Origin of the sequence: Pedobacter aquatilis (assembly GCF_030409415.1) — a bacterium.
Lineage (GTDB): Bacteria > Bacteroidota > Bacteroidia > Sphingobacteriales > Sphingobacteriaceae > Pedobacter > Pedobacter aquatilis.
Genome location: NZ_JAUFPW010000034.1, coordinates 115,343 through 173,013 on the forward strand (window position 1 = coordinate 115,343; position 57,671 = coordinate 173,013).

General features: G+C 34.6%; 53 protein-coding genes, 1 tRNA gene and 1 riboswitch (2 of these 55 running past the window's edge). Of the genes, 26 read left to right on the forward strand and 28 right to left on the reverse strand.

What is annotated here, in order from left to right; all coding sequences use genetic code 11:
• The 3 genes from QWY86_RS16490 to QWY86_RS16500 all read left to right on the forward strand — a co-directional run.
• Nucleotides 1–829, forward strand: partial view of a DUF4097 family beta strand repeat-containing protein gene (locus QWY86_RS16490; protein WP_290243602.1) — the 3' portion only. It extends 116 nt beyond the left edge of the window; 829 of the gene's 945 nt are visible here — the last part of the coding sequence; its start codon lies off the left edge, out of view; it ends in the stop codon at nucleotides 827–829.
• 63 nt (nucleotides 830–892) lie between these two features.
• Nucleotides 893–1,621 carry a hypothetical protein gene (locus tag QWY86_RS16495; protein WP_290243603.1) on the forward strand — a complete coding sequence of 243 codons (729 nt, stop codon included), beginning with the start codon at nucleotides 893–895 and terminating at the stop codon, nucleotides 1,619–1,621.
• A gap of 162 nt (nucleotides 1,622–1,783) precedes the next feature.
• On the forward strand, nucleotides 1,784–4,222 hold the full coding sequence (locus tag QWY86_RS16500; RefSeq protein WP_290243604.1) for an outer membrane beta-barrel family protein: 2,439 nt from the start codon (nucleotides 1,784–1,786) through the stop codon (nucleotides 4,220–4,222).
• Between the two features lie 70 nt (nucleotides 4,223–4,292).
• Here the strand turns inward: QWY86_RS16500 and QWY86_RS16505 are convergent, their stop codons facing one another.
• Nucleotides 4,293–5,531 carry a peroxiredoxin family protein gene (locus tag QWY86_RS16505; protein ID WP_290243606.1) on the reverse strand — a complete coding sequence of 413 codons (1,239 nt, stop codon included), beginning with the start codon at nucleotides 5,529–5,531 and terminating at the stop codon, nucleotides 4,293–4,295.
• 131 nt (nucleotides 5,532–5,662) lie between these two features.
• A riboswitch (SAM riboswitch) is annotated at nucleotides 5,663–5,763 on the forward strand.
• Between the two features lie 352 nt (nucleotides 5,764–6,115).
• Here QWY86_RS16505 and QWY86_RS16510 point away from each other — a divergent pair.
• The 8 genes from QWY86_RS16510 to QWY86_RS16545 all read left to right on the forward strand — a co-directional run bounded on the left by QWY86_RS16510 (nucleotide 6,116) and on the right by QWY86_RS16545 (nucleotide 16,997).
• Entirely contained in the window at nucleotides 6,116–9,289 is a 3,174-nt protein-coding gene (locus QWY86_RS16510; protein ID WP_290243608.1) for a SusC/RagA family TonB-linked outer membrane protein, read from the forward strand.
• Between the two features lie 7 nt (nucleotides 9,290–9,296).
• Nucleotides 9,297–10,730, forward strand: a complete 1,434-nt coding sequence (locus QWY86_RS16515; protein WP_290243610.1) for a SusD/RagB family nutrient-binding outer membrane lipoprotein — start codon at nucleotides 9,297–9,299, stop codon at nucleotides 10,728–10,730.
• 835 nt (nucleotides 10,731–11,565) lie between these two features.
• Nucleotides 11,566–13,074, forward strand: coding sequence for a glycoside hydrolase family 43 protein (locus QWY86_RS16520; RefSeq protein WP_290243612.1), 1,509 nt, complete (start codon nucleotides 11,566–11,568; stop codon nucleotides 13,072–13,074).
• 76 nt (nucleotides 13,075–13,150) lie between these two features.
• Nucleotides 13,151–14,434 carry a ComEC/Rec2 family competence protein gene (locus QWY86_RS16525; RefSeq protein ID WP_290243614.1) on the forward strand — a complete coding sequence of 428 codons (1,284 nt, stop codon included), beginning with the start codon at nucleotides 13,151–13,153 and terminating at the stop codon, nucleotides 14,432–14,434.
• 74 nt (nucleotides 14,435–14,508) lie between these two features.
• On the forward strand, nucleotides 14,509–15,360 hold the full coding sequence (locus QWY86_RS16530; protein ID WP_290243615.1) for an alpha/beta hydrolase: 852 nt from the start codon (nucleotides 14,509–14,511) through the stop codon (nucleotides 15,358–15,360).
• A 91-nt stretch (nucleotides 15,361–15,451) separates the two neighbouring features.
• Nucleotides 15,452–15,790 carry a hypothetical protein gene (locus QWY86_RS16535; protein WP_290243616.1) on the forward strand — a complete coding sequence of 113 codons (339 nt, stop codon included), beginning with the start codon at nucleotides 15,452–15,454 and terminating at the stop codon, nucleotides 15,788–15,790.
• A gap of 225 nt (nucleotides 15,791–16,015) precedes the next feature.
• A complete protein-coding gene (locus QWY86_RS16540) occupies nucleotides 16,016–16,330 on the forward strand; it encodes a hypothetical protein (RefSeq protein ID WP_290243617.1) in 315 nt (104 codons plus the stop codon).
• Nucleotides 16,323–16,997: a competence protein CoiA family protein gene (locus QWY86_RS16545; RefSeq protein ID WP_290243619.1), complete on the forward strand. Its 675-nt coding sequence runs from the start codon at nucleotides 16,323–16,325 to the stop codon at nucleotides 16,995–16,997. Before QWY86_RS16540 ends, QWY86_RS16545 begins: the two co-directional genes overlap by 8 nt.
• Nucleotides 16,998–17,002: 5 nt before the next feature.
• On the opposite strand, the gene QWY86_RS16550 is transcribed toward QWY86_RS16545, so the two are convergent.
• A complete protein-coding gene (locus QWY86_RS16550; protein ID WP_290243620.1) occupies nucleotides 17,003–17,719 on the reverse strand; it encodes a DUF481 domain-containing protein in 717 nt (238 codons plus the stop codon).
• Nucleotides 17,720–17,857: 138 nt separating this feature from the next.
• Here QWY86_RS16550 and QWY86_RS16555 point away from each other — a divergent pair, with 138 nt between their 5' ends.
• The 3 genes from QWY86_RS16555 to QWY86_RS16565 all read left to right on the forward strand — a co-directional run bounded on the left by QWY86_RS16555 (nucleotide 17,858) and on the right by QWY86_RS16565 (nucleotide 22,523).
• On the forward strand, nucleotides 17,858–18,859 hold the full coding sequence (locus QWY86_RS16555) for an LLM class flavin-dependent oxidoreductase (RefSeq protein ID WP_290243622.1): 1,002 nt from the start codon (nucleotides 17,858–17,860) through the stop codon (nucleotides 18,857–18,859).
• Between the two features lie 75 nt (nucleotides 18,860–18,934).
• Entirely contained in the window at nucleotides 18,935–20,470 is a 1,536-nt protein-coding gene (locus tag QWY86_RS16560; RefSeq protein ID WP_290243623.1) for a SulP family inorganic anion transporter, read from the forward strand.
• Nucleotides 20,471–20,681: 211 nt separating this feature from the next.
• Nucleotides 20,682–22,523 (forward strand): glycoside hydrolase family 2 protein, encoded by a 1,842-nt coding sequence (locus tag QWY86_RS16565; RefSeq protein ID WP_290243625.1) that lies wholly within the window; start codon nucleotides 20,682–20,684, stop codon nucleotides 22,521–22,523.
• Between the two features lie 48 nt (nucleotides 22,524–22,571).
• On the opposite strand, the gene QWY86_RS16570 is transcribed toward QWY86_RS16565, so the two are convergent.
• Nucleotides 22,572–22,934, reverse strand: coding sequence for a response regulator transcription factor (locus QWY86_RS16570; RefSeq protein ID WP_290243627.1), 363 nt, complete (start codon nucleotides 22,932–22,934; stop codon nucleotides 22,572–22,574).
• Nucleotides 22,935–23,022: 88 nt separating this feature from the next.
• Nucleotides 23,023–23,274, reverse strand: a complete 252-nt coding sequence (locus tag QWY86_RS16575) for a hypothetical protein (RefSeq protein WP_290243630.1) — start codon at nucleotides 23,272–23,274, stop codon at nucleotides 23,023–23,025.
• Nucleotides 23,275–23,409: 135 nt separating this feature from the next.
• Here QWY86_RS16575 and ligD point away from each other — a divergent pair, with 135 nt between their 5' ends.
• On the forward strand, nucleotides 23,410–26,103 hold the full coding sequence (ligD, locus tag QWY86_RS16580) for a DNA ligase D (protein ID WP_290243632.1): 2,694 nt from the start codon (nucleotides 23,410–23,412) through the stop codon (nucleotides 26,101–26,103).
• Between the two features lies 1 nt (nucleotide 26,104).
• Here the strand turns inward: ligD and QWY86_RS16585 are convergent, their stop codons facing one another.
• The 4 genes from QWY86_RS16585 to QWY86_RS16600 all read right to left on the reverse strand — a co-directional run bounded on the left by QWY86_RS16585 (nucleotide 26,105) and on the right by QWY86_RS16600 (nucleotide 30,641).
• Nucleotides 26,105–26,542, reverse strand: a complete 438-nt coding sequence (locus QWY86_RS16585) for a MauE/DoxX family redox-associated membrane protein (protein WP_290243633.1) — start codon at nucleotides 26,540–26,542, stop codon at nucleotides 26,105–26,107.
• A 226-nt stretch (nucleotides 26,543–26,768) separates the two neighbouring features.
• Entirely contained in the window at nucleotides 26,769–27,506 is a 738-nt protein-coding gene (locus QWY86_RS16590; protein ID WP_290243635.1) for an MIP/aquaporin family protein, read from the reverse strand.
• Nucleotides 27,507–27,539: 33 nt separating this feature from the next.
• Nucleotides 27,540–29,030 (reverse strand): glycerol kinase GlpK, encoded by a 1,491-nt coding sequence (gene glpK, locus QWY86_RS16595; RefSeq protein WP_290243638.1) that lies wholly within the window; start codon nucleotides 29,028–29,030, stop codon nucleotides 27,540–27,542.
• A gap of 21 nt (nucleotides 29,031–29,051) precedes the next feature.
• Nucleotides 29,052–30,641 carry a glycerol-3-phosphate dehydrogenase/oxidase gene (locus QWY86_RS16600; protein WP_290243640.1) on the reverse strand — a complete coding sequence of 530 codons (1,590 nt, stop codon included), beginning with the start codon at nucleotides 30,639–30,641 and terminating at the stop codon, nucleotides 29,052–29,054.
• Between the two features lie 154 nt (nucleotides 30,642–30,795).
• Between QWY86_RS16600 and QWY86_RS16605 the strand changes: the two genes are divergently transcribed.
• Both QWY86_RS16605 and QWY86_RS16610 read left to right on the forward strand, forming a co-directional pair.
• Entirely contained in the window at nucleotides 30,796–31,560 is a 765-nt protein-coding gene (locus QWY86_RS16605; protein ID WP_290243642.1) for a DeoR/GlpR family DNA-binding transcription regulator, read from the forward strand.
• A 40-nt stretch (nucleotides 31,561–31,600) separates the two neighbouring features.
• A complete protein-coding gene (locus QWY86_RS16610) occupies nucleotides 31,601–31,993 on the forward strand; it encodes a response regulator transcription factor (RefSeq protein WP_290243644.1) in 393 nt (130 codons plus the stop codon).
• Between the two features lie 50 nt (nucleotides 31,994–32,043).
• On the opposite strand, the gene QWY86_RS16615 is transcribed toward QWY86_RS16610, so the two are convergent.
• The 8 genes from QWY86_RS16615 to QWY86_RS16650 form a co-directional block, all read right to left on the reverse strand.
• On the reverse strand, nucleotides 32,044–32,379 hold the full coding sequence (locus tag QWY86_RS16615) for a hypothetical protein (RefSeq protein WP_290243646.1): 336 nt from the start codon (nucleotides 32,377–32,379) through the stop codon (nucleotides 32,044–32,046).
• Between the two features lie 85 nt (nucleotides 32,380–32,464).
• On the reverse strand, nucleotides 32,465–33,661 hold the full coding sequence (locus QWY86_RS16620) for an acetate/propionate family kinase (protein ID WP_290243648.1): 1,197 nt from the start codon (nucleotides 33,659–33,661) through the stop codon (nucleotides 32,465–32,467).
• A 91-nt stretch (nucleotides 33,662–33,752) separates the two neighbouring features.
• Nucleotides 33,753–35,843 (reverse strand): phosphate acetyltransferase, encoded by a 2,091-nt coding sequence (pta, locus tag QWY86_RS16625; protein ID WP_290243650.1) that lies wholly within the window; start codon nucleotides 35,841–35,843, stop codon nucleotides 33,753–33,755.
• A gap of 206 nt (nucleotides 35,844–36,049) precedes the next feature.
• Nucleotides 36,050–36,134: transfer RNA gene (locus QWY86_RS16630), tRNA-Ser, on the reverse strand.
• A gap of 96 nt (nucleotides 36,135–36,230) precedes the next feature.
• Nucleotides 36,231–37,220, reverse strand: a complete 990-nt coding sequence (locus QWY86_RS16635) for a YihY/virulence factor BrkB family protein (RefSeq protein WP_290243653.1) — start codon at nucleotides 37,218–37,220, stop codon at nucleotides 36,231–36,233.
• Nucleotides 37,221–37,227: 7 nt separating this feature from the next.
• On the reverse strand, nucleotides 37,228–37,638 hold the full coding sequence (locus tag QWY86_RS16640) for an acyl-CoA thioesterase (protein ID WP_290243654.1): 411 nt from the start codon (nucleotides 37,636–37,638) through the stop codon (nucleotides 37,228–37,230).
• The gene (gene mltG / locus QWY86_RS16645; protein WP_290243655.1) at nucleotides 37,638–38,693 is read right to left on the reverse strand and encodes an endolytic transglycosylase MltG; all 1,056 of its coding nucleotides are present in this window, start codon (nucleotides 38,691–38,693) and stop codon (nucleotides 37,638–37,640) included. Before mltG ends, QWY86_RS16640 begins: the two co-directional genes overlap by 1 nt.
• A gap of 19 nt (nucleotides 38,694–38,712) precedes the next feature.
• The gene (locus tag QWY86_RS16650; RefSeq protein WP_290243657.1) at nucleotides 38,713–39,483 is read right to left on the reverse strand and encodes a PASTA domain-containing protein; all 771 of its coding nucleotides are present in this window, start codon (nucleotides 39,481–39,483) and stop codon (nucleotides 38,713–38,715) included.
• Nucleotides 39,484–39,682: 199 nt separating this feature from the next.
• Here QWY86_RS16650 and QWY86_RS16655 point away from each other — a divergent pair, with 199 nt between their 5' ends.
• From QWY86_RS16655 to QWY86_RS16665, 3 genes are all read left to right on the forward strand, one after another.
• A complete protein-coding gene (locus tag QWY86_RS16655) occupies nucleotides 39,683–40,672 on the forward strand; it encodes a D-alanine--D-alanine ligase (protein ID WP_290243659.1) in 990 nt (329 codons plus the stop codon).
• Nucleotides 40,673–40,680: 8 nt separating this feature from the next.
• On the forward strand, nucleotides 40,681–41,262 hold the full coding sequence (locus QWY86_RS16660; protein ID WP_290243661.1) for a Crp/Fnr family transcriptional regulator: 582 nt from the start codon (nucleotides 40,681–40,683) through the stop codon (nucleotides 41,260–41,262).
• Between the two features lie 73 nt (nucleotides 41,263–41,335).
• The gene (locus QWY86_RS16665) at nucleotides 41,336–41,746 is read left to right on the forward strand and encodes a DUF983 domain-containing protein (RefSeq protein WP_290243662.1); all 411 of its coding nucleotides are present in this window, start codon (nucleotides 41,336–41,338) and stop codon (nucleotides 41,744–41,746) included.
• Between the two features lie 11 nt (nucleotides 41,747–41,757).
• Here QWY86_RS16665 and QWY86_RS16670 read toward each other — a convergent pair whose 3' ends face one another.
• The 6 genes from QWY86_RS16670 to QWY86_RS16695 all read right to left on the reverse strand — a co-directional run bounded on the left by QWY86_RS16670 (nucleotide 41,758) and on the right by QWY86_RS16695 (nucleotide 47,139).
• The gene (locus QWY86_RS16670; RefSeq protein ID WP_290243663.1) at nucleotides 41,758–42,282 is read right to left on the reverse strand and encodes a hypothetical protein; all 525 of its coding nucleotides are present in this window, start codon (nucleotides 42,280–42,282) and stop codon (nucleotides 41,758–41,760) included.
• Nucleotides 42,283–42,398: 116 nt separating this feature from the next.
• A complete protein-coding gene (locus QWY86_RS16675; RefSeq protein ID WP_290243665.1) occupies nucleotides 42,399–43,136 on the reverse strand; it encodes a copper homeostasis protein CutC in 738 nt (245 codons plus the stop codon).
• A 5-nt stretch (nucleotides 43,137–43,141) separates the two neighbouring features.
• Nucleotides 43,142–44,014: a YegJ family protein gene (locus tag QWY86_RS16680; RefSeq protein ID WP_290243667.1), complete on the reverse strand. Its 873-nt coding sequence runs from the start codon at nucleotides 44,012–44,014 to the stop codon at nucleotides 43,142–43,144.
• 39 nt (nucleotides 44,015–44,053) lie between these two features.
• Complete coding sequence (locus QWY86_RS16685) at nucleotides 44,054–45,091, reverse strand: glycosylasparaginase (protein ID WP_290243668.1); 1,038 nt, start codon at nucleotides 45,089–45,091, stop codon at nucleotides 44,054–44,056.
• 74 nt (nucleotides 45,092–45,165) lie between these two features.
• Nucleotides 45,166–45,972 carry a nitrilase family protein gene (locus QWY86_RS16690; RefSeq protein WP_290243670.1) on the reverse strand — a complete coding sequence of 269 codons (807 nt, stop codon included), beginning with the start codon at nucleotides 45,970–45,972 and terminating at the stop codon, nucleotides 45,166–45,168.
• Between the two features lie 21 nt (nucleotides 45,973–45,993).
• Nucleotides 45,994–47,139 (reverse strand): methionine aminotransferase, encoded by a 1,146-nt coding sequence (locus QWY86_RS16695; RefSeq protein WP_290243672.1) that lies wholly within the window; start codon nucleotides 47,137–47,139, stop codon nucleotides 45,994–45,996.
• A gap of 312 nt (nucleotides 47,140–47,451) precedes the next feature.
• Here QWY86_RS16695 and serC point away from each other — a divergent pair, with 312 nt between their 5' ends.
• A complete protein-coding gene (serC, locus tag QWY86_RS16700) occupies nucleotides 47,452–48,525 on the forward strand; it encodes a 3-phosphoserine/phosphohydroxythreonine transaminase (protein WP_290243674.1) in 1,074 nt (357 codons plus the stop codon).
• A 68-nt stretch (nucleotides 48,526–48,593) separates the two neighbouring features.
• Nucleotides 48,594–49,544, forward strand: a complete 951-nt coding sequence (locus tag QWY86_RS16705) for a D-2-hydroxyacid dehydrogenase (protein ID WP_290243676.1) — start codon at nucleotides 48,594–48,596, stop codon at nucleotides 49,542–49,544.
• Between the two features lie 109 nt (nucleotides 49,545–49,653).
• Here the strand turns inward: QWY86_RS16705 and QWY86_RS16710 are convergent, their stop codons facing one another.
• The 3 genes from QWY86_RS16710 to QWY86_RS16720 all read right to left on the reverse strand — a co-directional run bounded on the left by QWY86_RS16710 (nucleotide 49,654) and on the right by QWY86_RS16720 (nucleotide 51,260).
• Nucleotides 49,654–49,800, reverse strand: a complete 147-nt coding sequence (locus tag QWY86_RS16710) for a hypothetical protein (protein ID WP_290243677.1) — start codon at nucleotides 49,798–49,800, stop codon at nucleotides 49,654–49,656.
• Nucleotides 49,781–50,299, reverse strand: a complete 519-nt coding sequence (locus QWY86_RS16715; protein WP_290243679.1) for a hypothetical protein — start codon at nucleotides 50,297–50,299, stop codon at nucleotides 49,781–49,783. The genes QWY86_RS16710 and QWY86_RS16715 overlap by 20 nt, the downstream gene beginning before the upstream one ends.
• 181 nt (nucleotides 50,300–50,480) lie before the next feature.
• Nucleotides 50,481–51,260 (reverse strand): SAM hydrolase/SAM-dependent halogenase family protein, encoded by a 780-nt coding sequence (locus QWY86_RS16720; protein WP_290243680.1) that lies wholly within the window; start codon nucleotides 51,258–51,260, stop codon nucleotides 50,481–50,483.
• Nucleotides 51,261–51,363: 103 nt separating this feature from the next.
• Between QWY86_RS16720 and QWY86_RS16725 the strand changes: the two genes are divergently transcribed.
• The 4 genes from QWY86_RS16725 to QWY86_RS16740 all read left to right on the forward strand — a co-directional run bounded on the left by QWY86_RS16725 (nucleotide 51,364) and on the right by QWY86_RS16740 (nucleotide 54,938).
• Complete coding sequence (locus QWY86_RS16725) at nucleotides 51,364–52,323, forward strand: PhoH family protein (RefSeq protein ID WP_290243681.1); 960 nt, start codon at nucleotides 51,364–51,366, stop codon at nucleotides 52,321–52,323.
• A 280-nt stretch (nucleotides 52,324–52,603) separates the two neighbouring features.
• Nucleotides 52,604–53,548 carry a phosphoribosylaminoimidazolesuccinocarboxamide synthase gene (locus QWY86_RS16730; RefSeq protein WP_290243682.1) on the forward strand — a complete coding sequence of 315 codons (945 nt, stop codon included), beginning with the start codon at nucleotides 52,604–52,606 and terminating at the stop codon, nucleotides 53,546–53,548.
• Between the two features lie 35 nt (nucleotides 53,549–53,583).
• Nucleotides 53,584–53,961 carry an STAS domain-containing protein gene (locus QWY86_RS16735; protein ID WP_290243684.1) on the forward strand — a complete coding sequence of 126 codons (378 nt, stop codon included), beginning with the start codon at nucleotides 53,584–53,586 and terminating at the stop codon, nucleotides 53,959–53,961.
• A gap of 71 nt (nucleotides 53,962–54,032) precedes the next feature.
• Nucleotides 54,033–54,938, forward strand: coding sequence for a ribonuclease Z (locus QWY86_RS16740; protein WP_290243686.1), 906 nt, complete (start codon nucleotides 54,033–54,035; stop codon nucleotides 54,936–54,938).
• A 246-nt stretch (nucleotides 54,939–55,184) separates the two neighbouring features.
• Here QWY86_RS16740 and QWY86_RS16745 read toward each other — a convergent pair whose 3' ends face one another.
• The 3 genes from QWY86_RS16745 to QWY86_RS16755 all read right to left on the reverse strand — a co-directional run.
• Entirely contained in the window at nucleotides 55,185–56,138 is a 954-nt protein-coding gene (locus tag QWY86_RS16745; protein WP_290243688.1) for an MlaD family protein, read from the reverse strand.
• Between the two features lie 175 nt (nucleotides 56,139–56,313).
• Entirely contained in the window at nucleotides 56,314–57,093 is a 780-nt protein-coding gene (locus tag QWY86_RS16750) for an N-acetylmuramoyl-L-alanine amidase family protein (protein ID WP_290243689.1), read from the reverse strand.
• A 9-nt stretch (nucleotides 57,094–57,102) separates the two neighbouring features.
• Nucleotides 57,103–57,671, reverse strand: partial view of an N-acetylmuramoyl-L-alanine amidase family protein gene (locus QWY86_RS16755; protein WP_290243789.1) — the 3' portion only. Its footprint extends 295 nt past the window's final position; 569 of the gene's 864 nt are visible here — the last part of the coding sequence; the start codon falls outside the window, past its right edge; the stop codon is at nucleotides 57,103–57,105.

Genomic DNA, 57,671 nt, shown 5'->3' on the forward strand with positions numbered 1-57,671 from the left:
TGCAATAATAGAGGGTTATAGTGGTAACGAAATCGTTTTTTCTATTCCTACTTTTAAAGAAGAAGTTGTTGATGAAAGAGCAAAAGGTTTAAGGGTAATTACGGGCTCGGGTTTTACAGATAACACAGGTTTAGGTATTGATGTTACCAGCCAAGGTTCGGAAATTAATGTAAACACAGTTAATAAAGAGCTTAAAGGTGTACTAACCATTAAAGTTCCTCAAGGTGTTAAAGTAAAGTTTACAAACCAGAGCAACATGTACCATAGCGATTTGATTTTGAAAAACCTAAAAAGTGAAATTGAAGTATCATCAAGCTACAACAAAATTAAATTGGAGAATAATAGCGGCCCGATGAGTGTCAAATCATTATTTGGTAGTATTGATGCAAGCTTTCTAAATGAAGTAAAAGGACCGGTTTCTATTATATCGGTATATGGCCATGTTGACGTTTCTTTACCAGCAAGTGTAAAAGCAAATGTAGAGCTATCATCTGGTTATGGAAAATTGTATGCTGCTGATGAACTTAAAATTGCAATTGATAAAACAGAGCGGACGCAAACAGAACAACAAGCAAACAGCAAAGCTTCAACAAGCACTACTACAACAGTAAACGGGTTAAATACAATTATTAATGGTGTAAAAGTTGTGGAAGGCACAACTGGATTTACGAGTGTTTTTGGAAATGGGAGAGGTACTACAATTTCAGGTTTGGGATTAGCAGCTTATGGCGGTCGCAGTTCTGAAGATATCAAAGGAACCATCAACGGTGGCGGAAGCAATTTAGTGTTAAAATCTAGCTACGAAAACGTATACCTTCGCGTAAAATAATTCATTTTTCTAATCGGCTCGCAAAGCAATTCAGCAATTTCCTGAGCCATAAACATTTAAATTATGAAACCAATATTATGTTGGCTATTTACAGCCATAGTGCCTTGTATTGCCTATTCTCAAAGTAAAATAAGCGAAAATTATACGGTTAAAAATGCGCAAGCTGTGGTGTTAAATTTTGATTTCCCGAAAACCGTTCGAGTGAGTACCTGGGATAAAAATGAAATTTCTGTTGAGGCTACAGTTAGAGTAGAAGGGGTTGATGAAAAATCAGTTTTTTATTTAGAGAAAAGTGAATCCGATGGCAAGATTTTTATCAAAAACAAAATTGATATGGAGAAAATACCATATAGCTATTTTGTTACCGTGGGTGGTGTTAAACATCGCTTTGCGACCAAAGCAGATGTGGATGTTTTTGTAAAAGAACAGCCAAGCGGTTCAGTTAAATCTAATTACCAAACAAGAGATATGCAGATAGTTGTTGATGTTAAAATACCGGCAAATCTGAATACTGAAATTACCTCTGTTTACGGTTTTGTAGAATTGCAGAATTTTAAAGGACCGATTAAAGTTGAAGCTACATATGGCGGAATTGAGGCCAAATTAGACCAGCAATTAATTGGCAAACTTAGAATGACCAATCGTTTTGGTAAGATTTACACCAATTTAGATTTAAAGCAAAACGAAGTAAAGGAAGAGCGTTTTTACACTGCAATTAATGCTACGCCGGGTAAAGGACCGAGTTATGATTTTAATTCATCTTACGGAAATATATATTTAGAACAGCCATAAGATTTTTAATATATTTTTGTCTATTGGCGCAAGTACAATTAAAATAAATTTAGTTTGATGCAACGTTTAAATTTTTCTTGCGTCTTCTATTAAGTTGTACTTGCGTCAATTCCTTTTTATTTATATCTATCTAACTATTAAATGCGAAATCCTAAATTATCAATGCTCAACAAAAGATTTTTTCAATTCTGTCTTTTGTTATTAATCTCTCTATCTTTTAGTAAATCTTTCGGTCAAACTACAGTAAATGTTAAAGGTGAAGTTGTTGATTCGACTTCCAAAAAACCAATCGAATTTATAACATTAGCAATAAAGAAAGATGGCGTTGCAGTTAAAACAACAGTAACATCAGAAAAAGGCTTATTTGAATTCAACAACATCGCTGTAGGAAAATATACTTTAACTGCAATTGCCATAGGTTATAATACTAAAACTGTAAACTTTGAATTAAGTGAAGCTAAAACCACTTTCGATGCTGGTAAAATCAGCATTTCATCACAAGTAAATAACCTGAGTGAAGTTTCAGTAAGTGCGATGCGTCCGGTTATTAAGCAAGAGGTTGATAGAATTAGTTACGACATACAGGCAGACCCGGAGAGCAAAATTTTAACCGCATTGGATATGATGCGAAAAGTGCCATTATTATCTTTAGATGCTGATGATAATATTAAGCTTAAAGGTAGTGGAAACTACAAAATCTTAATAAACGGAAAGCCTTCGAGTATGGTTGCCCGTAGTCCGAAAGATGTATTGCGTAGTATGCCGGCTTCATCAATCCAAAAGATAGAAGTTATTACAACACCACCAGCTAAATACGATAGTGAAGGTCTTGCCGGGATTATCAACATCATCACAAATAAAAAAATAGATAATGGTTACAACGGAAGTTTAAATCTTCGACACCAATTCCCGGTTGGTGGTCCAGGTATTGGCGGTTTTTTAACGGTTAAACAGGGTAAGTTTGGTATTACTGCTTATGGTGGTACTGGTTTTTATTCATCACCAGAAACACAAAACGTAAATTCCAGGGTAACTTTAGGTGCTAATCCATCAGAATTATCTAATATCGGAAGAAGAAAATTTGACAATAACTATCGTTACGGCGGTGCAGAACTAAGTTTTGAAATTGATACCTTGAATTTAATTACTGCTGAAATAAACCCTTACAGTGGATATAATAAATCTACCAATAACCAGATTTTCAGATTAAGTACACCAACACAACTAACTGCTTACGATTTATTGAGTCAAAACCGATTTGATTGGAATGGTTTAGATATGACTTTAAACTACCAACTCGGTTTTAAAAGTAATAAAGAACGATTATTAACCTTCTCTTATAAATTCAATAATGGGGGTAATCCTCAGAAAAATGATTTAACATTCTCAAACCGACAAAACTTTACGGAGCCAAATTACATTCAGGAAAACGATAGCCGATCGAAAGAACAAACCATCCAGTTAGATTACGTGCATCCGGTAGGAAAACTCAATATTGAAGGTGGCTTGAAAGGAATCTTGAGAGATAACAATAGTAATTTTGAATACAGGCAGTTTAATGCAATTACAGGCGATTATCAGATTGTTCCATCAAGAACCAATATTTTTGACAACAATCAAGACGTGATTGGGGCTTATAATTCTTACTCTTACAATTTAACAAATTGGGGTTTTAAGGCTGGTGTTCGTATTGAAGAAACTTTTGTAAAGGCAGATTTCATTAGTAATGCATCAAATGTTAACACCGACTATTTTAATATAATTCCATCGTTTTCTGTAAACAGGAAATTTAAAAATCAAAGCAATTTAAATTTTGGTTTTACGCAACGTATTGAGCGCCCGGGAATTGATAACTTGAATCCCTTTGTAGATAGATCAGTACCTAATTTTGAAACAACAGGAAACCCTGATTTGAAGGCTGTTTTGAGTAATAATTTTGAGCTGACTTACAGCAGGTTTAAAACCGGTTCGGTAAACCTTGGTTTAGCTTATAGCTTTGCCAATAATACCATTCAAAATATTTCTATTTATAATGATATTGATAAAATTACCAGAACGAGTTTTGCTAACGTAGGTAGAAATAAAAATCTAAATACAAATATAAATGTTAATTATCCTCTAACAAAAAACTGGAATTTAAGTGTAAGCGGAAATATAGGTTATACATGGTTGGAAGGCGCAATTAATGGCGTTTTAACCAAAAACGATGGTTTAGCTGGTTATGTTTATTTAAATACGGGTTACAAATTCGAAAAGCAGTGGCGGGCAAATGCAAGCTTTAATTATAGCTCTGCTGATGTATTGTTGCAAGGACGTTCTGGTGAATATTATTACATGTCTTTTAGTGGAAGTAAGGAGATTATAAAAGATAAACTTACAATTTCTGCAGGGGTGAATAATCCATTTATAAAATACAGATACTATGAAACTTTAACTGAAGGACCAAACTTTACACAGCGTTATCGGGGCGAAAACTATAACCGTTCTTTTAATATGAGCTTAAGCTGGAAGTTTGGAAAGTTAAAAGATTCTATAAAAAAGAGCCAACGTAGCATTAGCAATGATGATGTGAAATCTAGCGGAAGCAAATCAGGAAGTTAGCATAAATAATTATAAACAGAAAAAGCCCTAATTAGGGCTTTCTCTGTTTATGTATATTGATTCTTTCGAGCTATTCGTTCAATAAGCTGTCAACTTCTTTATTAAATTCCTTAACAAAAGCCGTATAGAATTTGCCTGTCGCGGGACCACTATAACCTGTATGGATTTTAGCAACTTCGCCTTTTTTATTGATAAAAATGGTTGTAGGAAATGATAAGAAGTTATTTAAAGCAGGAAGCGATTCGGCAACCAGTTTTTTATCTGGTTTTCCGGCAACAACCTGGTCGTATTCAATACCAAATTTTTCTCGAAAATTATTTAATGCTTTTTTAACATATGCAGAATCCAGTTGTCTTTCGTAGTGAATTGCAATAACTTCAATGCCTTTATTGCGATTCTCTTTATACCAAGGCGCAATAAAAGAAGCCTCATCTACGCAGTTAGGGCACCAGGTTCCGGTTATGGTTAAAATTACCGGCTTACCTTTATACTTTTCATCGCTAAGCGAAATTTTTTTGCCATTTACATCTGGGAATGAAAAATCTAAAGTTTTGTATCCATCCTTAAGATAAGTAAGTTTATAAGCATCTGGTAGTTCAGCATTTTGGTTTTGAATACCTGCAAAGGCAATGCTGCCTCGAGCATTTATAGATTCACCTACAATTTCGTTGTTATTAGAAAATGTACCTTTGTAATAAGAAGGAGTAGAGCCAATAAAACTAGATAGGTAAAAGTTGTTTCCTTCAACAACTCCCTCCAAATAACGTGAGTCGCCTGTTATTCTTAAAAAAGTGCCTGTTAGTTTGCTGCCGCTTTGCTTAAACACGCCAACAGTTTTTTCATCTGTACCACTAGCGTTTTTAAAAGTTACATCATACGTTCCAGAGAAATCAGCCGCTGGTTTTGCTCCTGATGATTTAAACCTAAATTTTTCACCTCTCTTTGCCACAACAGAAGTTGGTTTTCCAGAGTTATCCTGTTTTCTTAAAGTACCGCTTAAAGAATCACCACTAATTTTAAAGGCGAACTCATTATCAAATTGATCTATTTTTATTTTAAGGGAATCACCTTGTTGATAAACTTTTCCACCATCAAACCGCTCATCAGCATTAATAAAAGTTATTTTGTCTTTATCAATCTCAAAATTGAAGGGAACTTCGAGTCCTTGTTTTATTTTGAAAATACCGCGATAGTTTCCGTTGGCAGTGTATGCGGATTTTACTTTTAAGGTAGATGGATTTGTTTGTGCTATTGCTGTTGTTAAGGTAAAGCCGAGGCTTAAGGCTAACATTGTATATTTAATATTCATGTAAGGGTGATTTGTTATATCGGCTACAAATGTAAGTATCGTTTATCGTAAGAAATAATATTTTCAATAAAATCTATAGAAATTATAGACTATTAAAATTTTATACTATATTTGCACCAGTTATTTAAGAATGCTTATCGAGAAAGGTGGAGGGAATGGCCCTTTGAAACCTTAGCAACCAGCTTATTTTAAGTATGGTGCTAATTCCAACCTGTAATGGGGTAGTTAAGTCAGTTTGATGCTAAAAGAATATTGATGACAATATATGAGAGCACTTCTGATTTTTCGGAAGTGCTTTTTTTGTAAAAGTATTTCGAAGAATTAAACCGATTTGCATTTTAAATGCTGTAAAATAATGTAGAAATGGAAAAATCTAACGAGCAAAAATCAAAATTATCAGCATTTTTAAAAAGCTGTAAAACCATTCGAATGTGCAAGGCGCTGTGTTGTAGTGCATAGCTTCGGGCTTTAAGCCTAAATCCAAAATGAAATTTATTGTCATTAAAAAAATCGCTTTTGCAGCGAGGTGGCATCGCTTTGTCTAAAAATTAAATTTTAACTAATCATCACTAATTTAATCAATCATGTTTAAAAAAGTTAAGCATTTAACATTATTGTTTTTGCTGTTGCTATCTACATTTGCTTATTCACAGAATGCTAATATTTCGGGGACCGTTAAAGATGCCACAGGCGAAGCTTTACCAGGGGTTTCAGTATTTGTTAAAGGCACAAAACAAGCAGTTATAACTAATAATGATGGCGTTTTTACAATCAGTATAAATGGAAAAGCCACATTAGTGTTCTCTTACATAGGATACACGACTAAAGAAGTAGAAGTTTCTGGCAGTTCATCATCTTTATCTGTTATTTTAAGCGATGCCAACAACTCGCTTGATGAAGTTGTTGTTACCGCCTTAGGTATTTCCAGACAGAAAAAATCACTGGGTTATGCCGTTCAAGAATTAAAAGGAGAAAATTTAGCAGAAGCTAAAGAAACTAATTTGGTTAATGCCCTTGCGGGTAAAGTTGCCGGGGTTAGAGTAACAAATAGTCAAGGCGATATGGGTTCATCCAGAATTGTAATTCGTGGAGAAACTTCAATTTCTGGTAATAACCAACCGCTTTTTGTTATCGACGGAATTCCTGTAGATAACTCGCAACTCAATTCCGCAGGCGCAAGGGATTATGCCAATACAATTTCCGATATCAATCCGAATGATATTGAATCGATGAGTGTTTTAAAAGGGCCGAATGCTGCGGCACTTTATGGCTCTCGTGCAGCTGCTGGTGTAATCATCATCAAGACTAAATCTGGTAAAAGCAAAAAAGGATTAGGCGTTACTTTCAATTCGAACGCCGTAATTGAAACCTTACTCACACTTCCAAAATACCAGGATGTATTTGGACAAGGCTCCGAAGGGAAATTTAGTTATGTGGATGGGAGAGGCGCTGGGGTAAACGATGGTGTGGATGAAAGTTGGGGACCAAGAATGAATGGTCAGCTTATACCACAATTTTATTCGAAAGGGGTAGCTGTTCCATTTGAAGCACATCCAGATAATGTTCGCGATTTTTTTGAAACTGGTTATGCCTTAACTAGTGGAATAGCGATTGAAGATGCCGGCGAAAAATTCGATTACCGATTATCTTACAATAATTTAAAACAGGTTGGTGTTGTTCCAAACTCCGGACAAGGAAAAAATTCCTTTGCCTTAAATACAACCTTAAGAATTAATCCGAAATTAAGCTTAACGGCTAATGCAAATTATAGCAAATTAGGTTCTGATAATTTACCTGGAACAGGTGGTTCTCGTTCTACCAGTACGATGCTTCAATTTACATGGTTTGGAAGGCAAGTAGATATTAATCGCCTAAAAAATTATTTAGATGAAAACGGAAATACGTTTAACTGGAATAATAGCTATTACAGCAATCCATATTGGGTAGCGTATGAAAATACAGTTTCTCAGAACAGAAATAGAATAATTGGTAGCATCGGCTTAAATTATAAAATAATTGATGGTTTGAATTTTAATTTCCGTACCGGAACCGATTATTACAACGACAGACGTAAAATTAGAATCGCCTACGGTACAAATGGTACACCATTTGGTTCTTATACTGAAAGTGCTTTTACTGTAAACGAGAATAATACAGATGCAACCCTAAATTACAGCAAGCAACTTAATGATGATTTTAGCTTAGAAGCGCTTTTAGGAACAAACATTCGCTCACGATACATTGAACAAAACGACCAGAGTGCACCAAGGCTTGCTGTTGCGGGTTTATATACACTAAGTAACTCACGCGATCCGCTAACTTCTTCAAATAATTACAGCAAGCTTAAATCTTACAGCGGTTATGCATCTGCACAAATTGGTTTCAGAAACTACCTTTTTGCTAACATCACGGCTCGTAACGATTGGTCTTCTACACTTCCTGCTCAAAATAGATCATATTTTTATCCATCATTTAACGGAAGTTTTGTAGTTACCGAAGCTTTTGATATTAAGAGCGATATACTTGATTATGCTAAACTAAGGGGCGGTTGGTCTAAAGTTGGTAAAGATGCAGATCCTTACCGCTTAATTAATACCTATGGTTTCGGTGCGCCATTTGGTAGCAATCCACAACTCACAGCATCTACTACAGATCTTAATCCTGATTTAAAACCAGAAACGACTACATCATCAGAATTTGGTGCCGAAGCAGTTTTGTTTAAAAGACGTTTACGCTTCGATATTAGTTTATATAACACCAATAGTTACGACCAAATTTTAAGTGTTGATGTGAGTCCGAGTACCGGATTTAGATCTAAATTGCTTAATGCAGGGAAAATCAATAACAAAGGTATTGAGGTTCAGTTAGGTATCACGCCAGTTAAAAAAGCTTTTGTTTGGGATGTTGATGTAAATTATGCGGCTAACCGTAGCAAAGTAATTGAACTTGATAAAGCAGGTTTACTGCAAAATTATGTTGTTGCAACCAATTCAGCGCAGGTTATTGCTGCCGTTGGTCAGCCTTATGGAACGCTTTTCGGCAATGCATTTTTAAGAGATGGAAGTGGAAATATTGTTGTTAATGCTACTGGTGCGCCACAGACTGATCCAACTAAAAGAGTTTTAGGTAAATATACTCCAGATTGGATTGGTGGCATTTCAAATACTTTTACATATAAAGGTGTAAGTCTGGGTGTATTGATAGACGCTAGTTTTGGTGGTTCGATTTATAATGGGACCTATGCGACCGGAACTTATACAGGTGTTTTAGCCTCTACTTTGCCAGGTCGTGGTGCAGAGTTTGGCGGTATTTCATACTACTACCCAGGTAATTTGAAAGCAAATGGAACCGTTAGAGTAACGTCTAATAACGCGGCTCCGGCAGGGGTAACGGTTTACGATGACGGGATGATATTTGATGGAGTAACTGCGGATGGAAAAAAGAATGAGAAAATTCTTCCTGCGCAGCAGTACTACAAATCTTTCCGTACGATAGATGAGGCAAATATTTTTGACGCCTCTTACGTTAAACTTCGTGAAGTTAGGTTGAGCTATAATCTACCTGCAAAATGGCTTAAACCATTAAGCCTACAAGGCGTTTCTGTTGCCTTTGTAGGTAGAAATCTTGCAATTCTTCATCGTAATGTTGTCGATATCGATCCTGAAGTGGCTTTTAATACAGGAAACGGCCAAGGTTTGGAAAGCCTTTCTAATCCAACAACGCGTACCTATGGTATAAATCTTAACATCAAATTCTAAAATCACCATGAAAAAGAATATTCTATATAGTCTGCTATCTATCACTCTTTTGTTGGCTTCATGCGCAAAAGAATTAGATGAAGTAAACATTAACCCTAACGCTACCGAAAATGCACAGCCAGATTATTTATTAACTGCTGCGATAAAAAATACTACCGATGCTTACTGGGGAACAACAAACAACATGAATTCTAGCTTGTTATTTTCACAACATTGGGCAAAAGTTCAATATACTGAAGAAGATAGGTTTATCTATTCTAACAGTAGTTTTACCTCGCTTTGGTCTACACTTTATGCACAAAGTATAACCGGTTTTAATAAAATAATAGAGATTGGTAATGCAACAAACAATCCGAATTATAGGGGTGTTGCACTTACATTAAGATCTTGGTCTTTTTTGCTTTTAACTGATGCTTATGGCGATATACCTTACAGTCAGGCTGGAAAATTAAATGAATATATTACTCCGGCTTACGATAAGCAAAAAGATGTGTATTTTGGATTATTAGATGATTTAAAGGCAGCTAAAACAGTTTTGGACCCAAGTGGCAAAGCAATTGCTGGCGATATCATTTATAGTGGCAACATCACAAGGTGGAAAAAATTAGCTAATTCGCTTCGTTTAAGAATTGCTTTACGCATTGCGGATAAAGAGCCTGCAAAAGCAAAACAAGTTTTAGATGAAATAAGTGCCGACGGTGATTTATTTATCAGTGATAATACAGATATCGCTCAGCTAATTTATCAAATATCGCCTCAGCAAAATCCGGTTAGTGCACAATTTGATACCCGAGATGATTACCGCATCAGCAAAACAATTGTAGATAAATTATTCGCCCTGAACGACCCACGTTTAGCCATTTACGCAAGTAAAACTCAAACGGCTACACCTCAAGAATATGTTGGTTTACCGAATGGATTAACAAATTCAGAAGCAAGTAATTTAGGTTTTGCAAGAACATCAAAACCTGGGGCGTACTTTCTTGCCCCACAATCGCCTGCGGTTATTTTTAGTTATGCTGAATTGCTTTTTGATAGAGCTGAAGCTGCTGCAAGAGGTTTAACAACAGAAAATGCAGCAGATTTATTTAGACAGGGTGTTACTGCATCACTAAAACAGTTTTCTGTTAGCGATGCTGCGGTTGCGACTTATTTGGCTCAAACTGCTGTACAATACGATGCATCTAATTATAAAAAAACGATTGGTGAACAAAAATGGCTTGCCTTGTTCGGACAAGGTTTAGAAGCTTGGGCTGAACGCAGAAGATTGGACTATCCTGTGTTAACCGCTTCTGTTAATACAGTTCTTAACGGACAAATCCCTGTTCGTTTCATTTACCCTGGTACAGAGCAATCTTTAAACGGGCAAAGTTATAGAAATGCTGTTGCCAGTCAAGGTGCAGATTTACTTACCACAAAATTATGGTTTGATGCGAATTAGTACGGCGAACAATTAACAATAATTATTTCGAAGCAGTTCTGAAAAGAGCTGCTTTTTTTGGTTGATTATTCCAATTCGCAAGCTTTTAAACTTTGAGGAAAACTCCGATCCTTATTTTCAAGGAGGAGTTGGGGGGGTGGTTTAATAGATATTTTTGTCCTAACCAGACTTGGCTTTTTCTTTTGCCTTGATGCAAAAGAAACAAAAGATCAAGGCTGGCATCTTTTGTTGCATAAAGCTAAGGAAATACTTATTGCGGAGATTTGAGGCCCCGAAGAAAAATCGGGACTGAAAATCTCCTTGTTATAATTCGTATTTACAGGTAGTAGATGTTTTTCCTTGCTTTCTGCCTCCAAAATCTGCTAGGCCGGATAGCATGATGTATAAGCATAAGTTCCATAATTTATTGCTTCGGATATGACTTTAAAATTGAGGGAAAACTACCCTCCTTATTTCAAGGAGGGGCTGGGGGTGGTTTAAATCTGCGCCATTACCATTTATATATTCTCTATACTATTCCTATTCCAGTGCTATAACATGATACTTGCTTGGAAATCCTTTCCGGTGAAGTTGGATATCATGGGTGCAGGATGCTTTCACACTGAGTTTACAATTGGCGTACGGAACTAGTATACTCGGATTTAACACGGACTATACACGGACTTGAGTCGGACTAGAAACAGACTTATAAAAAATGAAAATTTTGAATTTTTATGATGGATTGAATTAATCCGGTGGTATAATTAAATATAAGTTATTTTACAAGAACTATCAACCTTTGTAAAATAAAGATTGATACTTAAAGAATATTCATAATTAAAATTAATTTAGTTAAATGAATCTACCCAAATACTTGCTGCTAATTATTGCAATTACCTCATCACTATTTATTAATAATTTATCTGCGCAAAATGTTATCAAACCCGTAATTTCTGGTGATTTTGCAGATCCATCAATTATTAAAGCAATGGATACATATTTTGCTATTGGTACATCCTCTGAATGGGCACCACATTTTCCAGTTTACGCATCCAGCGATTTAATGAACTGGAAACAAACCGGATATGTATTTGATAAAGCACCAGAATGGACTTCAGGTTCTTTCTGGGCGCCTGAATATTATTACCAAAAAGGTACATATTTTATTTATTATACCGCAAGGCGGAAAAAAGATAATATATCATGTATTGGAGTTGCAACTTCAAAATTTCCAGATAAAGGGTTTACAGACCATGGTGTAATTATAGAACATGGAATGGAAGCGATTGATGGTTTTGTTTTTGTTGATAATGGGATAAAGTATATTACTTACAAAGCTTATGGTCTTGATAAAAGACCAATCGAAATTTTAGGTGTTAAATTATCTGATGATGGTCTAAAAATCGAGGGCGAAACATTTTCTATGATGAAAGATGATGCTGGTAAAGGTTTAGAAGGACAAAGCTTTATGAAGGTTGGCGACTATTATTATATGTTTTACTCTGCCGGAGGATGTTGTGGAATACAATGCGATTATAATGTGGGCGTTGCCCGTTCAAAATCATTTAAAGGACCATACGAGAAATACACTCAAAATCCAATATTGGCAGAAAATGAATCTTGGAAATGCTCTGGTCATGGTACTTTCGTTAAAACCGAACAAGGTAAAAATTATTATTTGTACCATGCATATAACAAAGAAACTACAGTTTTTGCTGGCCGGCAAGGTATGCTAGCAGAATTAACATGGCCAGAAAAAAAAGGCTGGCCAAAGTTTAAAGAAATTTCAGGTTCAAATACTTCAAAAGATGGGTCATTTAATTTTAATGATAAAACACCTGATAAAAGCTGGCAATGGGATTTTCGAAATTCTATTCCAAAAATTTCACAAGAAAATGGCAAGCTTAATTTGTCTGGGAGTATAGCAGCATCAAATTTAGCAGGAATTGTTTTAACCATTCGTCCTACATCTGCCATCTTTGAGGCAACAACTACCGTGAGTAATTCAAATAATGCATTAAAAGGCATCAGTTATTACGGAGATGCAGGTGCGGCAATAGGTGTTGGCATAACTGGCAATCAGGTTCAGTTTTGGAAAGTCCAAAATAAGCAGAAAACAATATTAGCTTCACAAACAATTAATAAAGCAGAAAATGTTGAGTTAAAATTAAAGGTTGCAACTAATTTAGAAGTCACAACATTTTATAAAGAAGGGCAAGAAGATTGGAAAATCCTTAATTCGGAAGTTAAAGTAAATGTTAACTTTTTACCACAATGGGATAGAAGTCCACGCATCGGTTTAAATTTTAATGGTAAACCAGAAGAAGTTGCTTCATTCACAAATTTTAATCTTAAATATCAGTAGCTCTCGTTTTAAGTATTTGTAATGCAGTTTGTTAAATGTTATATTGGTATTCTTTTCTTAATCTAAATTATAAGCCATGTCTGTATATAAAATTGTAACCAGCCTAACTGCAAATACTTTTAAAAATATTCCATCAAACACTAAAAAAGGTGGAAACAATACTTTGCTCATGGGTTCTTATGTTAAACTTCTGGGGCAAACTCAAAATAACTTTTCATTGGTTAGCGCTTTTGGAATTGATGGCTGGATAGATAATTCTGATATTGGAGATGTGCCTGGCTTAAAGGTGTTTTTTGTAGATGTAGGGCAAGGTGATGGAGCTTTAATTGAAGTTGGTAATAATTTTAAAATGCTTATAGATGGTGGCCCTGGTAACAATATGGCTGCATATTTAAATAAGTGGCAGTACACTTACTATCATAATTTGAATCAAAAAGTTCATATCAATTACATTGTAGTTAGCCATTTTGATAAAGACCATTATGAATGTTTAATTGATATTATAAACGATGTAAGATACACCTTCGGTACAATTTTACATAATGGTATTGCCAAATTTAACGAGGATAAAGAAGGTTTTAAAACCTTGTATAATTGCGGCTTAGGCAAGAAAGAGAATTTGAATGGCAAATCATTTCTAACGACCAGTTTCGATAGTATTGAAGAATTGAATAAACTTAAAGATACCGGAATGATGCAGCGATTGCACGAAAAGTTTTGCTTTGCGGTATCAAATGCTAAAAAAGAAGGGCGTTTAAAATCCTTTAAGCGGGTTGACCACACAACCAAAACAATAAACCTTAATGAATACACAAATGTAGATTTCAACCTTGAAATTTTAGGTCCTGTAACTGCGAAAGTTAATAATAAACCGGCTTTTGATTATTTTAAGGATGATGCACATACGGTTAATGGCCATAGTGTTGTAGTAAAACTAAACTATGGCAAAAGAAGTCTTTTATTTGGTGGTGATTTAAATATTCCTTCTGAAGAACATCTATTAAAACATTATGGATCAAATAATCCTTTCAGGGTTGATGTCGCAAAATCATGTCACCATGGCGCATCAGAGTTTACTGTTGATTTTATGAAGCATGTAAGTCCAATTGCGACAGTCATTTCTTCAGGAGATAACGAAAGTTACGCTCATCCACGTGCCGATGCAATTGGTTGTGCTGGTAAATATTCTGTTTCAGATAGACCGCTTGTATTTTCCACAGAACTTGCCCGTTCTATTAATTCTGCCAATGAAATTAAGTTTGGTATGATTAATTTTAGATGTAATGGAACAGACTTTATTATGGCACAAATGAAAGAAGTGGCAAAACAAGGTTCTGTTTGGGATTTATATAATCCTTAAATAATCAGTAAACAAGAATCAAAATAACATTTTTAGTCGGTAATTATATATGTACGTAAACCAATTTAGATTTTATGAAGCTTAAATTATTCATCCTTTTAGGTATTAACACTTTATTATTAACTGCTTCAGAAAGTTTTTCTGCAACTGTAGATACGGTATTAACTCGTAGCAATGCAATGAAAAAGGACATTAAGGCTGCGGTAGTAAAACCAGAAGGATACTCAACAGATAAAAAATATCCTGTTTTATATTTATTACATGGTGCAGGAGGGAAATTTTCTGATTGGGTAAATAATACGCCAGATAAGGAAACGGTTAGGCAATTATCAGATAGACATAATATAATTGTGGTTTGTCCGGATGGTGGCGTTACAAGCTGGTATTTCGATAGTCCGCAAGACCCGACATACCGCTATGAAACTTATGTATCAACAGAATTGGTAAGTTATATCGATAGCAAATATTCAACAATAAAAGATAGAACAGGAAGAGCGATAACAGGTTTAAGTATGGGCGGACATGGAGGTTTATACCTTGGATTTCGACATCAAGATGTTTATGGCGCTTGCGGGAGCATGAGCGGAGGTGTAGATATTAGACCTTTTCCAGAAAATTGGGACTTGGCTAAAAGATTGGGTAAGTACAGCGAAAATCCTGAAAGATGGGAAAATAATACAGTTACAAACCTAACTCATTTGCTAACCCCAAATAAACTTGCTATCATAATTGATTGTGGAACTGGTGATTTTTTTTACAAAGTTAATGTAGCCTTGCATGATAAGTTGGTAGATAGAAATATTCCTCATGACTTCATCATTAGACCGGGCGTACATAACATGGAATATTGGGGCAATGCCGTTGTATATCAAGCGCTTTACTTTAGCAGGTATTTCGAGAAAGCCAATAAAATTAATAGAGAATAGCGGTTTTTTAAGGATAAATGTATTCACACATTCGGTACTATTTGAAATTTTTCAAAACTTAATTTCTTTTACTGAGGTTGTCTTTTTAACTATGAAAGAAAAAACAACTACAAAAACACCAGTTAATCAATTAGTAAATACCTTAGCGAAATCTAGAACGGTTAAGAAAACCATAGAGCCTGGCTTCTCTGTTGTAAATAGTTTGGTGCGGGCAAATTTCACAAAAAAAGGTTCAACTCCATACCGTATTCAGCGCAATATAGAATTTGGCGCAGCAGGTGTTATTGCTGCGTTAAATCTTTACAATGGAATAAAAAAGAAACGAAAACATTTAGTTTTTCAGGCTACATTAATCAGTATTGCAATTGTGAGCTTATTAGTTATTTCTTCTTCCGAGAAAAATAAAGTAGCAGATAATGGACCTAATTAATCCATCAACTTGTTTCATAATTATTTGAGAAATTAAAGTAATAGCTAGTAATACTCTATTTTTTGATTAAATTTCTCTAAATTTTATGTTCCTTATCTACAGTTAATTATACAGCAGCTGTTAAAAATTATTGCTTAATATTTGCTTGCTAAAAATATTAGTATATTTTTGCCGTATTCTATTACGTTTATTAGTAATAGAAGAAGATAATTAGGAAGATACTTTATGACAATTACGGTACTTGCAATAACAGAAACAGATTTTGTGCCCGATGCATCACTGGGAAAAATAATGAATGAGCGCTTGAAGCAGGCAGCAGCCGAACTTCAGGATATTCATTTGCAGCCATTGCTTTCTGTTGGTGAGAGAAAAGATGATTTAGTAGTTTACATTAGCTATAATCCAAAATATAAGATAAGATTTAGAGTGGTAAATGATGTTACTGAAGATGTAGAAAACTTTGTTGGTTACGTTTGTGGTAATCTTGGTTACATCAAATGGAAAACAAGTGTGTTAAACGTTTTTAAAGGAAATGGATAAGGTTGATGATAATCTTCTAAGATATTTTAATGGAGATTTATCAGCCTACCCTAACGACCCTTTTGAGAAATACCATAGGGAAAGTATATGGCATAAAAATTGGAAAAAGGCATTTCCGGTAGAGTGTAGAGAAAAAGTTTTTTGTTGTCAGGAGAGTGGCGAATTGCACAGGACAGATGTTTACACAAATTGCGGTACAGCTATAGAATTTCAAAATTCGCCAATTACACTTATCGAAATGCAAAGCCGAGAAGCTTTCTATCCTAAAATGATATGGGTATTGAATGGTAAAAAGTTTAAAGGCTTTAAAATATTAAAAAATCTTCCGAATCCGGATGATGCAAAACTTGCAGCTTTTGAATTTTGTAACACAGATCATCTTTCAGTAATCCGTAAAACGGAACCATCAACAAATTTAATTAAACCGAAGGTTTTAAATTTTTACCATCCCGAATTAAAGAATATAAAAATTACTTCCAATTATTATCATTTCTGTTGGAAACAACCACACACAGTTTGGTATGCTGCAAAAGCACCTATTTTTGTTGATTTGGGTGGATTGTTTCTCTACCATTTAAAAATCAGGAAGCAGCAATCTGGAGATTATCCTTATTTAGAAATGATAAACCGCAAAAGGTTTATCGAAAGTTTTTTAAATGTTGATTAAGGTTGTTAAAAGTATTTATCAATACTTAAACCATAAGTTAAATTCAAGTTTTCACGTTGTGTAACGTTTAATCTATTATAATTTAAGGCGGTTGTAAAGCTAATCCATTTTCTAATTTTTAAGCCTAATGTTGTGCTCGATCTAATAATGTAATCTCCTTTGCGGGAATATGAATTTTGAAGAAAATGACTCCCATCAATTGAAATTATGTTTTTTATTAGGAAGTGGTATTGTAACCTGAGTGAATTTCTAAAGGTGCTATAATCCGCCATTTCGACAAGACTACTTCTGTCGAATAACACGCCATTACTTAAATTGATATATGCATTTGTAGTATCAATAAAACTGTAAGCAATACCTGCACCTGCTAAAAGCTGGTTTTTAAGTTTTAGTGAGTAACTTGTATTATAATTTACTAATCCCCAATAATAGAAATTAGGAAATGTCTTGTACAGGTTCAAATTCATTGTTGTAGAAAAATCGTTATTACTAAGTGCATTGTTTTGTTTACCATAAAGCCAACTAGAAGTGCTGTTAAATACAATACTTTTTTTCTTTACTCCAAGGTTAATGTTGTTGTTTAAAATGTAAGCCCGCTCGTTATTGGTTTTATTAATAGAACCGGCAGATGACGCTACAATGTGATAATTAGTACTGTCGCTAAATTGTGCATAGGTAAAAATGGAAGAAGTAAGCAGGGCGATAAGTAGCAATATTCTCATAATCATTTAACATATTTTAGCAACTGTATGTTTCAGGTAAATAAACTGTTTGATAAAGGTCATTTGTAAAAACTTGCACTTTCTTTGCCTTTTTTAAAGATATTTTTGTGTTTATTACTGTAATATACTTTCGTTAAAATGGATAATCTATTAAAAAACATACCATATTCCGTATTAGACCTTGCAACTGTTTTAGAAGGGCACACTGCCTCCGATACTTTTAAAAGTAGTTTAGATTTAGCTCAGCAATCGGAAAATTTAGGTTACAATCGTTATTGGTTTGCAGAACATCATAATATGGCCGGGGTGGCCAGCTCAGCAACAGCAATTTTAATAGGTTTTGTGGCTGGAGGAACAAAAACGATTAAAGTTGGTTCTGGAGGGATCATGTTGCCTAATCATTCACCGCTGATTGTTGCCGAACAATTCGGAACGCTTGCGTCATTATATCCAAATAGAATTGATTTAGGTTTGGGTAGAGCGCCAGGGACAGATCAGGTTACGGCTATGGCAATCAGAGGTCAAAACATTCATGCTGCACATAGTTTTCCTAAAGATATAGAACAATTACAAAGGTTGTTTTCTGCTGATAACCGTACATCTAATGTTAGGGCGATACCTGGAGAAGGTTTGGATATTCCGATTTGGATTTTAGGCTCTAGTACAGATAGTGCCCGGTTAGCAGCTGCTAAAGGATTGCCTTATGCATTTGCGAGCCATTTTGCACCTACATATTTTGAGCAAGCGATTGCAATTTACAGAAATGAATTTCAGCCATCAGAATTTCTGCAATCGCCTTATGTAATGGCTTGTGTTAATGTTGTTGCAGCCGATACTGACGATGAGGCCGAGGTTTTATCAAATTCGGTAAAAAGAATGTTTTTAGGTGTGATAACAGGCAAACGTGAAAAATTGAAACCACCGGTTCAAAATATGAATTTGATTTGGGATGCGGTGGAAAAGGATGCAGTTGAACAAATGTTGTATTATTCGTTTATTGGTAGTGCTGGTACCATAAAAAATAATTTAGATGCCTTTGTTACTAAATATGGTGTAAATGAAATTATGAGCACCTCACATATTTATGATCATGATGCAAAGTTGCATTCAAATAAGCTATTTGCTTCACTTTTTAAATAAAATGGAGATGATTTAACGTGTAAATTAATTTAAAACCGATTTAACATTTTAAATTAATTTACCTTTGAATCAAATATGAAATCATTATTAAATCTATTCGATTTTAACCAAAAAGTTAATTATAGAAATGAAATTTTAGCAGGACTTACGGTTGCAATGACCATGATGCCTGAGTCACTATCATTTGCAATTCTGGCAGGCTTTCCGCCATTGGTTGGATTATATGCTGCATTTATAATGGGTTTGGTTACATCCATATTTGGTGGTAGACCTGGATTAATTTCTGGTGGAGCAGGTGCAACAGTTATTGTACTCATAGCCTTAATGAAATCAAATGGGATTGAATATGTATTTGCTGCAGTAATCTTAGGCGGAGCCATTCAAATTCTTATCGGACTATTTAAACTTGGGAAATTTATCAGATTGGTTCCTCAGCCGGTAATGTATGGTTTTGTTAACGGATTAGCTGTAATTATCTTTCTTGCTCAATTGGAACAATTTAAAACAGTGGTAAATGGAGAGTTAGTTTGGCTTTCTGGAAATGCACTTTATTTAATGGCAGGTCTGGTTTTATTAACCATAGCCATCGTTGTAATTACTCCAAGGTTTACTAAGGCCTTTCCACCATCTTTACTGGCAATTATTATGGTATTTACATTAGTTATGTTATTTAATATTAATACCAAAACCGTTAAAGATATTGCCTCTGTAAGTGGTGGCTTTCCGCCATTTCACATTCCTCAAATTCCATTTGCATTAGAAACACTAAAAATTATTTTTCCGTATGCTTTGATTATGGCTTGTGTTGGCTTAACTGAAGGATTACTAACCCTTAATTTAGTTGATGAAATTACTGTAACAAAGGGAAATGGTAACAGAGAATGTTTAGCGCAAGGCACTGCAAATATTGCTAATGGATTTTTCTTCGGTATGGGTGGTTGTCCGATGATAGCACAAACCTTGGTAAATCTTTCATCGGGTTCTAGGGCAAGATTATCTGGTATTATCGCATCCTTAACTATTCTTGTAATTATACTTTTTGGCGCTCCAATAATCGAGCGTGTTCCGATGGCGGCACTAACTGGAGTAATGATTATGGTTGCGGTTGGCACATTTGAATGGGCTAGTTTCAGAATTATTAATAAAATGCCAAAGCAAGACATTTTTATTGGCATAACGGTAGCGCTAATTACCATCCTTCTACACAATTTGGCATTGGCAGTTTTGGTTGGTGTTATTATTTCTGCGTTGGTTTTTGCGTGGGAAAGCGCAAAGCGAATTAGAGCGAAAAAATATACTGATGAACTCGGCATGAAGTACTACGAAATATATGGACCATTATTTTTTGCTTCAGTTTCTGCCTTTAATGAAAAATTTGATGTAGTTAACGACCCGGAAAAAGTTGTAATTGATTTTTCTGAAAGTAGGATAGCAGATATGAGTGGGATTGATGCACTTCATAAACTTACTCAACGCTATGCTGAAGCTGGCAAAACTTTGCATTTAAAAGCTTTAAGTGCTGATTGCCGAACATTACTGAAAAATGCGGAAGCCGTTATAGAAATCAACATTATTGATGATCCAAATTATTCAGTTGTTACTCAAAAATAGTTTAAGTTTTAAAACCATCTGCCAATCAAGTTGTTATAACATTGTACAAATTTAGTCAGTTCATAATAAGAGAATTGATTAAGTTTAAAGTAGCCCTTTTTGCATTTGCAATAAAGGGCTTTCTTTTTGAATGGGGTTTGGTAAATAATTTGTTGTAAAATGATGCAGGTAAAAGGTTTTACTATATTTACTTTTTAACCGCATATATATAATGAAATTCAATAAATTCCTTATTCCCTTAAGCTTGTTTTTAAGCATTGGAGTTCATGCTCAAACCAATTGGGCCTTTAAAAAAGATAAAATTGTAACTGATTTTGCTTCGAAAGTAAATCCCGATGCTGTATTGCCAGAATATCCGAGACCACAATTATCAAGAGATAACAATTGGAAAAATTTGAATGGTTTATGGGAATATGCAATTGTTCCAAAATCTGCTACAGAACCTGCAAAATATGATGGAAAAATTCTTGTTCCTTTTGCGGTAGAATCTGCGCTTTCTGGTGTAGGTAAAACTGTTGGGAAAGACAGTGTTTTATGGTATAGAAATAACATTACAATTTCTTCTTCATTAAAAAGTAAAGATGTTTTGTTACACTTTGGTGCGGTAGATTGGCAAACTGAAGTGTATGTAAATGGAAAGCTTGCTGGCAAACACGAAGGCGGTTTTGACCCATTCAGTTTCAACATAACTGCCTTATTAAAAAGTGGTAATAATCAGGAAATTAAAGTAAAAGTTTGGGACCCAACAGATGATGGACCTCAACCGAGAGGAAAGCAAGTTAAAAAACCTGAAGGTATTTGGTACACACCAGTAACTGGAATCTGGCAAACCGTTTGGATTGAAGGTGTTTCTAAAACTCACATCATTAACACAAAGCAAACACCAGATATTGATGCAAGAACGATTTCCGTTATAACAAATCTGGCATCTGCGCAAGCTGCGGATTTGGTTAAAATTGAGGTTTTAGAAGGCGGGAAGGTTTTATCTCAAAACCAAGTTAAGCCTGGCGCTACAGCATTAATTTCAGTTAATAAACCAAAACTTTGGTCGCCTGATAGTCCGTTTCTTTACGATTTAAAAATTAGTGTTGTAAGACAAGGTAAAGTTATTGATGAGGTTAAAAGTTACTTCGCAATGCGAAAAATTTCTACAGGAACTGATGCAAATGGCATAAAAAGAATGTTTCTGAATAATAAGTTTCTATTTCAATATGGTCCTTTAGATCAAGGTTTTTGGCCTGATGGACTATATACTCCACCAACAGAAGCTGCAATGAAGTTTGATATTGATGAGCTTAAAAATATGGGATTCAATATGATAAGAAAGCACATTAAAGTAGAATCTGCAAGATATTATAACTATTGCGATAAGATTGGAATGTTGCTTTGGCAAGATATGCCTAGCGGTGATTTGGGCAACGGTTGGGAACCAAATCCTGGTATTGTTGGCAGAGGAACTGAACAAAAAAGAACTCAAGAATCAGAAAGTTACTATCGCAAAGAATGGACAGCAATAATGGATGCTTTACACAACTATCCTTGCATTGTTGTTTGGACACCTTTTAACGAGGCATGGGGACAATTCAAAACTGTAGAAATTACCGAATGGACGATGAAAAAAGATCCATCGCGTTTGGTAAATAGTGCAAGTGGTGGAAACTTTTTCAATACCGGGCATTTTACAGATTTACATCATTATCCGCAACCAGCAATGCCTAGGTCAGATTTATTTGGTAAAAATACCATTTTGGTTTTAGGTGAATTTGGAGGTTTAGGCTTACCAGTAACTGGTCATACCTGGCAAAATAAAAATAATTGGGGCTATCAAAGTTTTAAAACTGCAGATGAAATGCTGGCCAAATACAAAACTTTTACAGATAGAATGATTGAGTTAATTCCTTTGGGTTTATCTGCAGCGGTTTACACGCAAACTACGGATGTAGAGGGGGAAATAAATGGTTACATGACTTACGATAGAAAGGTGATCAAAATGCCATCCTCAGAATTACTTAAACTGCATACAAAATTATATGATGCATCTTTGGTAAAATAATATACTATAAAACCAATAAAAAGGGAGATTAGCAATAATCTCCCTTTCTTAGTTAGGTGCATATTTTACAACTCGTGAAGCAAAATCATTCAAATCAAATGGTTTGTTTATTAAATCTTCTGCTGTACATTTAGATTTTACCTGAGCTAAATGGTTGTTTGCCGACATCATCATAATTGGTATGTTATGTGTTTTAACATTGCCTTTCAGTGCTGTGCAGATATCAATTCCATTTCCGTCAGGAAGCATAATATCCAGAATTATCATGTCTGGTTTATGGTTTTGCATTTGCTGCCAAAAGGCTTTAGTGTCTTTGCAGCCCTTAACTTCGTAAAGCTCTTCAGTAAGTAGAAATTCTATAATTTCTCTAATATTTGGATTATCCTCAACAACATAGATGCACTTTTTCATAAGCTTGAGTTCTATGCTTGTAATAACTAAAAATGAAATCTGTTGTTTAGCTTAGTTATTCACAATCATGTACTTATCCACCTCTGCATTAGTTTTTATCGTACCAATTTGGCACAGCGATATAATCATCATCCCAAATAATTTCATCATCATCACTTTTAAACCCGGCAGAAATATATTTAATATTTGGTTCTTCCTGAGCTAGTTCAGTTTTAAATTGATAAGCATCAATAGCCAAATGATGATAAAGTTTAGTTTGTTCTGCTTTATTTTCGGTTAGTAAAATCAGGGCCTTTTCTCCTGTTTTTAGTGTTATAACCACGGTGCCTTTCACGCTCATAATCTGATACTTTATTCTGTAAAAGAAATGTTAACTAATGTTTCATTAAAAAGGCTAGCCTTCGCTGAAGCTTTCTAAGTTCACAGAAGTAAAACCTTTCTATTGCTCTTTGGTTTTTATGTTAAAACAATTAGTATGACTTTAGCTAAATATAAATCGAAACGAGATTTTTCTAAAACTTCAGAACCTAAATCTGGCAAGAGTTTAAGTAAAACAAAGTTGATGTTTGTGATTCAAAAACATGATGCATCTCGTTTACACTATGATTTTAGGCTAGAAATGAATGGTGTTTTAAAAAGTTGGGCTGTTCCAAAAGGGCCATCTACAGACCCCAAAAATAAACGTTTGGCGATGATGGTTGAAGACCATCCTTTTGATTACAGGAATTTTGAAGGTATAATCCCGAAAGGAGAATATGGCGGTGGAACTGTTATTGTTTGGGATGAAGGAACTTACGAGCCAATTGAGGCTATAAAAGGCAAGAAAGCTCAGGAAAAACATTTATTAAAACAGCTCAACGAGGGATCGCTAAAAGTTAAACTCCACGGAAAAAAGTTAAAAGGAGAATTTGCACTGGTAAAAACAAATGGAATGGGCGAGAATGGGTGGCTATTGATAAAACATAAAGACGATTTTGCTTCAATAAAAGATATTACAAAGGATGGTAAATCCGTGCTTTCTGGTAAGGATATCGAAACGGTGGAAAAAACATCGGAAATGATTTGGAAAGATGGTCACGAAGAAAAAATTAAATCATCAAAAAAAACACAACAAGATAAGCTAGAGAAAAAAATAAAATCAGAAGATACTGAAAAAGGCTTCGACGTAAAAAAGTTACTCGCCAAGGCACCAAAAAGTGCTATGCCAAAAAGTATAAAACCGATGTTGGCAACCTTAATTGATGACCCATTCGATAATGTTGAATGGCAATATGAGGTAAAATGGGATGGTTATCGGGCTCTGGCATTTGTAAATAAGGGTAAGGTAGAGCTGCTATCCAGAAATAATAAATCTTTTAACGATAAATTTTACCCGATTTATAACTTACTCGAAAAACAGAAAATAAATGCTGTTTTTGATGGAGAGATTTTGGTACTGAATGAAAAAGGAGTTTCAAATTTTGGTGCCCTGCAAAATTGGCGAAGCGAGGCAGATGGGGAACTTATCTTTTATGTTTTCGATTTGCTTTGGTATAATAATAAAAACCTGATGGATTTAACATTATCAGAACGGCAAGCAATTCTTGCCGATGTATTACCAACCGATGACGATAGAATAAGATTGAGTAAGGTTTTTAAAGCCAGTGGTATAGATTTTTTTGATGCGGCTACAAGAATGGGCTTAGAAGGGATTATTGCAAAAAAATCAAATAGTACTTACACTTCCGATAAAAGATCAAAGCAATGGTTAAAGATAAAAGCTAATAAAAGGCAGGAAGTTATAATTGCCGGATACACCAAAAATGATGATACGTCAAAGTCATTCAGTTCGCTATTATTAGGTGTTTATGAAGGAAAAAAACTTCATTATGTTGGTAAGGTAGGAACAGGCTTTTCTGATAAATTACAGAAAGAAATGATTAAATCTTTCAATCCATTAGTTACTGATAAGATTCCTTTTGATGAAATTCCAGATGTGAATAAACCATCTAGATTCAGACCAAATCCGCCAAAGGCGAAAGTGACCTGGTTAAAACCTGAATTAGTTTGCGAAGTTTCTTTTACTGAAGTTACCGATGACGGCGTTTTCCGTCACCCTTCCTTTCAAGGGATGCGGGAAGATAAAAAAGCAAAAGATGTAAGTCGGGAAAAAGAAATATCAAGAGAAAAAGTTGTTACGGACGATAAAGAGGATAGTCATTCTAAGGCTTTAAAACCACCAAAAACTCAAGAGCCAAAAACTTTATTAAACCCTAAAGATGAAACGCAGGTTCGAAAAATTAAAGGGCATGAGCTGAAATTTACACATTTAAGCAAACTTTATTGGCCAAAAGAAAAAATCAGTAAAAGAGATATGTTTAATTACTATTATCAGGTTGCTGATTATATTTTAAGGTATTTAAAAGATAGGCCTCAGTCGTTAAATCGTTTTCCAGGTGGAATAAATGGGAAAAGTTTTTATCAAAAGGATGTAAAAGGCAAAGCGCCAGATTGGGCAGAAACTTTCCCTTACGAAAATGGGGATGGAGAGCATAAAGAATATTTGGTAGGAAACGGTGTAGATAGTTTACTATGGATGGCCTCTTTAGGCTGCATAGAAATGAACCCATGGTTTAGTAGAATACAAAAACCAGATAATCCTGATTATTGTGTAATTGATTTAGATCCTGATAAGCATACTTTCGATAAAGTTATAGAAGCTGCCAACGAAACAAAAAAGGTTTTAGACGCACTTGATGTTCCATGTTTTCCTAAAACTTCTGGTTCAACTGGCATTCATATTTATGTTCCGCTTGGTGCAAAATACAGTTATGATCAAAGTCAGATGTTTGCGAAAATTATTGTGAGTTTGGTTAATAAACAGATTCCTGATTTTACAACTTTAGAAAGGATGGTCTCGGCCAGAAAAGGGAAAATGTATTTGGATTTTCTTCAAAACAGGCCTGGAGCCACCATCGCCGGACCATATTCTTTAAGACCAAAGCCTGGAGCAACTGTTTCAATGCCTTTAGATTGGACCGAAGTAAAACCTGGTTTAAAAATGACAGATTTCAATATTCATAATACACTTGAAAGATTGAAATCTGAAGGTGATTTGTTTAAAGGCGTTTTAGGTAAAGGTATTGATTTGAAAAAAGCAATTGAAAAGGCAAAAAGTACTTTTGGGTAATTTATTTATTAGTCAAATTATCAATGCTCCATTTATAATTTGTTAAGCAAGACAGTAATAAAGCGCCTGCGCTTGCAGAAAAAACAGAGTAATTAAATGGTGCTTTTAGCCCTAATGATAATGCCATGCAGATACCAAAACTTAGCAATAGAGCAAAACTGCCGAATGCCGCCAATTTTGTTTTGTATCCGATAATTAATAAAACACCAAATATAACTTCTCCAATTGTTGCAGTCCATCCAAAAATATCAGACAATGTTCTATCAAGTATGGGTAATAAGAGATGAGTATAATCCAAAAAGGCTCTCCAGTTTCCCCATGCAATATTTCCATCAGCAGGATCGAGCCATCCAATCCTATCTAAAACAGCATAAATGAAGCTTAAGCCGCCTAAAGCAAGTCTTAAAAAGATTTGGGCGTATGAATAATTATTTCTCATAGATGAGTTTAGAATCTTTTCAAAGATAAAATTGATTTGGGCAAAAAAACTTAATCTAGTTTAATAAACAAAAAAGGATAGGCACTCGGCCTATCCTATATCTAAACCCAAACATGCGCTCAAACATGAATGAATTAGTCAAAGGTATTAAATATTTGATTTTAATGCGATATTTATAAAGGGAAAAAGACTGTTAATTCTTTGTTACAGTTACTGCTAAATCGTATTAATACTTAAAATTTAAAGCAAAGTAAAGCAAAGCTGCCAATGCTGCCCCACAAATCGGACCAACAATCGGTACCCATGCATAAGCCCAATCACTACTTCCTTTTCCCTTCATTGGAATGATGCTGTGTATAATTCTTGGACCTAAATCACGGGCTGGGTTTATAGCATATCCTGTTGTTCCGCCTAAGGCCAAACCAATTACCCAAACTAAAAAAGCAACCGGAATTGCGCCAATAGAGCCTAAACCAATTGGGGTTTTTTCTGTTCCCATTTCTGCATTCGTGAAGTAGAAAATAACGAATATTAGAACAAAAGTTCCAATAATTTCAGATAAAAGATTGGATTTTAAGTTTCTAATGGCTGGAGAAGTAGCAAAAGGGGCAGCTTTTAAGCCTTTATCAACTGTAGCATCAAAATGATCTTTATAAATTAGCCATACCAAAATAGATCCAAGCATTGCACCACATAACTGAGCTAAAATGTAGTATGGAACCTTAATCCAAGCAAATTTCTGTGTTATGGCTAAAGCAATTGTTACCGCCGGATTTAAATGCGCACCGCTATAGGGTGCAGCTATTACAACGCCAACAAATACTGCAAGCGCCCATGCAGTTGTAATTACCATCCAACCACTATTGTTGCCTTTTGTATCTTTTAAAACAACATTAGCAACAACTCCATTACCGAGAAGAATAATTAGCGCTGTGCCAATAAATTCTGCAACAAACTCTGTCATTTTTATATTTGGTTAAATCAATTAATGAACTTTTTAATTTTCTGCGCAAACTCTGGCAGCTTTAATCGCCCGGTTCCATCCCTTAATTCTTTCTGTATTATCAATTCCTTCGGTTGCGGAGAATGTTTGGTTTATTTTCCATTGCGAGCGTATATGCTCTATACTATCCCAAAAGCCTGTTGCTAAACCAGCTAAATATGCAGCACCGATTGCAGTAACTTCAGTTACATCCGGCCTAACTACTTCGCTATTTAATAAGTCAGCTTGAAACTGCATTAATAAATCATTCGCTGTTGCACCACCATCAACCCTTAATTCGGCTATACTAACTCCGGCATCGGCTTCCATCGCTTTTAAAACATCCATCGTTTGGTATGCAATACTTTCCAGTGCTGCTCTGGCAATGTGCGATTTATTAGTACCACGAGTTAAACCCGTAATTGTACCACGGGCATGTTGATCCCAATGTGGTGCGCCTAAACCTGCAAAAGCCGGAACAATATAAACGCCTTGCGTATCACTAACTTTTTTGGCGAGTGTTTCCACATCGGCAGATTTTGAAATTAATCCCATTTCATCTCTAAGCCATTGTACAACTGCGCCACCAATAAAAATACTACCTTCTAAAGCATAATGAACTTCATTGTTGATTTTCCAGGCGATTGTGGTAAGCAGGTTATTTGCTGAAATTTTCGCTTCAGTTCCAATATTCATCAACATAAAACAACCTGTGCCATAAGTGTTTTTCACCATGCCAACTTCGGTGCACATTTGACCAAATAATGCCGATTGCTGATCGCCCGCAATGCCTGCAATTGGAAGTTTTGCAGCGAGTATCTTTCCCGCGGTCTCACCATAGACTTCACTTGATGATTTTACTTCGGGAAGCATCTCCATCGGAATGCCAAATAATTCAAGCAATTCATTATCCCATTCAAGCGTATGGATATTGTACAGCATAGTACGCGATGCATTTGTAACATCGGTAACATGGGTTACTCCAGCTGTCAATTTCCAAATTAGCCAAGTATCAATTGTTCCAAAAGCAAGTTTTCCTGCCTTGGCTTTTTCCATTGCGCCGTCAACATTTTCTAAAATCCATTTCGCTTTTGTTGCTGAGAAATAAGAATCAATAATTAACCCAGTTTTCTCCTGAATTTTTTCCGATAAACCTTGCGCTTTTATTTCATCGCAATAAGCAGATGTTCGTCTATCTTGCCAAACTATAGCATTATAAATCGGCGCACCAGTTTCTTTGTCCCAAACAACTGTAGTTTCACGTTGATTTGTAATTCCGATTGAATTTATTTCCTTAACAGATAATCCTGCTTTTACAATAACCTCTGCAACAACAGAAAGCTGTGTAGACCATATTTCCATCGGATCATGCTCAACCCAACCTGCTTGCGGATATATCTGTGTAAATTCTTTTTGTGCAATGGCAACAATGCCGCCATCATGGTTAAAAATAATTGCCCTCGAACTGGTGGTTCCTTGGTCGATAGACAAGATAAACTTGCTCATAATTCAATATTAGGTTAAGTACTATTCGGTTAGAATCGCTTGCGTTTCTTTATTATTATTGTAAATGTAGTTTAGCGCCAAATTATTAAAAATTTCAATTTGGTGTTGTTCCCAATCTTTGTTGGTGTGTAACGCTTTCGCTAAAATTGAAGCGACTACAGGAGCCATTTCCATCGCAGCCCTAGCATCAATAAATAAAACCCTTAAACGTCGGCTTAAAATATCTTCAATCGTTTCGGCCATTTCATTTTGAATCGCCCAAACAACTTCTGCTTTGTTATAAGGAAAATCAGCATGTAATTTTTCACACAAATCTGGTTCATTAATCATTAATTCTTGAATATTTGATTTATAAGAGCCATAAATATCCAAGTAGCTTCCGTCTTTAAAATCAGTACATCCATTAATTTTTAAGCTTCTTGTAATACAATTTTTAGCAGCCAAACCACCATGAGATATAGCTAAATCAACCGTTTCTTCTGCCATGCGGCGATAAGTTGTCCATTTACCTCCCGTAATTGTAATTAAGCCTTTTGCAGATATTAGTAATTTGTGGTCGCGGCTAATTTCTTTTGTATTGTTAGCATCATTGTTAGATGGAGCAGCAAGAGGCCTTAATCCTGAGAAAACACTTAAAATATCACTTTCAATTGGTTTTCTGTTGAAGTAAGAAGATGCAGTTGCTAATATAAAATCTACTTCTTCTTTCAAAGCTTTAGGTTCCAAACTATGCTCATTTATTGGTGTATCTGTTGTTCCAACCAATAAGTGCTTATGCCAAGGCACTGCAAAAAGCACTCTGCCATCCGATGTTTTTGGAATCATTAAGGCAGATTTAGTATTTAAAAAACTTCTATCTAATACAATATGAACACCCTGGCTTGGACGAACCATGTTCTTAGAGTTTGGATTGTTCATTTTTAAGATGTCATCAACAAAAACCCCTGTAGCGTTAATAATTATTTTTCCTTTAAAAGCATTCTTTTTTCCTGTTAAAACATCTTCAGTTTCAATGCCTATCACTGCTTCATTTTGTTTTTGTAACGCAGTTACTTTGGTGTAATTTAATAATGTAGCCCCATAATTTATAGCAGTTTGTGCAATATTTATAGCTAATCTTGCATCATCAAATTTTCCATCGAAATAACTTATGGCGCCTTTTAAACCTTTTGATTTAATCTCAGGCATTAATTTTAAAGTTTCGTTTTTAGATAATAACTTAGATTTTCCAAAGCTATATTTGCCTGATAACCAGTCGTAAATAGTTAATCCACTTAAGTATTTAATTATTGAAAACCAACTATAACAAGGAATGATAAATTCTTCTTTATTAACTAGGTGCGCTGCATTTTGTTGAAGTAAGCCTCTTTCTTCAAGTGCATGTTTAACCAAGCTAATATCTCCTTGTGCCAAATAACGTACACCTCCATGAACTAGTTTGGTACTCCTGCTTGATGTTCCCTTTGCAAAATCCGATTGCTCAACCAAAAGTGTCTTTAATCCACGGGTTGTTGCATCCAAAGCTGTTCCTAAGCCAGTTGCTCCTCCACCGATAATTATAATATCCCATGGCGTGTTATCTTCAATTATTGGATTATATATTCTATTCATTTAAAAACAAAAGGTAATAAAACGAAACAATACGCAATTATAAGTAATAGTAATCGAAATAATATAATATTCAGGTTAAAAAATTATTATTTTATTTATATAAATGATTTTACAAATTGCTAATTTGTGGCGTTTAAAAACATATCTTAACATTATGATAAATTTAGCTGAAAGGCACCAGTTAATTTTAAGCCGTTTACAAAGAGATCAATATATTAATGTTGTTGACTTATGTAAGGAACTGAAAGTATCTTCTGTTACGATAAGAAAGGATTTAAAACTCCTCGAAGATAAAAATCTTTTGTTTAGGACCCATGGCGGTGCCACCATGAATAATCCTTATACAGTAGATAGACCTGTTAATGAGAAAGAAAAACTTCAATCCTCAGAAAAAAATAAAATTGGTGCAGCTGCTGCTCAATTGTTAAATGAAAATGAATCAATTGTAATTGCATCAGGCACAACTGTATTATATTTTGCCAAGAATATTCCGGCTGGGGCTAACCTAACAGTTGTAACATCTGCATTAAATGTTGCCCTAGAACTAATGAGGGAAAATAGTATAGAAGTGATACAATTGGGTGGCTTACTTAGAAAAAGCTCATCATCGGTTATGGGAAGTTATGCTGAACAGGTTTTGGGCGATTTTTATTTTAATAAGTTGTTTTTGGGGGTAGATGGTATAGATTTAGATTTCGGATTAACGACTACAAATGCAATGGAGGCACATTTAAACAGGAAAATGATTAATGTTTCTCAGAGGACAATTGTGCTTGCCGATTCGACAAAATTTGGAAAAAGAGGATTCGGAAAAATTTGTGGATTAGAAGAAATTGATCATATTATAACAGATAAGGGAATTTCTGAACAAATTGTAAAACATTTAGAAAGTTTAGGTGTTACTGTTACTATCGTATAGTAAAAATTGCGATATTTAAACCAAAACAATAATTTGAACCATGTCAAAAAAACGCATACACATTTTAGAAGATGATCAAGAAATCAGAAATGTTATCGAAATTCTTTTAAAAGAGGAGGGATTTGAACTTCAACTTTCATCAACATTTTCAGAACTAAAAAAGAACATTCAGGATGCAATGCCAGATTTGTTTTTACTTGATGTAATGTTACCTGATGGAAACGGAGCTGAAATCTGCGAAGATTTAAAAACAGATATTTTTACTAAACACATCCCAATTATAGTAATGTCTGCACAGAATAACAGCGAACAAAAAGCTATAGATGCATTTGCCGATGATTATATTAGCAAACCGTTTGATATTTATGATGTTTTAGAACGCATAAACATTCAGATTAATAAGGCGAGAGAAGGTAAAGAAGCCAAAGCTTAGTGCTTCTGCATAAATAAAAAAAGGGATTTGCTTCTGGCAAATCCCTTTTTTTATTTAAGGTCCTTAACTATATCACCCTCTAAATTACTGATAAGGACGACAATATCATCAATTTGGTTGGCTGATTTCAATTCGGTTGGCTTTTCTACGCTAAATAAAAACTTTAACCCTCTAAAATCAATCAATCGTTGAGTAGAAGTATAATAGTATAAGCCACCTGCTTCAATATATCTAACGTACCAGTATAAAGTTTCGGGCTCGTTAGTATTTGCGTTTAATATTTTTGTAGTGTAAACATTAAGTTTAATAGCATCTGCAGTTGGAATGGATTTTTTACAAGCATTGAATGTTAATAGAAGTACTATAGCGATAATTATTTTTCTCATAAATTTTAAAAATGGTTTCAAAAATAATAAAAACTATCATTGAAACTACTCTTAATGAATTAGGTGCAGGATTGACCTGAATTTATTAGTTTAAAAGATTAAAGCATTGATTTGCAATTTCAAATTCCTCATTTGTTGGTATAACTAAAACCTCAACCTTTGCATTATCATTATTAATATTTAACAGTTCGCCCTTAAAATTTTTATTTTTAGCTACATCAATAGTTATCCCTAAATAATCTAGGTTTTTACATACTGAAAATCTCATTTCGGCATCATTTTCTCCAACACCAGCAGTAAATACCAGGGCATCAACTCCGTTTAAAATAGCCACATAAGCTCCAATAAATTTTTTGATTCTATATGCGTAAATTTCAAGTGCAAGTTTAGCAGTTTCATTGCCTTCTTTAACCAGTTTATTTATGTCTCGCATATCGCTGGAGCCACCAACGCCTAGTAAACCGGATTGTTTATTTAATAAGGTACTCAGTTGTTCAAGCGTATATCCAGAATGTTCCATTAAATGAAAAATAACAGATGGATCTATATCTCCTGATCTGGTTCCCATCATTAAGCCACTCAACGGACCAAAGCCCATGCTTGTATCTACAGATTTTCCGTTTTTTATTGCAGTTATGCTACACCCATTCCCTAGGTGAACGCTGATGATTTTCGAATCTACCTTATCAAGATATTTAGCAGCTTGTTCACTAACATATTTGTGGCTTGTACCATGAAAACCATAAACTCTAATGCCATGTTCTTTGTAATACCATTCAGGAATTGCATAGCGATATGCGTTTTGAGAGATGGTTTGATGAAATGCGGTATCAAAAACGGCAATTTGCTTTGCCGATTGAAAAGTTTGTTCTGCAACTTCAATACACTTATAATTTACGGGGTTATGCAAAGGAGCCAGAGAAAATAATTTCTTAATCTGATGCTTTACTTCGTCATCTATGATTGTTGCGCCGGTAAAATGTTCTCCACCATGCACTACACGATGACCAACGGCTGCAATATCATCTGGACTTGTAATTACTGCATTTTCTCCTTCTGATAACAAGCTCAAAACCTGCTTTAAACCTTCTCCATGGTTTGATATAAAACCATCTTTTTCTATTATAATTTTTTCTCCGCTAGGAAAAACAGAATGTTTTATAAAAGAACCTTCGATACCGATACGCTCTACCAAACCACTGCAAACGGGTTTCGGGCTAGGCATTTTAAATAATTGATATTTGATGGAACTGCTTCCAGAATTGATAACTAAAATATTCATTTGTAGATATTTCTTGCTTTTTAAAGATCAAATGGAATAAGCCACATATCTTCATTTGCATTTTTTATTATGGTAAATTGCTATTTTATAATTACATTATATCCTGACATTGAATTGCAGTGATAACCACTGTATTAAAAATATCGTCTACAGTACAGCCTCTGCTTAAATCATTTATAGGCTTATTTAATCCTTGCAGCATTGGACCAATTGCTAATGCACCCGTTTCTCTTTGCACCGCCTTATAGGTATTATTTCCAGTATTCAAATCAGGAAAAATTAACACGCTTGCTCTTCCGGCAACTTCAGAACCTGGTAATTTTTGTTTTCCAACCAATGGGTCAACTGCTGCGTCATATTGTATAGGGCCTTCAATTTTCAATTTTGGATGTTTGGCTCTAACAATTGCAGTTGCTTCTCGTACACGTTCAACATCTTCGCCTTCACCAGAGCTTCCTGAAGAATAGGAGAGCATTGCAATTCTTGGCTCGATACCAAATTTAGCGCTGCTTTCTGCTGATGAAATAGCAATTTCTGCCAATTGTTGCGCTGTTGGGTTAGGGTTGACTGCACAATCGCCAAAAATGGCTACACGCTCTGGTAAACACATAAAAAATATTGATGAAACGACAGAAACACCTGGCTTAGTTTTAACAAACTGTAAAGCTGGCCTGATGGTGTGTTGAGTAGTGTGAACTGCTCCAGAAACCATTCCATCTGCATCGCCTTTGTAAACCATCATTGTGCCGAAATAAGATACATCAGTCATCATATCTCTAGCCATTTCCATATTCACATTTTTGTTCTTACGTAGTTCATACAAAGTTTCCACATAATCATCATATTGAGTTGATTGAGTAGGGTTGTGTATGTTTATGGTGTTTACATCTAAATTAAGTCCTAATCTTTTAATTGATGTACCAATCTCTACTGGGTCTCCCAATAATGTGATATTTACTATATCCTGAGCAATTAATTTTTCTACGGCTTTTAGTATTCTTTCGTCATTTCCTTCGGGCAGTACAATGTGCTTTTTATCTCTTTTAGCCCATTTAACCAAATTATATTGAAACATGTGTGGTGTAATACCTTGGTAACTAAAAGTGATAATTTTATCATCAAGCGCTTTAATATCTACATATTTCTCAAATAGTTCTATAGCAACAGCAATTTTCTTTTTATTATCTATCGTTATTTTTGAATGAATAGAACCAATCGCAGTCGTTGTTTCGAAGGTGCCTTTCTGTACAGAAATAATCGGAATTATGGTTTGCAAACCTTCAATAAGTTTTATCATTGGTTCATCTGGCAAACTTCCGGCAGTTAATACAATTCCAGCAATTTTTGGGTAATTGGCTGATAAATTTGCTTGTAAGGAACCGATAATAATATCACCTCTATCGCCTGGAGTTACAATGAGCAAATTATCCTTAATATGCCTTAGAAAATTTGGCAACATCATAGCTCCGGTAACAAAATTATCAACCTGGTTTTCCATTAAATCAGCTCCAAATAACACTTCTGCACCTAAAGTTTCTGTAATTTCCTTCATTGTTGGGCTTTGCAAGCTACTTTCTATTGGTATTACAGCAATTAATAATTCTGGGGGCAATTGATTGGTTAATGCTTGTTTTATACGATCAGCTTCATCCGCATTGACCATATTTGCAACAACACCTAAAACCTGAACATCTCTCAATAGGAAATTTCTATATATGTTTATTGCCGATTTAAAAAGCTGACTTGCAGTTTTATTCTTACCTGATACAACAATTAAAACCGGTGCGCCAAGGTTTTTGGCTACCAAAGCGTTCGATTCAAATTCAAAAGCCATTCCTTCTCCAAGAAAATCACTTCCTTCAATTACGGTAAAATCATAATTATCTTCTAATTTTTTATACTTAGTGATAATTGTATTAATGATATCACCACTGTTTTGATGCTCATGCAACATATCTTGCCTATTAAAAGCAAACGCATCTTCATACTTAACAGGTAGTGAAAAATAATCGAGCATGGCTTCTACATGCTTGTCTTTTTGACTGGCATCATCTTGTGCAATAATCGGCTTGAAATACCCAACCTTTTGTGTTTTAGCAAGCAACATATTAATCATTCCAAAGGCAATAACAGATTTTCCGGTATACGGTTCTGCAGAAGCAATGAAGATATTCTTAGTCATAACGAAAAGTAATTTTTATAGATAAACCAATTATCGGCAAGATAGTTGGAAAAATTCATAAAGCGCTTTGTTAATTGAAATTCTATTTAGAATAGTTCTAAATAATTTATGTATTTGCGAAATTATTTAAAACTTAAGAATCTAAAAGGAAAGCTCAAAAAAAAATCCTGAAATCTTTCGATTCAGGATTTTCCTAGCTTTTAAAGCGGAAAGCGAGGGATTCGAACCCCCGGACCTATGACAGTCAACAGTTTTCAAGACTGCCGCATTCGACCACTCTGCCAGCTTTCCGGAGGCAAAAGTACAAACTCTGGTTAAATCTGCAAACTATGATGAACTTTTTTTTATATAAAATTGATAATTGCTTAACACAGAGGAAGAAAAAAATTATTTCTTGGAAATGTTTTCCTCAATTGGAGCAGTTTTTTTGAATAAGTTAAAGTTAGGGCGGATAATTTTTACACTTCTTTTGCTAACATCAACACTAGCATTTAACTCAAAACCGATTAATAAAATTAGCGAATTAAGGTAAAGCCAAATCATTACAACAATTAAAGTCCCGATGGAGCCGTAAACTTTGTTGTAAGAACCAAAGTTATTGATATAGAATGAAAATCCCCAGATTGTTAAAAAAGCTAAAATTGTAGCCAGCCAAGAACCCGCACTAAACAACTTCCATTTTTTTGCATGCGATGGTCCATACCGATAAAGTATAGAAATTGTGATGAAATAAAGCGCAGCCAGTAAAGTCCATCGAGTTAACTGTATCGCATAAACAGCCAAACTATCTTTGATGTGAAGTTCTGTTTTAATGTAATTTAAAAGTACTTCTCCAATTGCCATTGCACTAATGCAAATGATAATTGAGAAAAAAATTATCATGGTTAAAATTAAAGCTACCATTCTTTGTCTTAACCAACCTCTGGTTTCGATTACCAATGATGCTTTGTTAAATGCTTTCATCAGGTTTTGAACACCGTTCGTTGCAAAAAATATAGCCGATAAAAAACCGAACGATAATAAACCCCTGTTTTGGTTTTTAATAATGTCTTTTAAAGTAGTTTCGAATGCCTCGAATGCATTGTGTGGTAAAATCAGTTCGATTAGGCTCAAAAGTTTATCCTGAAAGCCAGAAATAGGTATGAATGGAATTAATGTAAATAGAAAGATGATGCTCGGAAATATGGCAAGCATGAAACTGTAAGCCAAAGACGATGATTTGTTTACAAGCGATTCTTTTTTTATCTCTCTAAAAAAGAAAGTTGCAACTGTAAAAAGGGGTAGAGGGCTAAAACCAGGCAACACGCAAACTTTAGTCCACGCTATAAATTTAGTGTAGAACCTGAAGTTTAATAATTGCCTGTGTAACCATTCCATTAATTATTTATACAAAGTGAGGCGTAACCCCAGCCATAAAATTTTTAGGCGGATGGCACGGTCTTCTGGTTGTTTTATCTACAAAAACCAGAACCGTTTTGCCAATGTTAATTAATTCTTCTTCTTCGTTGTAAATTTCATATTCAACATTAAGCCTTACTGTTGGAAGTTCTTTTACAATAGATTTAACTGTTAAAACCTGGTTGTAAAGTGCAGGTTTTAAAAACTTCGATTGTAATTCTAATAGGGGTAGCATAACACCTTCAGCTTCCATTGATTCGTAAGTTATACCAGAACAAGCTTCAAAACATTCAGTTCTGGCTATTTCATAGTATAGAGCATAGTTTCCATGATGAACAACACCCATTTGGTCGGTTTCCGCATAGCGAACTTTAACCTTTGTTTCGTGTACAAACATTATTTAAAAATGTTTCTTTTGTTTAAAGCATCACGATATTTCTTCGCGTTAATTTCGTGTTCTGCCTTAGTTTCTGCAAAATTATGGTAACCAGAAAAATCTTCTTTGGCACACATATAAATATAATTGTTCTTATTGTAGTTTAAAACAGCATCAATTGCATTAATGCTAGGCATCATAATTGGTCCTGGAGGTAAACCTGCGTATTTGTAGGTATTGTAAGGAGACTGAACCTGCAATAATTTATTGGTTACTCTTTTAACCGTAAAATCATCATTTGCAAAAATTACGGTTGGGTCGGCCTGTAACAATATCCCTTTATTTAAACGGTTTAAGTACAAGCCTGCAATAATTGGCATTTCTTTATCATATAATGCTTCAGCATCTACAATTGATGCTAATGTATAAACCTGTGCATTATTTAGGTTTAAACTGGCAGCCTTTTGCTTACGTTCTGCAGTCCAGAATTTATCGTATTCTTTGTGCATACGCTCAAAAAAATCAATTGGCGAAACATTCCAATACATTTCATAAGTATTCGGAATGAACATGGTATAAACGTTATCCTGATTTAAACCATATTTACTAATGATAGCTGTAGAATCTAATAAGCTAATAAAACTCAAAGAATCAGCTTCCAAGTTACTAGCTAAATAAGCTACAAAGTTTTCCTTTTTACGGATGTTCTGGAATTTAAGCTTAACCGGTTCCTGGTTTCCGGCTTTAATCATGTTAATTAAAGTTCGGTTTGTCATTCCCTTTTTTAAACGATAACGACCAGGTTTAACATTGGTTGGGAGATTCATTTTACCAGCGGCACTTGCAAATGATGAAGTGCTATTCAAAATATCCTTCGCTTTTAAGTTATTAACTAAATCATCGTAGCTAGAATTCGTTTTGATGTAAAGAAACTTCTGATTTTCGGTTACGTTTGGTGCAAAATAAAGTTTGTAAATATTTAACGCGAAGTATCCGCCAATTAAAACGGCCAATACAACAATCGTTAAAGCAATTTTTTTTCCAGTAGTCATGCTCTTTTTTTCAATCTCGCTCATTTGTGTAATGCGTAAAAGATTATTGTTGTTTGTTAGATATGGTGATGTTAATTTTTGTACCGATGGCAACTTTTGTAAGTGAATCAACCGGTGTCGGGTCTTGTTTAGTGATTACCGCGTTTGCACTATCCGTAATCTCACCTTCGTAGATAATATTACCCAAAGTTAAAGCAGAACCCTTTAAACTGAATTTCGCCTCATCAATTGTTAAACCAATTAATTGTGGAATATCAACTTCTTCATTCCCTCTTCCATCACCTAAAACTAAATTAATTCTAGAACCTACCGGGATGGTTTGTCCTGCCTGTATAGCTTGCCCGCCAAATGTTGCTTCTAAAACAACATCACGGCTAACATCTGCTTTGTAAGTAGTATCGCCAAGCTTCAAACGAGAACTTTCGATAATTGCCTGTGCTTCTCTAAGCGTTTTAAAAGCAATATCAGGAAATTTGGTGTTTGGTGTATTAGCTGTATTTATCGTTAAATAAATGGTTCTGTTATCTTTAACAAATGTATTTGCATCTGGGTCTTGATCTATAACTAAACCCGCTGGCTGGTCCATAATATAAACAGAATCTACTTCATATTTTAGGCCTGCTTCTTCTAATTTAACAACAGCATCAGCAAAAGATAACCCTTTAACAAGCGGAACGTTTAATCCTTGTCCGTGTTTGGTATAAAATCTTAAACTAAAAAATGCAACTAATAATAAAACGAAAACTGTAATTACAGCTGCAATTAGTGTTTTTCTGAACGATTTTGTTTTTAAGTACTCTATAAATTTAGACATCAATTATCAAATTCTTTGGTTTAGCCTGAAACTCAAATGTAGGCAAATTTTAATTATAGCCTTGATGAGTAATAAGCATTTAAGCAATAAGCTTACCAACTCTATTAATTCTATAAATCAAAATTAAATTTTGCACAAAGATATTTATATTTTTGAGGATATATTTACATCAATTTCTAATTATTAAAGGATTTTCCAGATGAAAAAAACTATTGCTTTATTAACAGGCGGCACTACAGGCGAATGGGTTGTTTCAGTTAAAAGTGCGGCAACAATTGCGCAAAATATTGATGCTGATTTGTATGATGTATATAAAATTATGCTTAATGACAAAGGATGGTTTTATGAGCCTGCAGATTCTGTTAAAATAGAAGTTGATAAAAATGATTTCTCACTAAACATAGAAGGTAGAAAAATAAAATTTGATGGTGTCTTCATCGCCATTCATGGTTCTCCTGGAGAAGATGGAAAGTTGCAAGGTTATTTTGATATGCTAAACATTCCCTATACCACTTGTGATGCCTTAACATCATCCATAACAATGAATAAAGGTTATACAAAAGCAATTGTTAATGGTATTGATGATTTAAATGTTGCAAAATCGGTGCAAATATTTAAAAATGGAAGTTATAATCTCAATCAGATAAAGCAAGATTTAAAATTTCCATATTTTGTAAAGCCAAATAGTGGTGGCAGTAGTATTGGCATGAGTAAAGTAAAACATGCTGATGATTTAGAAAATGCAGTTGCTAAAGCTTTTAAGGAAGATACACAAGTGCTTATTGAAGAATTTGTGAGCGGCAGGGAATTTTCTATCGGAGTTTTTGGTGCTGAAGGAAACATTATTGTGCTGCCTACAACAGAAGTTATTCCGGCTAATGAGTTTTTTGATTTCGAAGCGAAATATACGCCTGGCGCAACCGAAGAAATAACACCGGGTAACATGAGTGAAGAGGAGGTTGATCGTGTAAATCGTGTTGTAACCGATGTGTATAAAAAATTAAATTGCAGGGGTGTTGTGCGCATCGATTACTTTTTAGAGCATGAAACCGGCAAATTTTATTTTATAGAAATTAATACCATTCCGGGACAAACCGCAACAAGTTTTATTCCGCAACAAGTTGCAGCCATGGGCATTAGCTTAAAAGAATTTTATACCCGATTAATGAAGGAAACGCTTAAAGGTTAACCAGAAGTATGGATATCCAAAAACTTATTGATATGGGATGTCCGGTGCGGAAATATCCAAAAGATTCGGTTATATATGAACCTGGAATGCAACCCAAACATGTCTATTTTGTTAAGATGGGTGAGGTAAGAATGGTTACTGTAAATAATGATGGGAAGGAATTTATACAGGGAATATTTAAATCTGGGCAGTATTTTGGAGAACCAGCTTTGCTTGTGGATAAACCATACCTGGCATTTACTATTGTTAATAAACCTTCGGAGATTGTAAGCGTTAGCAGGGAAAACTACATTAACTTAATAAAAACAGATGCTGAATATAGCATGAGTTTAATCAAGACTTTAAGTAATCGTTTGTTCTATAAATCGATGATGCTGGAGGAACTGGCAAATGAAAAAGCAGAACATCGTTTGCTAATTATAATCAATTATCTTTTTAATGATCATAAAAAGGGAGAGAGCTTGAATCTAACTCGTCAGGATTTAGCAGATTTGACAGGCTTAAGAGTTGAAACGGTGATTAGAGAGGTTAAAAATCTGGCAGATAAAAATTTGATAAGCTTAAATCAGGGTAAAATATATAAATTGTAGTGTCCATAAAATATGATGTAAATCATATTTTGCCAAATTTTTAGAATGTACCTTTGCAGTATAGAAATTAACCATGGCAGAAATAACAAAATTCCAGGCTGTAATTCAATGTAAATGTCCTAGATGTAGAAAGGGCGATATTTTTACTGGGAATGCTTACGCATTTAAGCTTCAAAAAACTAATATAAATTGTCCTTATTGCAATTTAAAATTTGAACGCGAACCTGGTTTTTTCTACGTAGCAATGTTTGTGAGCTACGCTATGAATGTAGCAGAAATTATAACAATTGGAGTAGCATCTTACGTGTTAGGTTTACCACTTATTTACGAAAACTTGTGGTATTATGTTGCTTTGATTTTAGTCGGCGTATTTCTTTTATCCCCAATTAATTATAGATATTCAAGAGTAATATTATTGCATTGGCTTACACCGGGCTTAAATTACGTTCCTGGAATAGAAGCACATAAATCAGGCAGTATTTAATAGGATAGGATTTAATGAATTACGTGTGCAGGGTGTTGTATGTACTCTAATAATTCAACAACTTTTCCTTTAGAAAATTTAACTTTATTGTATAGATAGACCGTATCTATTTTTCCTTCTTTGGTAATGTTAATTTGTTCGTACCAAAGGTTTACAGATTCTTCTTTGTCATTAATTAATGGTACTACCTCATAAACAGTTATTTTAAAACTGGTCATTCGGTTAAATTCAAATTCCATTTGCTCTAAAAGATGTTTTTTATGCCCATCAAATCTATAACCATCCAAAAAGAAAATCACAGTATCCGCCATATCTACACTCATCATTGCGGTATCTAACCTCTCAAAGCCTTTAAGTAATTTTAACATTTTTATAGAATTGGTGCTGTCTGTACCAACTTGCCAATGTTTAATCTGCTTAACTATATATGGAGAACTACTTGTGTCGGGTGATAAGATATCTCTACTTTTCGGTTTGTTGTATTGGCATGCCACTAATAGTGGGATTACACCAATTAAAATTGATGAATTTTTCATGATTAATTTGTTTAGATGGATAGTTCAGTAAAATTACTAATTATCTGAAAATTAATCAATTAATTGTATTGTGCTGATTTTATAATTAAAGTGGTATTCTTTCTAGGAATGTATGTTTATTGATTTAAAATATCAACTAATCCTTTTACCTTTTCAGTTGATGTCAGCTCATATTGATATTCATCATCGATACTGCCCATCTTGGTATCTGTATTTCTAAATAGCATCTTGCTTTGAACATATTCTTTTGCAGATGCATGAAAATTAGTTGCGCCGGTTTCAGTTATAAGGGCTTTTAAGTTATTGCTGTTTATACCTGCGCCAGGCATAATTTCAATTCTTCCATTGGCTTGTTTTACGAGTTTTGCTAATCTTTGAGTTCCATTGATTGCCGATGATGCGCCGCCAGAAGTGAGCACTCGAACAATTCCTAAATCAATTAAATCCTCTAGAGCCTGTTCCATATTGTTGCTCATATCAAAGGCTCTATGAAATGCAATCTTTAAAGGTGCTGCTATGTTTATTAGGGTTTGCATTCTTTCTTTGTCTATACCTCCATTAGCTAAAAGAATTCCTGTAACTATACCTTCGCAATTTAATGATTTAAAGGCTTTTATGTCTTCAATCATTAACTCAAACTCTAAGTCGTTATATAAAAAATCTCCACCACGCGGACGAATGATTGGCCAAATCTCTATCGTTAAATTTTTCTTCGCTAAAGCAATTTGGCCATAGCTCGGTGTAGTTCCACCTTCGGCTAAATTATCACAAAACTCTACACGCTTTGCACCACCGTTTTGTGCAGCTAATGCAGATTCATAGCCGTTTGCGCAGACTTCTAAAACGCTATTCATAATTTTTATTTGTTATCTATCGGGCCCAGAACTTTCCATCCGTTATTCGATTTGAAAGTATTTAATTTTTGAATAGATTTTCCGCCATCTGGAAACCAGCAAATTTCAGTAATGATATAGTGTTCATCATCTGTTTTTTCTCTTTCGAAGGCATTTTGTAAACTTTCAAAATTTGGAAATCCATAATCTTCTATGTTCTTGATAAATGCAAGCTCTAAAACTTCTGCTGTTCCTGCTAACATTTCATCATCAGTTTCGGAATTCAAGCCTGCAAGCATTATTTTAGCTTCTTCCCGAAAATCTTTACATGAAAGTGCTGCATCTAAGTTATTTGCATTGTAAGCTTGCTCCAGGGATAATATTGCGCCCTCAGGTGTTTCTAAATCAGCTTTGAAATGGTCCACACCTTCATCGATATATAAACCGATGCTATTATCAAAAGCTGCTTTTTCATTTTCAGGAACGCCATCTCTTATTGCTCTTATCGTGTAGCCACCTATTAGTTTTCCATTTTCAATTGTCATCCAATCAGATATCAAATCTCTGTCAATACCGATTTTCTGATTAAGCTTTACAGTTGTAACATTTACGGGTTCATTTCCAATGGTTCCGTAAAGATTTCCTTCCTCGTCAAAATGCGGTTCGGTCAACCAAATGTGTTCTCCATTATCGCCATCAATAATGTGAACTTTAACAGAAAAATAAGCTTGATGAGGTTGAGGATTTGCAAGGCTTTCTTCAAAATACCAAAGGGTTAATTTGGCTTTCTCAATCGCCCAGTTCATGCGCTCATCTTCATTAGGAACATAAACCATATCCGGTTCTCCTTTACGTTCCTCAACATTTTTTTTACCGAAAATTTTAGACAGTAATCCCATATTTAGCGTTTTTAGATTTTGTTGTGGGATGATTTTATATTAATAATAGCTTTTTCCTTTGATTAACAGGTCTTGCTTTTCTGCATTACAAACAGCATAGCTAAATCCTTGCTGAATGGCGTAAGCGCCATATTCGCCTTTTTTGTTAATGGCTAGAAAGCCAACCTGGATATTCTTGGCCGTTTCTGGTTTCTTTTTGATGATGCGCATAACAGCTTCTTTACAGGCCGCTTCGGGAGTGTAACCTTGGCGCATCAGCTCAACAACTAAAAATGAGCCAACATTGCGTACAACTTCTTCACCAACTCCGGTAGAAGTTGCACCGCCAACTTCATTATCTACGAATAAACCGGCACCAATAATCGGGCTATCGCCAATTCTGCCATGTAATTTGTACGCCATTCCACTGGTTGTGCAAGCACCAGAAATATTGCCCTTTGCATCTATGGCTAACATTCCAATGGTATCATGATTGTATTGATTGCCTGGTAATTTTTGAGGTGCAGCTTTATCATAAAGTTTATTCTCAATATTCATTACAGGTTCGTATTTGGCTGTTTTTAACCATTCTTTCCAAGCTTTTTCACTTTCAGGTGTGAGCAAATTTTCCTTTTTGAAACCTTGTTCTAACGCAAACTGTAAGGCACCATCGCCTGCAAGCATTACGTGAGGCGTTTTTTCCATTACCTTTCGGGCAACAGAAATTGGATGTTTAATATGTTCTAATGCTAAAACAGCTCCACAATTACCGTTTTCATCCATTATGCAAGCGTCTAAAGTAACCTTGCCATCTCTATCCGGTAAACCGCCGTAGCCAACAGATTGATTTTTTACATCGGCTTCCGGTACCCAAACGCCTTGTTCAACAGCATCTAAAGATTTGCCACCCTTTGATAAAACCTTCCAGGCATCGGCATTTGCCGCTATACCGAAATCCCAGGTTGAAATTACAATTGGAAAGTTTGCAGCTGAAGTATTAGGTTGAAATGGAATGGCATTTGCAATGTTACTCTTATTGATGGCCAACATTCCAGCAGAAAGGGCAGAAGCTTTTATAAATTTGCGACGGTTAAACATTTGTTTTGGGTTAGTTTGGTTAATTGTTTTGTGGTGAATAGCTAAATTAATTATTGAAAATTGGTTGTTCTAAATTAGTCCTCAATCGTAAATTTATCTGCATCTTTTAAAAAGGGAAACTGTCGTCTTATTTTTACCAATTCCTCGTAATTTATGGTTACCGTATACATATCCTCATCTTCTGGTTTGTAATATACGGTGCTTCCATACGGATCAATTACCATTGAATGGCCTCCGTGATAAATTTGATTTCCATCATGCCCAACACGGTTTACGCCGATAACGTAGCTCTGGTTTTCGATGGCACGAGCAGGAATTAATGCCCGCCAATGTGCCGAGCGTTTATCTGGCCAGCTCGCAACCAAAAGTAAAATGTCATACTCTTCATCAACATTCCGCAACCAAACAGGAAAACGTAGATCATAACATACAGCTAATCTAATTTTCCAGCCTTTTAATTCTACAATTAATTTGTCTGTGCCGGCACTAAAGTTTTTGTCCTCATCGCCCATACCAAATAAATGGCGTTTATCGTAGTGTTTATGTTCTCCATTTTGATCCATCCATATTAAACGATTGTAGTAATTTCCGTTCTCTTTAATAATTAAGCTACCCGTAACTACACAATTGTATTGATGTGCTATTTTTTGCATCCATTGCATAGTAAATCCACCCATTTCTTCTGCCAAGGTTTCAGAATTCATACTAAATCCACTATTAAACATTTCTGGTAGTATAATTAAATCGGTTTTTTCTCTTACGCCTGATGATAATCTGAGCCCAAGATTCTGCAGATTTTTTTCTATGTTTTCCCAAAAAAGATAAGCTTGAAAAATTGTGATTTTCAAGTTTTCTATTTGTGTGTAAACAGGTTTTTCCATGTATGTTTATTTTGAGGGATGTTAAACATTTTTTAATTTTTCGGCTGCCATAGCTAAGGTTGATTCTTCTTTAGCAAAACAAAAACGGATAATTTTATAGTCGGTTGCTTTTTGGTAAAATGCCGAAACCGGGATGGTGGCAACTCCAAATTCTTTTATCAACCGAATGCTAAAATCTGTATCTTTTTCATCGCTAATTTTACTATAACTTGCACATTGAAAATAGGAACCATTACAAGGCAGTAATTCAAAGCGGCTTTCTGCTAATAGTTTCCTGAAATAGTCTCGTTTTTTTTGAAAAAAAGCAGCTATGCCGTTATAATTGTTTGGTTCTTTAATATATTCTGCAATAGCTTGCTGCATCGGACTATTAACGCTGAAAACATTAAATTGGTGTACTTTTCTAAATTCTTTAGATAATTTTTCTGGTGCTAAACAGTAACCAAGTTTCCATCCGGTAGCGTGTAGAAGTTTACCGAATGATGCTATAATAAAGCTTCTTTCCCGTAATTCGGGAAAAAGCATTACACTTTTGTGCTTCTGCTCGTCATAAATTAAGTGTTCATAAACCTCGTCGCTTAAAATTAGAATATCTGTTCCGCTAACCAATTTAATTAGCGATTTCATATCTTCTTCAGATAAAATGCTACCAGTTGGATTTTGTGGAGAATTCAAGATAATCATCCTCGTACTTGAGGTGAAAAGCTTTTTAACCATATCCCAATCAATGGCATAATTAGGTGGTGCGAGTTCGTATGTTTTTACTAAGCCACCTAAAAGTTTAACGGTTGGCGCATAGCTATCATAAGCAGGTTCAAAAATTATAACTTCATCACCAGGATTTATTATTGCAGTTAGCGCTGTGAAAATTGCTTGTGTTCCACCAGCAGTAACGGTTATTTCCGTATCAGGATTATATTTAATATTATATAATTTCTCAACTTTCTCGGCAATAGTTTCTTTTAAAAAAATATTGCCTGGCATTGGCGCATATTGATTGTAGCCATCTTTCATCGCTTTTTCAACCAATTCGGTAAGTTTTGGGTCGCAAGGATAATCAGGAAAACCCTGAGATAAATTAATTGCATTATGCTCTGCCGCAAGTTTAGACATTACCGAGAAGATGGTAGTACTAACACCCGGAAGTTTTGATTGTATATTTAACATGTATAAGCGAAAATAACAAAAAAAAGGCTAAAACTTTAAATAGTAGTAAATGCAGACATTTCAAATGTTAATTTTTAAAATAGGCTTGCTAATTAGTTTTATCTGATTCTGATATTAGAATACTTATAAATTCTGTTGTTAAAATAATGAAAAATTTATAACTATTGGTTAAACGTTTTAATTATAAAAACTGCAATAAAAGGTTAGTTTATAGCGGAATTTTTAACAAAATTTAATTTTTTATGATACGATTTTGTAGCTATAACTGCTTTAAAAATTCTACATTTACAGCGTAACGATTTATATAATAAGATGAAGCATAATTTTGGCGCAGGCCCTTGTATTTTACCTCAAGAAGTGTTTAAACAAGCTGCACAGGCAGTTTTAGATTTTAACGATGGATTATCGATTTTAGAAATTTCGCACAGAACAACCGAGTTTGAGGCAGTTGTTGCTGAAGCTGAAAAATTGGTAAAAGAGTTATTAAGCGTGCCATCGGGTTACTCCGTTTTATTTTTACAAGGCGGCGCAAGTTTGCAATTTGCTATGGTGCCAATGAATTTGTTGGGCGATGGGCAAACGGCAAGTTATTTAGATTCGGGTGTTTGGGCAACTAAGGCATTAAAAGAAGCTAAATTTGTAGGAAACGTGAATGTAGTAGCAACATCTAAAGAGGCTAACTATACATTTATTCCAAAAGATTTCGAGATTCCTGCTGATAGTGCATATTTCCACTATACTTCGAACAACACAATTTACGGTACTGAACTTTTCGAAGCACCAAAAACCAGCGTTCCAATCGTTTGTGATATGTCGTCAGATATTATGAGCCGTGTAATTGATGTTTCTCAATTTGATTTGATTTACGCTGGCGCACAGAAAAATGTCGGTCCGGCGGGTTTAACTATCGTAATTGTTAAGGATGAAATTTTAGGTAAAATCGACCGTAAAATTCCATCGATGTTAAATTATCAATCGCATATTGATAATGGTTCGATGTACAATACACCTCCAGTTTTCTCTATTTATGTGGCTTTGTTAAATCTTCGTTGGTTAAAATCTAAAGGGGGCGTTGCTGAAATTGAGAAAGAAAATAAGCAAAAAGCCGAGGCGCTTTATAGAGAAATTGACCGAAACCCACTGTTTAAAGGTACTTGCGCTGTAGAAGACCGCTCGAAAATGAATATTTGTTTCGTGATGGAAAACCCTGAATTGGAAAAACCATTTTTGAGATTGGCAGAAGAGCATGGTATCGTAGGGATTAAAGGCCATAGAAGTGTGGGTGGTTTCCGGGCATCGATGTATAATGCGTTGCCAATTACGAGCGTACATGCCTTGATTGATGTAATGCAAACTTTTGAAGAGAACCAGGCGAAAGCAAACTAATTTAAATTATAAAAGATAATTGATTCTCAGTTAAATCTGTGCAATTAATTTAATCCCTGAATCATATTATGATTAAAATATTAGCAAACGATGGAATTGATCCTATCGGAAAAGAATTATTAGAAAAAGCAGGTTTCCAGGTTGATACTGAAACCATTCCGCAAGACCAGTTGGCAGAAGCCTTAAAAAACTACGATGCCATAACCGTTCGTAGTGCAACAAAGGTTAGAAAAGAATTAATTGATGCCGTTCCGAATATTAAATTAATTGGTAGGGGTGGTGTTGGTATGGATAATATTGATGTTGAATATGCCCGTAGTCAAGGTGTAGCGGTTGTTAACACACCGGCAGCATCATCACTATCAGTTGCAGAATTGGTTTTCTCTCATTTATTTACTGGCATTCGTTTTTTACAAGACGCTAACCGTAAAATGCCTGTTAGCGGTTCAACACAGTTTAACGACCTTAAAAAAGCTTATGCTAAAGGAACTGAACTAAGTGGTAAAACCATCGGTATTATCGGTTTCGGACGAATTGGTCGCGCTACTGCAAAAGTGGCTTTAGGTTTAGGTATGAATGTTTTGGCTTATGATTTATATGCATCTGAAACTGAAATTACTTTAAACTTTCAAGGAGGAAAATCAGTTAGTATTCCCATTAAAACAGTTTCTTTGGATGAAGTAATTTCTGGAAGTGATTTCTTGAGTTTACATACACCTTTTGCTGATAAACCAATTTTAGGTGCTGAGGAATTTGCAAAAATGAAAAATGGCGTTGGTATTGTAAATTGTTCTCGTGGTGGAACTATTGATGAGCCAGCTTTAATTGAAGCTATTGACTCTGGTAAAGTTGCTTTTGCCGGTTTAGACGTATTTAATAATGAGCCTACACCATTGGCAGAAATTTTAACACATCCTAAAATTTCTTTAACACCACATATTGGTGCATCAACTAACGAAGCGCAAGAACGTATTGGTACAGAATTGGCAACTTTGATTATTGAACATTTTAAGAAATAAGTTATTTCCGTCACTCTGAACTTTTCTTAGAGTCTCCTTTAAATAGATGCTGAAATGAATTCAGCATGACGATTTCTTTATAAATGGCCAGCTCATAAGTTGGCCATTTTCAATCCAATGCATTAGTGGTTACCCAATAGCGATAACCCAAAATGGCTTTCTGAAAAGTAGTTAACTTATTTGGGTCTTTTTTATATAAACTTGGCAATAAAACTCTATTTATCTTTGCCAAAACTTTAAATATTTCTTTTTTCATAATTTTTTAATTTCTTGTTAAAGAAGTAAAAACCACCTGCCATTAACAGAAGTAAAAACACAATTATATAGCTTGATAATCCTCCGCTATTTTTCTTTTCAATTTCACTTTTTAATGCCTCATTCTGATCTTGTAATTTCTTTATCGAGCGCATATAATTTTCTATTCTCTCTTGCGAATTATCAGCAACTGCAACTTTCTGCTGATTTTGAAGATCCTTGTAATCCATCAATATCTTCAACTCTTTAAAAATATTGTTATCCGTTAAAACCACTTGGCGTAAAATTTCATTAGAATTTTTGATATCTTTTTTAGTTTGCCAACCAAAAATACCAGTACGTTGATTTAAACTCTCATCGTACTGACCAAATTTTTGACTACGTTCAGCAAGTAATGTGTTAACCTTGACTCTCTGTGCTGCGTAAGCGGTTGTATCCTGCTGAGCAAAAGCCTGGTAATTAAGCAAAATAATAGCAATCAAATAGAAATATTTCTTCATGAGGTATAAACGTGAAAAGGGTGGAAGTTGTTTGATTTTTAGCTTACTGGTTCGTTGATTTACGAATTTTCGTCATTGCAAACCACGAAGCAATTTTACAACGAAAAGGTACTATTTAGATTGCTTTGTGCCTCGCAATGACGACCGTGTATGCAAAGTTCGTAATGAACAATTTAACTTCCTAAGGATGAAACTCAACCCTTACAATATCACCAAGATGCAAACCTAACAAACCACTGGCCTTGCCTTTGTTAATGGCAATTTCCAAGTGATTACTAATACCAAATAAGCAGAGTTTTTCTCCCTCAGATACTTCGTTGTAGTGCCAGCTTAATTGTGTAATGGTTTCACTTTTTCTGAAGTATAAGGTGAAGTCGCGATTTTTTTGAATTTTGGTAAACAAGTCTTTTGTAATATTGGTAATTACGTTACAAAAAGTATCAATATAAACAACACTTCCGCGGATAATATCTCGCTCAATAACAGGATGCAAAAGCATCTTCTGTTCAATTTCTGCTACAGGTAATCCAATATCTTTTAATCTACCACCTTTTGCTAAATGTGTAGCAGCTTTTACAAAAATATCCACGAGTGGAAAGTGAAGATATTTTAAGTCCTGCATGATATTAAGTTCAACAACATCATCAGGCAAATCATCAAAAAGTAAAGAAAAAATACCATTATCTGCACCTACAAAATAATGATCACGATGTTTAACCGCAATGTATTTTGTGTTTTCACTATAAACAGAATCAATGCCAATAAGGTGTACGGTATTCTTCGGGAAGTATGGATATGCATTTTTTAAAACGAATGCAGCATACGAAATATTGAAAGAAGGAACTTCATGAGTTATATCAACTAAGTTAACATTAGGCATAAGACTTAGCAAACTACCTTTAAGGGCACTCTGGTAAAAATCTTTTGAACCTAAATCTGTTGTTAAAGTAATTATCCCCATTAAAAATTCATTAATATTGCTTATTCTTGTGTGGAGGCATAAGCGTCTGCAAATATTCAAATTTTAATTAATATAGCCCGATAACTTTTTAAAATACTATAATTTGAACGAATTAAAATTAACACTGGACACCGTAAATCCTGCTCATTTTTGGGGAGCAAATAATGAGAATTACGAAATGATTAAAGGTTCGTTCGCCAAATTAAAACTGGTTGCGAGAGGTAGTGAAGTTAAGGTTCTTGGTGATGAACAGGAACTAAAGGCATTCGAAACGAAGTTTAGTCAGCTAGTTGCACACCTGGAAAAATATAGTTCTTTAACTAATAATGATGTTGAAGCTATATTAGGCGCAAAAGCTAGTGGAGTTGCAAAAAAAGATGTAGAACAACCAACCGGTGGAGGTGGAGAAGTAATTGTTTTCGGTACTAATGGTTTACTGGTTAAGGCAAGAACGGCTAATCAGCGTAAAATGGTTAGCAGTATTGCTAAAAACGATATTCTTTTTGCAATCGGTCCGGCAGGAACGGGAAAAACCTACACTGCTGTAGCTTTGGCTGTTCGTGCTTTAAAGAATAAAGAAATTAAACGAATTATTTTAACTCGTCCGGCAGTTGAGGCAGGAGAAAACTTAGGCTTTTTACCTGGAGATTTGAAAGAAAAAATCGATCCTTATTTACGTCCGCTTTACGATGCTTTGGATGATATGATTCCGGCAGAGAAGTTGAAATTTTATATCGAAAATAGGACGATTGAAATTGCACCATTGGCTTTTATGCGTGGGCGTACTTTAGATAATTGCTTTGTAATTTTAGATGAGGCACAGAACGCAACTGATATGCAGTTAAAAATGTTTTTAACGCGTATGGGGCCAACGGCTAAATTTATTGTTACCGGCGATGTTACGCAAATCGATTTGCCTAAGAAACAAATGTCTGGTTTGTTTAATGGTTTACGCATTTTAGAAGATATTAAAGGAATCGATATTATTTACTTAAGCGGAGAAGATGTGGTTCGCCATAAATTGGTGAAAGATATATTAAAGGCTTACGGAGATATTCAGTAAGTCGGAAAGTCTTTAGTCGGGAAGTTCGAAGATAAAATCGCAGATTGAGAATGTGAAAAAGAAAATTACAATAGAATTGTTCTAGCGTTTGCATAGCAAGAGAAGTGCTGAATAATTCATCATGAAAACATATTTTTTTTATAAAAATTTTAACCTCGTAGCTTATAGCATACGAGGTTTTTTTGAACTTTAATCTTCCGACTTCGGTCATCGGACTTTCCGACTTTTTATAATCTTCCAACCTCGAACTTTCGAGACTTTTTCCTATTTTTATCCCCTCATGAAAGCACAAAAAGAAACCAATTTCAATTTCCCAAATCAGAGCAATTTTTATAAGGGCAAAGTACGCGATGTTTACACAATTGCCGATAAATTAATGGTAATGGTTGTATCCGATCGCATCTCAGCATTTGATGTTGTATTACCAGAAGCTATCCCTTTTAAAGGACAGGTTTTAAACCAAATTGCCGCAAAATTTTTATCTGCTACGCAGGATATTGTTCCAAACTGGGTTTTAGATATTCCAGACCCAATGGTTACCATTGGCCGTATTTGTGAACCGTTTAAAGTAGAAATGGTTATCAGAGGTTATCTTGCTGGTCACGCTTGGAGAGAATATATTGCAGGTAAGCGTTCTGTTTGCGGTGTGGCTTTGCCAGACGGTTTAAAGGAAAATGATAAATTACCTCAGCCTATTATTACACCAACAACAAAGGCATCGGTAGGACATGACGAAGATATTTCTAGAGAGGATATTTTAGCAAAAGGAATTGTTTCTTTAACTGATTATGAAAAATTAGAGGAATATACTTTTGCATTGTACCAACGAGGAACTGAAATTGCTGCCAAAAGCGGATTAATTTTGGTGGATACAAAATATGAATTTGGCAAAGCCGACGGTGTTATTTACTTAATTGATGAAATCCACACGCCTGATTCATCTAGATATTTTTACGCTGAGGGTTACGAAGAACGTCAAAAGACTGATGAACCACAAAAGCAACTTTCGAAAGAATTTGTGAGAAAATGGTTAATCGAAAATGGGTTCCAAGGTAAGGATGGACAAGTTATTCCTGAAATGACACCTGAGATTGTAAATTCAATTTCTGAAAGATATATTGAGCTTTACGAAAAGATTGTGGGCGAAAAATTTGTTAAGGCTGATGCAGACGCTATTTCAAATCGTATCGAAAGGAATGTTTTAAAGGCTTTGGAAACCTTGTAAATTTTTATACATTAGTACAATAAAGTTTAGAGTAGATGAAATTTTCGGTAGATAAACACGATAAATATGTAACCTTAAAGTTGAAAGAACCTAAGTTTACAAACGATAATGCACCAGGGCTGAAATCAGAATTGTATTTGCTTAATGCAGAAGGTTTTAAAAATATTATAGTTGATTTAAGCTACATCAAAGAATGTAATGATGCGCAAGATTTAAGTAGCCTTTTAGTGGGCGATAGACTTTGCAAATCAGCAGGAGGGTTATTTATTGTTACTGGAATTAATGATGAAATTGCTCCAATTATCGAATTATCAAACATATTTCAATCGGTAACGTTTGTTAATACATTAAAAGAAGCAACTGATTTCATCTTCATGGATGAATTAGAAAAGGAATTTAGAGGCGCTAAATAGGCGATATATTAATTAAAAAAATTAGGCCTCGTAGTTTCTAAAATCTACGAGGTTTTTTATATCTTAAAATTATGAAGTTTGAAGTTACAATTCTTGGAAGCAGTTCGGCAACGCCCGTTTTTAACAGGAACCCATCGGCACAGCTTTTAAATTGTAACGAAAAATATTATTTGATAGATTGTGGCGAAGGAACGCAACAACAGCTTATCAAATACAATTTAAAAGCTGCCCGAATAGACCATATATTTATTAGTCACTTACATGGCGACCATTATTTTGGGTTAATTGGTTTACTTTCTAGCTTACATTTAAATGGTAGGACTAAACCAATGCAAATATTTGCTCCGAAACCACTTTTAGAAATTTTGGAGATCCAATTCAAATATTCTGATACTACTTTAAGATATCCAATTGAATTTTTCCCACTGGATACAGACCAATCTGTCCAAATTTTTGAAAACAGTGATCTGACCGTCAAAACTATTTTACTTAACCATAGAATACCAACAACAGGCTTTATATTTCAGCAAAAAAAACGTCAGAGAAAATTGATTAAGGATAAAGCTGAAGAAATTCCAATGGCTTATTATACGGCTTTAAAGAAAGGAATTGACGTAGAGCTTCCAAATGGTGACATAGTTAGGAGTGAAGATTACACAACTGCAGCCGATGCCCCACGTTGCTACGCATACTGCTCAGATACGCTTTATGATGAAAGATATTTTGAATCAATAAAAAACTGCGATACCCTTTATCACGAAGCAACTTTCACACATGACCTTTTAGATAGAGCAAACGAAACCCATCATACAACAGCTTTACAAGCGGGAGAAGTTGCCAAAATTAATGGTGCAAAAAAGTTAATTATAGGGCATTTTTCTTCTCGTTACAAAACCTTACAAATGCTTTTGGAAGAAACACAATCGGTTTTTGAAAATACAGAATTAGCGATTGAAGGAAAGACTTTTCAATTATAAAAATTGTTTTCTGATGAGTTATAGTAGGTTATCGTTGTATCTAAACCCGACATTAACGAGCATGGAGCGAAGCGGAATAAAGTGGTTGGCGGGGCTGTAGGCTGCCAAGAATATCAAACAATAATTTCCAAATACTTCTTAAATAATAATTATTCTTTTGTAAAGTATAACGAAAGTGTGAATTTCTTTAATAAAAAAGCCTTGCTATTAATTAAATAGCAAGGCTTTTTAGTATGATATTAATTATTATTTATCTTTTTTATTGCCGCCACCAAATACAGAGAAGTGTACGTAACGTTTAGGATTTGCTTTTAAATCAATCATTAACTCATCTAAGTTTTTAGATGCATTATTCAAATTGTTATACATTTTATCATCGTTCAATAATAAACCTAAACTACCTTTTCCATCTTTAATGCCCGATATTACGCTCTGTAAATCAGCAATTGCATTATTTGCATTATCTAAAGTTTGTTTAAAATTAGCTGCTGCAAACTTATCTGTAACTGTATTAATGTTGGTTAAAATGTCGCTTATTTTCTTGTTATTATTATTTAAGTTGGCGGTAATGCCTTCAACATTCTTAAATATAGCTTCGATACGAGCACTTTCCGAACCAACTAAACCATCAACTTTTTTTGATGTAGTTTCTAGAGATGCTAATGTACCAGCGATGCTGCTAAAGCTTTTATCAACATTTTTTTGAAAATTTGGATTTAGAATTGAGTTCACACTACTCAAAATTGAATCCATTTTTCCAATGATTAATTCTGCTTTCTTTTGAACTGGCTGAACTTGTTCCATTAAACCTTTTTCTACATTCGCATTAAGTGTAAAACCTTCTTCAGCCATTTTTTTTGAATCGCCTAACGACATCACAATCGCTTTGCTACCCAATAAATCTGTACCTTCTAAACGGGCAATACTGTTTTCAGGAATATCATATTTACTGTTGATACTCAAGGTTGCTAAAATTGTTCCACCCTGTTCTAATTGAAGCTTGGCAACACGACCAATTTGATATCCATTAATTAAAACTGGTTTTGAAACTGTTAAACCATCAACTCTGGTGTATCTTGCAAATAGAGTAGTTTCGCTAGAAAAAATAGAGTTTCCTTTTAAAAAGTTATATCCAATAATTAGTAAAGCAATGGCAAATGCAGCTAAAATACCTACTTTGGTTTCGTTCTTAATTTTCATGTGTTCTTATTTAGTGGCTGCAAATGTTAATATCCTTTATTAAAATTTGGCAGAGCGCTATATTTATTAATTTGTGCAAAGGTATTTATAATAGATAATGTTTGCACTAATGTTTTTGTTTGGAATATGTTATTTTATTTGCTATCTAATAATTAAATACCATTTTTTGTGCCAATTATCTTACTTCAATATTTTTCTTATATGTTTTTATTGCAGCGAAAATAGAGCTTGCAATTTCGTCTTGACCTTTTGAAGAATTAATGTATTTTTCTTCTTCTGTATTAGAGATAAAACCAACTTCTGTTAACACTGCTGGCATTCCACAACGTTGCAAAACAAGTAAGCCTTGTTCTTTTACACCTCTGCTGGCTCGTTTATCTCTACTTACATAACTATTTTGCATAAGTTTGGCAAGTTTAATGCTTTTATCGCGAAAGGTGTTTTTTAGTAAAGACATGAGGATGAAAGTACCAGGATTGTTTGGATCATAACCATCATATTTGCTTTTATAATTCTTTTCCAACTTTATATCGGCATTTTCTCTTATTGCTGCATCCTGTTCTTTTAATCGATGAGAACCTGCAACCAATGTTTCAACACCCTTAATGTGTTTATTGCCAGGAGGCATAGAATTGCAATGAATAGAGATAAATAAGTCGGCATTGGATTCATTTGCGATTTCTGCTCTGCGATATAAATCTACGTCAATATCAGTTTTTCGGGTAAAAATTACCTTGATATCTGGCAAATCCTCTTTAAGTTTTGCACCTAATTTTAAAGCAACTTTTAATGCAATATCTTTTTCTTTGGATACGCTGCCTGAAGCACCAGGCTTTCTGCCACCATGACCAGGATCGATTACTATGGTTTTTATCTTATATCCCTGAGCAAAAACTTCCTGGAGCTGAGTAACGGAGCAAAATAAGCAGATTATGGTTAGAAGTTTTATCTTCATTTTATATTATTAAAACGATGTTTCGGCTAAACGTTTGTAGTTTTTAATTGCTTTTATTATTCCGTTAACAATTTCTGCTTGCCCTTCGGGCGAGTTCATATAGTCTTCTTCATCAGGGTTACTTACAAAACCAATTTCGGTAAGAACAGCTGGCATTGCAGCCCTCGCTAAAACTGCAAGGCTTTTTTCTTGTACACCACGATTAATTCTACCGGCAGCAACGTATTCTTGTTGAATCATCGAAGCAAACTTTAAACTCCTATCTCGGTTAGTTTGTTTCATTAAGGATAACATTATATCGTTTTCTGGAGTATTGGCAATAAAACCTTCATAGTTTTTTTGGTAGTTATCCTCTAAAAACATCGAAGCATTTTCACGTTTAATTACTTCATCTTGTTCACTTAATCTGCCTGTCCCAGATACAAATGTTTCTGTACCTCTTGTTGATGTACTTTTTGAAGTTATTGTACGATAAACCGGCACTTTTCTGCCTTTAACTTTTTTATAATAATCAACAACTCTAGATACCCTTACCGGCATATCATTTAAGTGGATTGAAATAAATAAGTCTGCTTTGG

Bases quoted from the DNA above. Each gene is read 5' to 3' on its own strand.
- QWY86_RS16685 (WP_290243668.1), bottom strand. From the start codon at position 45,091: ATGTTTAACCGTCGCAAATTTATAAAAGCTTCTGCCCTTTCTGCTGGA.
- QWY86_RS16710 (WP_290243677.1), bottom strand. From the start codon at position 49,800: ATGAAAAAAGAAATATTTAAAGTTTTGGCAAAGATAAATAGAGTTTTA.
- QWY86_RS16720 (WP_290243680.1), bottom strand. From the start codon at position 51,260: ATGGGGATAATTACTTTAACAACAGATTTAGGTTCAAAAGATTTTTAC.
- QWY86_RS16565 (WP_290243625.1), top strand. From the start codon at position 20,682: ATGAAATTCAATAAATTCCTTATTCCCTTAAGCTTGTTTTTAAGCATT.
- QWY86_RS16660 (WP_290243661.1), top strand. From the start codon at position 40,681: ATGGATATCCAAAAACTTATTGATATGGGATGTCCGGTGCGGAAATAT.
- QWY86_RS16515 (WP_290243610.1), top strand. From the start codon at position 9,297: ATGAAAAAGAATATTCTATATAGTCTGCTATCTATCACTCTTTTGTTG.
- QWY86_RS16745 (WP_290243688.1), bottom strand. From the start codon at position 56,138: ATGAAAATTAAGAACGAAACCAAAGTAGGTATTTTAGCTGCATTTGCC.
- ligD (WP_290243632.1), top strand. From the start codon at position 23,410: ATGACTTTAGCTAAATATAAATCGAAACGAGATTTTTCTAAAACTTCA.
- QWY86_RS16740 (WP_290243686.1), top strand. From the start codon at position 54,033: ATGAAGTTTGAAGTTACAATTCTTGGAAGCAGTTCGGCAACGCCCGTT.
- QWY86_RS16505 (WP_290243606.1), bottom strand. From the start codon at position 5,531: ATGAATATTAAATATACAATGTTAGCCTTAAGCCTCGGCTTTACCTTA.
- QWY86_RS16650 (WP_290243657.1), bottom strand. From the start codon at position 39,483: ATGTCTAAATTTATAGAGTACTTAAAAACAAAATCGTTCAGAAAAACA.
- QWY86_RS16730 (WP_290243682.1), top strand. From the start codon at position 52,604: ATGAAAGCACAAAAAGAAACCAATTTCAATTTCCCAAATCAGAGCAAT.
- QWY86_RS16590 (WP_290243635.1), bottom strand. From the start codon at position 27,506: ATGACAGAGTTTGTTGCAGAATTTATTGGCACAGCGCTAATTATTCTT.
- QWY86_RS16640 (WP_290243654.1), bottom strand. From the start codon at position 37,638: ATGTTTGTACACGAAACAAAGGTTAAAGTTCGCTATGCGGAAACCGAC.
- QWY86_RS16610 (WP_290243644.1), top strand. From the start codon at position 31,601: ATGTCAAAAAAACGCATACACATTTTAGAAGATGATCAAGAAATCAGA.
- QWY86_RS16605 (WP_290243642.1), top strand. From the start codon at position 30,796: ATGATAAATTTAGCTGAAAGGCACCAGTTAATTTTAAGCCGTTTACAA.
- QWY86_RS16560 (WP_290243623.1), top strand. From the start codon at position 18,935: ATGAAATCATTATTAAATCTATTCGATTTTAACCAAAAAGTTAATTAT.
- QWY86_RS16525 (WP_290243614.1), top strand. From the start codon at position 13,151: ATGTCTGTATATAAAATTGTAACCAGCCTAACTGCAAATACTTTTAAA.
- QWY86_RS16615 (WP_290243646.1), bottom strand. From the start codon at position 32,379: ATGAGAAAAATAATTATCGCTATAGTACTTCTATTAACATTCAATGCT.
- QWY86_RS16715 (WP_290243679.1), bottom strand. From the start codon at position 50,299: ATGAAGAAATATTTCTATTTGATTGCTATTATTTTGCTTAATTACCAG.
- QWY86_RS16695 (WP_290243672.1), bottom strand. From the start codon at position 47,139: ATGTTAAATATACAATCAAAACTTCCGGGTGTTAGTACTACCATCTTC.
- QWY86_RS16570 (WP_290243627.1), bottom strand. From the start codon at position 22,934: ATGAAAAAGTGCATCTATGTTGTTGAGGATAATCCAAATATTAGAGAA.
- QWY86_RS16520 (WP_290243612.1), top strand. From the start codon at position 11,566: ATGAATCTACCCAAATACTTGCTGCTAATTATTGCAATTACCTCATCA.
- QWY86_RS16585 (WP_290243633.1), bottom strand. From the start codon at position 26,542: ATGAGAAATAATTATTCATACGCCCAAATCTTTTTAAGACTTGCTTTA.
- QWY86_RS16600 (WP_290243640.1), bottom strand. From the start codon at position 30,641: ATGAATAGAATATATAATCCAATAATTGAAGATAACACGCCATGGGAT.
- QWY86_RS16675 (WP_290243665.1), bottom strand. From the start codon at position 43,136: ATGAATAGCGTTTTAGAAGTCTGCGCAAACGGCTATGAATCTGCATTA.
- QWY86_RS16530 (WP_290243615.1), top strand. From the start codon at position 14,509: ATGAAGCTTAAATTATTCATCCTTTTAGGTATTAACACTTTATTATTA.
- QWY86_RS16735 (WP_290243684.1), top strand. From the start codon at position 53,584: ATGAAATTTTCGGTAGATAAACACGATAAATATGTAACCTTAAAGTTG.
- QWY86_RS16555 (WP_290243622.1), top strand. From the start codon at position 17,858: ATGGATAATCTATTAAAAAACATACCATATTCCGTATTAGACCTTGCA.
- QWY86_RS16540 (WP_290243617.1), top strand. From the start codon at position 16,016: ATGACAATTACGGTACTTGCAATAACAGAAACAGATTTTGTGCCCGAT.
- mltG (WP_290243655.1), bottom strand. From the start codon at position 38,693: ATGAGCGAGATTGAAAAAAAGAGCATGACTACTGGAAAAAAAATTGCT.
- glpK (WP_290243638.1), bottom strand. From the start codon at position 29,030: ATGAGCAAGTTTATCTTGTCTATCGACCAAGGAACCACCAGTTCGAGG.
- pta (WP_290243650.1), bottom strand. From the start codon at position 35,843: ATGACTAAGAATATCTTCATTGCTTCTGCAGAACCGTATACCGGAAAA.
- QWY86_RS16620 (WP_290243648.1), bottom strand. From the start codon at position 33,661: ATGAATATTTTAGTTATCAATTCTGGAAGCAGTTCCATCAAATATCAA.
- QWY86_RS16500 (WP_290243604.1), top strand. From the start codon at position 1,784: ATGCTCAACAAAAGATTTTTTCAATTCTGTCTTTTGTTATTAATCTCT.
- QWY86_RS16665 (WP_290243662.1), top strand. From the start codon at position 41,336: ATGGCAGAAATAACAAAATTCCAGGCTGTAATTCAATGTAAATGTCCT.
- QWY86_RS16705 (WP_290243676.1), top strand. From the start codon at position 48,594: ATGATTAAAATATTAGCAAACGATGGAATTGATCCTATCGGAAAAGAA.
- QWY86_RS16655 (WP_290243659.1), top strand. From the start codon at position 39,683: ATGAAAAAAACTATTGCTTTATTAACAGGCGGCACTACAGGCGAATGG.
- QWY86_RS16545 (WP_290243619.1), top strand. From the start codon at position 16,323: ATGGATAAGGTTGATGATAATCTTCTAAGATATTTTAATGGAGATTTA.
- serC (WP_290243674.1), top strand. From the start codon at position 47,452: ATGAAGCATAATTTTGGCGCAGGCCCTTGTATTTTACCTCAAGAAGTG.
- QWY86_RS16535 (WP_290243616.1), top strand. From the start codon at position 15,452: ATGAAAGAAAAAACAACTACAAAAACACCAGTTAATCAATTAGTAAAT.
- QWY86_RS16550 (WP_290243620.1), bottom strand. From the start codon at position 17,719: ATGAGAATATTGCTACTTATCGCCCTGCTTACTTCTTCCATTTTTACC.
- QWY86_RS16635 (WP_290243653.1), bottom strand. From the start codon at position 37,220: ATGGAATGGTTACACAGGCAATTATTAAACTTCAGGTTCTACACTAAA.
- QWY86_RS16510 (WP_290243608.1), top strand. From the start codon at position 6,116: ATGTTTAAAAAAGTTAAGCATTTAACATTATTGTTTTTGCTGTTGCTA.
- QWY86_RS16575 (WP_290243630.1), bottom strand. From the start codon at position 23,274: ATGAGCGTGAAAGGCACCGTGGTTATAACACTAAAAACAGGAGAAAAG.
- QWY86_RS16670 (WP_290243663.1), bottom strand. From the start codon at position 42,282: ATGAAAAATTCATCAATTTTAATTGGTGTAATCCCACTATTAGTGGCA.
- QWY86_RS16750 (WP_290243689.1), bottom strand. From the start codon at position 57,093: ATGAAGATAAAACTTCTAACCATAATCTGCTTATTTTGCTCCGTTACT.
- QWY86_RS16680 (WP_290243667.1), bottom strand. From the start codon at position 44,014: ATGGGATTACTGTCTAAAATTTTCGGTAAAAAAAATGTTGAGGAACGT.
- QWY86_RS16495 (WP_290243603.1), top strand. From the start codon at position 893: ATGAAACCAATATTATGTTGGCTATTTACAGCCATAGTGCCTTGTATT.
- QWY86_RS16690 (WP_290243670.1), bottom strand. From the start codon at position 45,972: ATGGAAAAACCTGTTTACACACAAATAGAAAACTTGAAAATCACAATT.